We start from the raw sequence: 56,788 nt of genomic DNA on the forward strand, positions 1-56,788 counted from the left end.
CCTTCGCCCGGCATGCCGGCGAGATCGCCGCGGTGATCGTCGAGCCGGTGGCCGGCAACATGAACCTGGTGCGCGCCACCGATGCCTTCCTGAAGGCCATGCGCGAACTGTGCACCCGCGACGGCGCAGTGCTGATCCTCGACGAGGTCATGACCGGCTTCCGCGTGGCGCTGGGCGGCGCGCAGGCTCACTACGGCATCCGGCCCGACCTGACCTGCCTGGGCAAGGTGATCGGCGGCGGCATGCCGGCGGCGGCCTTCGGCGGGCGCCGCGACATCATGGCCAGGCTGGCGCCGCTGGGCGGCGTCTACCAGGCCGGCACGCTGTCGGGCAACCCGCTGGCGGTGGCCGCGGGCCTGACCACGCTCAAGCTGATCCAGGCACCCGGCTTCTATGAGCGCCTGGCCACCCAGACCCGCAAGCTGGCCGAAGGCCTGGCCGAGGCCGCCAAGGCTGCGGGCGTGCCCTTCGCGGCGGATGCCATCGGCGGCATGTTCGGCATCTACTTCCGCGACGGCGTGCCGGGCAGCTTCGCCGAAGTGACCCAGTGCGACACCGCGCGCTTCAACCGGTTCTTCCATGCCATGCTGGATCACGGCGTCTACCTCGCGCCGTCGGCCTTCGAGGCCGGCTTTGTCTCGGCGCAGCACGACGACGCCATCCTGGCGGCCACGCTCGACGCCGCGCGCAAGGCGTTCGCGGCCGGCTGAGGCCATGCCAGGCAGGCGGCGCCCGGGTGCGCCGCCTGCCCCTCTTGCGACAAGGGCGGTGCGCTACACTTGGGTTTTCGTCCAACCCGCGGAGTCTCCGATGCGCGCTTCTTCGTCCCCCTCCTTGTCCAGCAGCTCGCCGATGTCTGCCTTGCGCTGGCTGCTGCTGGCGGTCATGGCCAGCCTGCTGTCCGCCTGCGGCTACAACGACTTCCAGACCAAGGACGAGGCGGTCAAGGCCGCCTGGGGCGAAGTCATCAACCAGTACCAGCGCCGCGCCGACCTGATCCCCAACCTGGTCAACACGGTCAAGGGCTATGCCACGCACGAGCGTGAGACCCTTGAGGCCGTGACCAAGGCGCGCGCCGCCGCCACCAGCATCCAGGTCTCGCCCGAGACCCTGAACGACCCCGAAGCCTTCAAGCGCTTCCAGCAGGCCCAGGGCGAGCTGTCCGGCGCGCTGTCGCGCCTGCTGGCGGTGTCCGAGAACTACCCGCAACTGAAGGCCGACGCCTCTTTCCGCGACCTGCAGTCGCAGCTTGAGGGCACCGAGAACCGCATCACCGTGGCCCGCCAGCGCTACATCGCCGCCGTGCAGCAGTACAACGTGCTGGCGCGCAGCTTCCCGACCAACCTGACGGCGATGGTCTTCAAATACCCGGTCAAGCCTTCGTTCACGGTGGACAACGAGAAGGCCATCTCGACGCCTCCCGCGGTCAAGTTCTGAGGCGGGCCACACCATGGGCCACACCCTGCGCTCGCCCTGGCGGCACGCCTGGCTGGCGGCCGCCCTGCTATGGCTGGCGGCATTGCTGGCCGGCCCGGCGCTGGCGGCAGACGGCTTCGTCGCGGTGCCGCCGCTGACCCAGCGCGTCACTGACCTGACCGGCACGCTGACGCCGCAGCAGCGCGGCGCGCTCGAGAACGTGCTGGCGGAATACGAGCAGCAGCGCGGCAGCCAGATCTTCGTGCTGATGGTGCCCACCACCGATCCCGAGCCGATCGATGCCTACAGCATCCGCGTGGCCGACGCCTGGCGCGCCGGACGCAAGGGCATCGACGACGGCGTGATCGTGCTGATCGCCAAGGACAACCCGCCCGGGCTGCGCAAGATGCGGCTGGAGGTCGGGCGCGGCGTGCAGGGGTCGCTGACCGATGCCATGTCCAAGCGCATCCTGCAGGACGTGATGGCCCCCCACTTCCGCCAGAACGACTTCTACGGCGGGCTGGCGGCGGGGATCTCGGCCATCCAGGCCACCATCGACAAGGAAGGCCTGGCGGCACCGCAGCGCAAGGCGCAGCAATCGTCCGGGCTGGCAGAGTGGCTGCCGGCGCTGCTGCCGCTGGCGATCATCGTGTTCTTCTTCCTGAGTGCCATCCTGCGCCGGCGCGGGCCGCAGATCGTCACCACCCGGCGCGGGCGCGACGTGATCGCCGGCGGGCTGGGCGGACTGGGCGGCTACACCATGGGGCAGGACTGGGGCCGCCGCGGCGGCGGCTGGGGTGGTGGCGGCTTTGGCGGAGGAGGCGGCGGTGACAGCGGCGGCGGCTTTGGTGGCGGGGGCGGCGGCGGCTTTGACGGCGGCGGCGCGTCGGGCAACTGGTGACAGCACAAGGAACGACGACAATGCCGAATCTCCGACGCGCCCTGCACCATATCGCCACCACGGCCGGCGCTGCCCGCAAGCACTTTCCGGCCGAAGCCCGGCAACAGCTGCAGGAAGCCGTGCATGCCGGCGAAGCCAGCCACCGCGGCGAGATCCGCGTGGTGATCGAGGCCAGCCTGCCAGTGGGCCATGCCTGGGCCGGCGTCACGCCGCGCGAGCGCGCCCGCTTCCTGTTTGGCGCGCTCGAGGTCTGGAACACCGCGGACCATACCGGCGTGCTGCTCTATATCAACCTCGCCGACCATGCGGTCGAGCTGCTGGCCGACCGCGGCATCGACGCCAGCGTGGGGCCCGCCACCTGGCGCGAGCTGTGCGACGAACTGGCGCACGGGCTGGCGCAGGACCTGTCGGTGCGCCCGGTGCTGGCTACGGTGGCGCGCATCCACGCACTGCTGGCCATGCACTTCCCGTCTGACGGCGGGCCCAACCCGAACGAGTTGGACGACCGTCCGGTCATGCTCTAGCCGGAACGCTCCGACTCAGCGGACAGCAGCCGCCTCGCGGCGCGCGCGCCGCCCGCCCATCGCGTACCAGACCGCCGCCAGCGCCTGCAGCGCCACCAGCCCGGCCCATGCCGTCAGGTGCGCCGCCTTTGGGTAATGGCCGCCGGTGGCAGGCCACAGGTCCAGCACGAAACCAACACCTACCTGGCAGGCAAAGGTGGACAGGAACACAGTCAGCGTCAGCGCCGTCGTTGCCCGTCCGATCAGCGCATCCGGGAAGCTGCGCGCCAGCACCGCATAGGTCAGGATGCCGCTGGAGCCAAACACGCCATAAGCCACCCACAGCAGCACTGGCGGCAGCGGGACCTGCGCCATCAGCAGCAGCTGGACCACGATAAAGGCGGTCATGCCAGTGCCGGCAAAGGCATACAGGCTTACGCCGATACGCTCCAGGTGGCGCGCGGCCCAGCCCGCGCCGACGCAGCCGGCCATCATTGCAAAGCCGATCACCGAGACCAGCCGCGCGCTGGCCGCCGGGTCGAAGCCGGGCACGTCGCGCAGGAAGGCGCCCACCCACAGCGTCTGCACCGCCAGGAACACGCCCTGGTTGAGCAGCGTCAGCGGCACCACGCGCCAGAAGCGCTCGCTGGCCAGGATCTGGCGCGTGCCGCGCAGCTGTTCACGCAGGCTTTCCTTGCCGACGCGCGGCTTGTCGGGAGCGCTGAACCACAGCACCGCCGCCATGGCCAGCGAGACGCAGGCCAGGCCGATGCTGATCGTGCGCCAGTCCGTGAGCGCCAGCAGCCATGACAGCGGCGTGCCGACCAGCACTGCGCCCAGGCCGCCGATGGCCATCACCACGCCGTTGAGCAAGGGCATGCGCGACAGCGGGAACCACATTGACAGCGCCTGGATGGCGGCGCCCAGGCACACCGACACGCCCACCCCGATCAGCAGCCGGCCGACGGCCAGCCCGGCCATGCCGGGCGCCAGCGCGAACACCATCGAACCGGCCACGGCCACCAGCAGCATCACGGCCTCGGTACGGCGCGGGCCGTAGCGGTCCAGCAGGATGCCCGCCGGCAACTGGGCGCAGGCAAAGCCAAGGAAGTAGAAGCTGGTGAGCAGGCCCAGGTCGCCGGCATTGAGCCCGAGTTCGCGCGTCAGGTGCGGCGCAAAGCCCAGGTTCACGCCGCGGAACACATAGGACACCAGGAAGCCCAGCGAAAATACCGCCAGCACGCGCCCGCGGGCATTGGCAGGTTGCGTTTGCGAGGGCGCGGAAGACAAAGCAGAAGTCGTAGTCGTCATGATGGCCTGCATTGTCATCCCCATTACAGTGCAAAGCCAACGAAAGATACCCGCGGCAATTGTGAGTAGAATTTGACGGCCATGGCCAAATCCCCCGCCAAACCCGCCCAACGCCCCGTCCACCTGCCGCCGCTGCAAGCGCTGCGTGCGCTCGAGGCCGCCACGCGCCACCGCAGCTTCTCGCGCGCGGCCGAGGAGCTGGCCCTGACGCACAGCGCCATCAGTCACCATATCCGCGCGCTGGAGACCAGCCTGGGCACCAAGCTGTTCCAGCGCACCGGCAGCCAGATGAGCCCCACCAGCGTGGGCGCGCGGCTGGCCGAACAGGTGCGCGGCGCGCTCGACAGTATCGAAAGCGCGCTGCGCGAAGCCGGCAACAGCGCCGGGCCGCCGGTAGTCCGGCTGCAGGTCAGCGTGATGGCCGACCTGGCCAATGCCTGGCTGATCCGGCGCCTGCCCAGCCTGCACGCCCTGGTGCCGTCGCTGGACCTGCATCTGCGGCTGCATGCCGAGATCACGCCGCCCGACCCGTACAGCGTCGATGTCGGCATCTGGCACCAGCGCATCGACCTGCCCGGCTTTGAATGCCACAACCTGATCGAAGACCATGTGATCGCGGTGGCCAGCCCGGCGCTGCTGGCGCGCTACCCTGGCTTCACGCTGGCCGACGTGCCGCGCCTGCCGATGCTGCGCTTTGCGCTGCGCCCCTGGCGCGACTGGCTCGAAGCGGCCGGCCTGCCGGGCGAAGAGCCCGAACGCGGCCCGATCTTCCAGGATGCCGGCCTGATGCTGCAGTCCGCCGTCGCCGGGCTGGGCGTAGCCACCGCGCGCGCCCAGTTGGCCCACGACTACCTGGCCAGCGGCGAGCTGGTGCAGATCGGGCCCACCCGCATCCCGTCCAGCCTCCACTACTGGGTCACCTGGCGCGAAGGCAATCCGCGCGAGAAGGCCATCCAGCAGTTCCATGCGTGGCTGCAAGAGCAGGTCCGGCAGGAAGCCGGCCAGGTCCACCCTGCCGCCGACGGCGGCACGCCCGCCGAGCGGTTTCATGCATGAAATCGTTTGAAGCGCGGATGTTGGCAATACGAATCATTTTCGTCTAGGTCAGTGAAATCAAGGGCTTGGCGGATGGCGCCAGCCGTCCGATGACCCGCCATACACATGCGCCGCGGCCTTGCCGGAACGGCGGGAGTTTCACGAATGCAACCAATTGGCACGTCGTGCCAGCGACCGTGAATAATCTACCCGGCCCATCCAAAGAGATGAGGGACGGCCGAGCCGGCCCTGCCCGGCATCGTGCAAACGCTTGTCAACGTGTCGATTCCCTTCAGCCCGCCGCGCGCGCATGGCGCGCGCAGCACCAAAAGGCTGAGTCCGACCGCTTCGCGCCCGGGTGGCTGCCGATGTACAGAGTTCAAATCCTTGTAACGGAATTGAAACTACCTGGCAGCTTCGCTCGCGTGCTGCATTCGAACCCTGACGCCTATCCATTTGCAATTTCGCCCTCCCTCCTTCGGATGGGCATTGCCGGCGAAAAGTCGTCTTTTCGACGCCCCTCCGTCGCACGCTGTGATCCCTGTGCCTCATTGCCAGCCCGTCAAATGCTGCATTGCAGAATAAAAATCCGGCTCCACGTATCAAAAGCGGAACGTTATGGATCGCCAACCAAGGCCTGATGCCAGCTGAAATTTCCCCTTTCTTTTTGTTATCAAAGAGTTAGCCATATCTGGCACGTTCGTCGCACATATGTCCACGCGAACAGAAGCCCGGAACAGGGGGACGTCTGAAACCGAAGCGGCAAACACACTGGCACGCGTTCGCCGAAGATCAGTTTCAGGACGACCCCGCTTCCCAGGGCGGGATTCGGACTGGCGCTGTAAGCGTGGGCCACGCTGCGGGAACTGGCCCGCATCGGCTGGCCAGGTTGTTGCAGGGGTCGTCGACAAGATTAAGCGGAGGTCGTTCAGGAACACGGGCCGCAAGCGGACGAAAAAAGCGGCCCGTGGTACCTGGACTATGCGGCACGCCACGGCTGAACGGGGCGGCACGCAGACAATAAACGGAGGCATCGGCCGAGCCGGCGCATCCGGACAAGAAATGGGGTGAAGCAAAGTCTGCCTTGCAGGCAAAGCGAAGCGGCAGCCGCCGTGACCGATACCAGGGAGGTGAGGTCGCGGCGGCGGCGAAAACGGGCCCACCGACCCGCGCAACGCAGCGGGCAGCAATTTTGGGAGAGCGCCAGGCTGCGGCATTGACATGTTGCGGCAGGCGCAAGCCTTAGCGCCAACGAAACCAGCGACCCGCGACAGCAGGCCGCCGGCTTTGTAAAAACAAAAGATCCGGGGAAATTCTATGAGCGCGTACACCAACCGCCCGCTGCTGTACCTATCGCAGCACCACGATGCCATGCTCTGCAGAATGCTCGCACAGCGTGGCTGGAAGATCAGCTTCGCCTCTAACCTGCAAGACCTCCACGCGCTGCCACCGGGTAACCAGCCGCTTGCCGCGATGCTCGACCTGCAAGGCGGCTTCAGCGACGCCGACCTGGAATCGTTCGAGCCCTGGCTTTCGCTGCCGCATATCGGCTGGATCAGCATCATCGCCGGTCAGGAGTCCCTGACCGAATCCGCACGCCGGTTGCTGGGCCTGTACTTCGTCGACTACTACACCGCACCGATCGAGCACCATCGCCTGGCGGAATCGCTCGGCCACGCGCTCGGCATGGCGCAACTGCGCCCGGGCGCGCAGCATGCCCGCCCCGGCATGGCACGCCCGGACGGCATGATCGGCAGCTGCCCGGCCATGCAATCGCTCTTCCGCGGTATCGAGAAGGTGTCGCGCTGGGACACGCCCGTGCTGATCTCCGGCGAGTCTGGCACCGGCAAGGAACTCGCTGCTCATGCCATCCACCGCGCCTCGGAGCGGGCCTCGCGCCCCTTCGTCGCGGTCAACTGCGCCGCCATCCCGCCCACGCTGCTGATGTCAGAGCTGTTCGGCTATGAGCGCGGTGCCTTCACCGGCGCGACCAAGCGCAAGCCCGGCCGCATCGAGATGGCACAGGGCGGCACCCTGTTCCTGGATGAAATCGGCGACATGCCGATCGAAAGCCAGACCAGCCTGCTGCGCTTCCTCGAAACCGGCCGCATCGAGCGGCTGGGCGGCACGGAATCGGTGGAGGTGGATGTGCGCATCATCTCCGCCACCCACGTCGACCTGGAAGCCGCGATCGCCGCCGAACGCTTCCGCGGCGACCTCTACCACCGGCTGTGCGTGCTGCGCGTGCGCCAGCCACCGCTGCGCGAACGCGGCAGCGATATCCTGCTGATCGCCGAACATGTGCTGGAAAACGTGCGCAAGCAATCGCCCGCGCGCATCCGCGGCTTCTCGCCGATGGCGCTGCGCGCGATCCAGCAGCATAACTGGCCCGGCAATGTGCGCGAGCTGATCAACCGCATCCGCCACGCCGCCGCCATGTGCGAAGACGGCGTGATCCAGCCCGACGACCTGGAGCTGACCACCCCCGCCGACGAGCGCCCGCTCACGCTTGCGGCCATCCGCGAAGCGGCCGAGCAGGACGCGATCGTCGAGGCGCTGCAGCGGAACCATGAACGGTTGATTGATGTGGCGGCGGAGTTGGGGATTTCGCGGGTGACGTTGTTCAGGCTGATGCGGGATTACAAGCTGCAGGTGAAGAAGGGGGATCTGGGGTTGATCTGCGTGCAGGGCTAGCCGATCCATCGCGGAGGAACCGACCGATGTCACCTGATGCCTATCTCGAAATGGCCGAGACCGAAGCCACTCACTGGTGGTTCCGGGGCCGGCGCGAAATCGTCGCCACCATCCTGTCCGGCCTGGCGTTGCCGCGCGACGCGTCCATCCTGGAAATCGGCGCGGGCACAGGAGGCAACCTAGCGATGCTGTCTCAGTTCGGCAAGATCAGTGCCGTGGAAATGGACGGCACCGCCCTGCGGCTGGCGCGCGAGAAAACGTTGGACGCGTACGACATACGCAGCGGCAGGTGCCCCGACGATATGCCGTTTCCTGAGCACAGCTTCGACCTGGTCTGCCTGCTCGACTGCCTGGAGCACATTGCCGACGACGCCGGCTCGCTGGACTGCGCGGCAAGGCTGCTGAAGGCCGGGGGAGCGGTATTCCTCACCGTGCCTGCTTACCAGTGGCTTTGGAGCGCGCACGACGTCTTCCTGCATCACCAGCGCCGCTATAGCAAGCGGTCGCTGCATGCTCTGGCCAACCGGTGCGGCATGCACGTGGAACGGGTGTCGTACTTCAACACGGTGCTGTTCCCGCTTGCGGTGGCCGCGCGCGTCAGCGACCGGCTGAGCGGCAACCAGAAGGCCACCGGAGCGGGGCTTCCGCCCCGGCCGCTCAACCACGCCTTGCACCGCCTGTTCAGCACGGAACGCCACTGGCTGGCGCGCCGATCGCTGCCGTTCGGTATTTCGCTAATGGCCATCCTGCGCACATCGTGAACCCCGCCAGCAGCGCGCCCGAACTTCGCAGATTCACGCGATTCGCAGTATCAGGCGCCACCTCGACCGGCGTGCATGTCGCCATCACCGCCACGCTGGTGACCACGCTGGCGACCTCGCCGGTCACGGCAAACTGCGTGGCCTTCCTGTGCGCGACGGCCTGTTCCTATCTTCTCAACACCTTGTGGAGCTTCTCGTCGCGCCCACACTGCGGCAACTTCGTGCGCTTTCTCTCCGTATCGTTTTTGGGGATGATGCTAACGATCTCGATTTCCTGGACGGTGCAAAGACTCGGCGCCACCTACTGGATCGGACTTGCCTGGATCCTGCTATTGGTTCCGCCTAGCACCTTTGCTCTGCACCGCTGGTGGACGTATCGCTAGGACCAGCTGGTAAAAACGTTCAACGAATCGAGAGAAGATAACGGCGCGTGCAATGGTGGGCAGCACAACGTGAGCGTCGATTCGAGGCTCGAAACGGATGCGAAGCTTCCGAGGGCAGTGAGCCAGGCGAAGACGCTGCGCTCCGGCGACCCAAAATCACAATTCCTGGACGAAGCCTTACTTTGCACAGGGAGACGATGCCAAATAAATGCGCGCCATGGTTTCAATTTGCCGTTACGATATAAAGGCCAATCAAGATAATTGCCACCCCGAATAGTTGCAGTGGTGATGTTGGCTCGCCGAGCGCGAAAACACCTACAAGATAAACAAGAATGAAGGTGAGCGCCGTAAACGGGTAAACGGCCGTCAAGTTGGCCCTACTGAGAGAAAAAATCCAGAGCGCGGTACCCGCACCATAACAAAGTAGGCCAAATAAAATCCAACCATTCAAGTAGTCCGATAAATAATTCTTGCCGGTGGCACCGAATTTAAATGCCACCTGACCCATTGCCGCAAGAATCGCGCCGACTAGTGGTGGAAAGTAAATAAGTGCCTTCATGATCCATCCGCATGGAATCTCAATTTTCTTACCACATACTGACTCTTTAATACCGCCAACCCAGTTTTAATGCCCACCGGGAGCCGCTTCAGAATGAACTTCCGAACCTGGTAAGATAAAGGAGATATATCTGGCACATGACAGTCGTTCGCAACTCGGCAAGCTCTCACCGAAGAAGGGAGCCCCTCGATCTCACTGGCATGAACAAAGAACAACATGTTATATCGGTACCACGGCTCCACCGCGCTGTTCGCAGCAACGCGAGGCCTGATAAAGTCGAATAGATAATATTCCCGCTTCGCGAACAGATCACGCCAATAATCATACCCTTGTTCATTTATGTGATTCTCCCCACCCTGCCCCGGCACCGCCGCGGAAAATAAAATCCTTTTCCCATGGCGCACCAGGTTATCAACCAGAACCTCACTACTTTCCAAAGGCAAATGCTCTGCAACCTCCAGGCATTGAACTAGGTCGAAATCTCTGCCAATATCAAACGGCTGAGAAATATCCATTGGGATAAAATTACAATGATCGAACAGCAAAACAGATCGATCAACATAGCCCCCATCTATTCCGATAATTTCGGAGACACCAAGCTTACTATGTATATTCAGCCACGCACCTGCGCCACAACCGATATCGACCACGCTTTCCGGAGACAGCTCGGCATTAATAACAGGCAGTACATTGCGAGCCGACTGGATAGCCCCTTCACGTTGGTAACGATAAAAAACTTCGTCGTATTTGTGCGAAATGTTAACTTTATTCATAATAATGAAATATTCTGCTCACTCAAATTATCGATAACCAGACTCAATCGATTGCTGACACCAACAGATTTTTTTTGGAGAATGCATGATTTATGACACCAGACTGCGGCCAGCCGAAACGATAAAGTTAAGACTTCGCCAGGCAAAACAACCGGCATCTATTGACATCCGGTGTTCTCATACAGGGACCACACACCCACCGATTTAAGCAGCGAAACCTGACAGCGGGTATTCTCAAACAACGTCGTCGACAGTGGCTCCGTGTGACGAACAAAGTAGTAGCGATACTCCTGCCCCCGATTTCTTGTCCAAGTAAATTCGCGCGGGTTGGATGGACTTACCGCAGGAAGCCGGCTGGGCCGATACCGGACAACTTGCGGTGGAAACCATGCAAAGCTGAAATCGACTAAGCCCCTTCTTTCTGCCTGATACCAGGCAGGGAAATGCAGGTAGGCACCACGATTACCAGCTGCGGTGCTGTTCGCATCGAAAATCAGCATAAGCGCCTTCTTCCCGGGCTCTGCGGCGCCCAGCAGCACATCAAAATCTTTGCTTTCCGCTGCAAAACCCACAATGCGCGCCGTCTGTGTGCCCAGATACGCCACACAGGCCAGAGCAAGCAAGGCTTGACACATCATCGGCCGGCGCAGCACGGCCGGTCTATACCTTGCTGCGGCCTGTGGATGATTGAACATCAGCGCATAGAACGGCAGAATGAACAATGCAAAACGCTCATAGAGGAATGTAGTTCTACCTGCGTGATGTGGCACGAATATCCATACCGCCAGTGCAACAAGCATTGGAATGCAAGCAGCTGGCTCCCGAGCATTGACGCGCGCGCCCAAGCACCAGGGCACACTGAGCATCAGCAAACCGCCTATCAGAAAGAATCTGTCCTCCCACCACCCGCCCCAGGGCGCAAGGAAGAACAGAAGCAACCGCCTCATGTCCCATCCCCATATCACCTCAGGCGACGAGTAGACATATTCCACCTCAATGCTCCGGATATGCCACACATAAAGCAGGCACACCACCCCTACCAGGCCATAGGGCAGAGAGGCCATGAACACGCGTTCCACCCGCTTCAACTTGCAGACGAGAAATGCAACGCCAATGGCGCTGGCAAACAGGAAAGTCAGGCCATGTGAGAAAAACAGGACAACGCTGACCACGAACAATCGCTTGCCAGTCTTGTACGTGGGCGAATCGGCGTATCGGTATGCCAGCAGTATTGCCAGGAGCCCGACTGGTGCCGCCACCAGGAAGGTGACAAACCCCCAGGTATAGGCGAACCCGAAAAAGCCCGGCACGTAGAGCCAGTCAAGCCGCTTGTCGGCCCCGAACTGCCTGCGTAAACACACACACAGGAAGACGAAGGCGTAAAAAGCGATCGTAATCAGCAATTTCAGCGCTGCTGCGACCGGCATGACAAACGACAACAGCAATGCCAGGCCGTAGCCTGCAAGGTAGGGGGTGAACAGGTTGATGCTGAAGACATCCTCCCAAGGCGATTCGCCGGTCAGCAGATCATGCAGCGCCGCGACCTGCCCCGCATGCTGCGGCAGATCAATCATCGGCGGATGAGGCGCGAGCCAAATCATCAGGCCCGCATACATGACCACTCCGACAAACAGCGCGCGGAATGCAGTCAGTTTCCAGTCCACGCCGGAGGATCTGATGGAGTTTGAACTGACCGAGATCTCGCTCATGGCATCCTCGTGGACTCACTACTTGCGACTACAGGGTCTTCTCGATGATGAATCTCGGCCGTTGCTTAGTTTCCGAGTAGATCTTTGATACGTATCCGCCAATGACGCCCAGGAAGAGCATCTGCAGCCCACCGAGGAAGTACATGGGAACCACCGTCGATGTCCAACCCGGCACCGCCGTGTTTGTGAATAGTCGGACAAACAGGGCCCAAATCCCAACTGCCAGAGAAAACCCTGCGAGAGTGGCGCCGACGTGGGTGCTCCATAGCAAAGGCTTCGATGAGAATGATGCAATGCCATCGCATGCCAGACATACCATCTTGTTCAGTGGATATTTGCTGGTTCCGGCAAAGCGGGCAAGCCGCTCATACTCGACGATGGCTGTGCGAAAGCCTAGCAGTGGAATGATGCCTCGCAGAAACAGGTTGACCTCTCGAAAATCCCGCAACGCCTCCAGTGCGCGCCGGCTCATCAACCGAAAGTCAGCATGATCTGGGAGCACGTCCACACCAAAGTGGCGCAGCAATCGATAGTAGCCCTGCGCTGTGATGCGCTTAAAAAGCGTGTCAGTATCACGTCGCGAACGCACGCCGAACACAATCTCTGCCCCTTCGCAATGCGCCTTCAGCATCGCCGGTATGGCGTCGAGATCATCTTGCAGATCGGCGTCAAGGCTCAACAGCACGTCACCGGGAGCAGTGAGCAACCCGGCAAGCAATGCGTTCTGGTGCCCCCGGTTGCGTGACAGTTTGATGCCGCGCACCCGCGCGTCCCGCGCGTTCAAGGCCTCGATGATGGCCCAAGTTCGGTCCTGGGAGCCATCGTCAATGAAAGTAATGGTGCTGTCCGCTTGCACCATCTGTTCCTCTGCCAGCCGGTCCATCAGCATCAGCAATCGCCTTCCCGTCTCTGGCAGTACTACCTCTTCATTGAAGCAAGGCACAATCAGATTCAGCGTGACCATGACACTTCCCGCTTTCGAGCCATTGTCTGACGACGTTTGGCTTGGAGCGTGTTGAACAGCAAGCCGACTCGGGCAAGGTAGTTGCGTATCTTGGCGGATACTCTCGCGAAGATGCGCGGTCAGCAGACTGGTGCTATGGGCGCGCCTGGTATGCCGTCGCTCGACCAATTGCAGGACGTCAGCGATCTGATAGCTTGCGAAGAACGACGGCGACTCCTCTGCCGCAGCGATATCCACGGCGTGCAAGGCCGTATGCTCGTCCGAGTACCTGCCGAATTCAGCTTTGTCCATGGTCGACATCCCGTGTCATTCAGCTTATCCACGCTTCGCACTGGCAAGCCGGACTACCTTCCTGCCGCCCGATACACCACCCTGCGGGCGGGTCTCCTGGTACCGGCGCTTAATCAAGTAGATCGGACGTCCCTTCGCCTCGTCATAGATACGTCCGATGTACTCGCCCACCACGCCCAGGCCGATCAGTTGCACCCCGCCAAAGAACAGCAGCAGAGACAGCACGGAGGCATAGCCTGGGACATCCACCCCGAGTACCATCGTACGCAGCACGATGAATGTTCCGTACAGGAAGGCCAGGAAGGCAATCGCGGAGCCAAGATAGGTCCAACTCCTGAGGGGTATGGTGCTGAAGCTGGTAATCCCCTCCAGCGCGAGGTTCCAGAGGCGCCACCCGGAGAATTTCGACTCCCCCGCAATGCGCGGCTCGCGCTCGTACGGAACAACCACCGTACTGAACCCCACCCATGCAAATAAGCCTTTCATGAAGCGGCGTCGTTCAGGCATCTGCTTGAGCGCGTTGATCACCACTCGGTCCATGAGGCGGAAATCCCCTACATTCACCGGCAGCTTCTGGTCGGACAGTTTGTTATGGACGCGGTAGTAGGCGTCCGCGGTCACACGCTTCAGCCATGAATCGCACGCACGGCTACGGCGTTGCGCGAGCACCACCTCCGCCCCTTCACGCCAGCGCATGACCAGTTCCGGGATCAGCGAGGGCGGGTCCTGCAAGTCGGCGTCTATGGGAATCACTGCATCGCCCAAAGCTTCATCGAGACCGGCCGTGAGGGCCGCTTCCTTGCCGAAATTCCGCGTCAGGTCCACGACCCGCACACGCGCGTCCTGGCGCGAAAAGGTAATGAGCTTGTCCAGCGTATCGTCCGAGCTGCCGTCATTGACCAGCACAATCTCGAAGCGGAGTGCATCGATGGACTCGAGCACTGGAATGACACAGTCGAAGAAGTTCTCGATGCCTTCTGATTCGTTGTAGCAGGGCACAACCAGAGAAAGCAGCTTGACATCGTATGGACCCGACATGATCCCCTCCCGAGGCGGCGTGGCTTGTGCGCACACCGCGATAATTGCGCCTCTGCGGTTCTATTATTTTCCAGCAGACCACTCAAAGTGGATAGGCCGCATACGCCTGACTACTAGTCATTTTCCCGCCGGAGCACAGTCCATGATCCAGCGCCTAAAGCGCTCTATTGCGCGCCAGTCGAACTCGTTCCGCTCCGAGTTCTGCGAAGAATTGCCGCCATCAACAGCATCGTCACAACCGACCCAGCATGCGGTAGCTCCGTCACGCGATTGACGCCTAACAAGAAGGGCAAAAGCCAGGCCGCGACCATCAGTTCTCGCTCGCCCTTGTTCCAACCACGCCGCATGCCGTCGGCCGTGATCCCGGCAATAGCAATGCCCAGCCAGGTCAGTTCGTAGTACCACAGGTATGGACTTACCAGCAGAGTGGCAGTCGCCGCCGCCGCGATGCGCAGCTCTATCGAAGTCTGGCTCCTCCAAACTTTGAGCAACGCAACGATGGCGAACAATGCGCACACGGCCTGCGCGCCATACGCTGCCGCCACGGGAGCACCGCCGAGGCGCATCATGGCAAATACTGTCGGGCTGGAGTACCACCCCTTCCGCCCCTGATCCAGCAATTGCTCCCGAACAAGGCTGCTGTTTTCAAGGAAAGCTGAGACGGCCTCCCACCCGAACAGACCGACACTGCTGGCAGCCATCACAACTGCGGTTGCAGCGGCAATAAAGAATGCTTTCCATGCGCGGTCTGCCAGCATTGCCAAAGGGAGCACCACAGCAAGCTGTGGCTTTACGCTCAGCAATCCAACCAGGATCCCGGCAAGCACGGGACGGCTTCTCAGGTGGATAAGTGACCATGCTGCAATCCCGGCCGTCAGAAGTGAGTTCTGCCCGATCATGGCAGCCTCAAGGCCGCCGGAAAATGCCACCACGGGCAGCAGCACCACGTGCCGAGGCACGGCACGCATGTCCAGGATCCTGACAATAGCGGCCATATACATGACTGCCGTTCCGGCCGTGAAGAACAAATAGCTCAATGCGAACGGCAGCAACGACAGCGGCAAGACAAACAGCAGAAACGTCGGCGGATAGAGCCATGGCAGAAAGAAGTGTTCGTCCCCCCTTACCGAGCCGAAGGCCATGATCACAGGCTGAAGCGAGGCGTAGTCATAGACCCTGGCCGCCTCGCCTTGCAGCGCCAGGTATGACGCACTCCAGAAGACGGAATAGTCTGCCCCGGGGCGCACCACCCTGTCGGAGGTGAAACCCTTCGTTTCCCAGGCCCACAACACCATCAGCACACCATAGATAAGCAGCATGGCTATGCTGTAGACCCGCAGCCGATCCAGGTCCAGCCAGTGTCTGGAGATCACTGATCTCGGCACTACCGCCGAGCTATGGTCCAGGCTCATCGCTCCCCCATCCGTCAATCTGTTCCGCGGCATCGCACATGCCCGATTTCTTCTTCGTACATGCCAGGGTCAGGCCCCGCAGTTCCGTTTCATTCTTATCGCTCGGGCGTCATTAAACAAGCACAATCCCGGCAGCGTAAATGCGCACTGTGGCGCTTGCAGAAAGCGTTTCTAAACTGAACAGCGCGCAGCCATGGCGCCCACTTTGCCGCCGCCCCCCGCATGCCGCCGGCAGGACCGGGCAACCAGCCCGCTTTAGCGCAATCCCTTCGTTTCTTGAATGAAACGCGGACAGCCGGGGAACGTGCCGCACCGCAGACCATCCTTTTGGCGGCTGGGTTGCGACGCGGCGCCGCGCTTCAACCAAAAGTACTGTGCCCCACCGGCAGCCGCTCATCCCTTTGGCTCAGGCCGGCAGCAATGCAGAGTGTTTCGCGCGCGCGGCGGCAAGGATCCAGGAAATAAGCACGATTCGCCTGAGAAACGCCGGCCGTGCCCGACGGACCGCGACGCGGCAAGCCGCGGCCTCGACTGGCGAGAATGCCTTGTAAAACAAGCGCCTTGCACAGGTGGCCCACGTTTTGCGTTGGCATGATGACCCGGCCCGGCGCTGGCCTTGCCGGGCAGGCATCACGAATGGCGCGCTGGCCGATGACGGTCAGCGGAGACCGCCCCGCAACAGTGAACGGAAGCCTCCAACAGACATGCAAGCAGATCGGAAACCTGCCTGGCACATCCACCGTCGCGAAGCCATCGCATCGCGCTCGGTGATGCCCGTCCTGGCAAGAATCGGCGCCGCTGGGCAGCAGGGAATCCCGTGCAGGGTCCTCTCTTCGGCCCAGCCACGCCGCGCTGCCAGGCAGATGCGCAAGCAGGTCCGCGGCGGCCAATGGCCGTTCCATGAGTGCGCCACCTGCGGTCCGCCTTGCATCCGGCGTCCGCACAGCTTTTTCCACCCGTAGCAGCAATGTCCTTACCTGAAGGAGATCATCATGCAAAAGCTCTTCGACAACACCAAGCGTTTCATCCTTGAAGAAGATGGCGTCACGGCAATCGAGTATGGCCTGATCGCAGCACTGATCGCGCTCATGATCATTGCCGGCGCCACGCTTGTCGGCACCAAGCTCAGCACCGTCTTCGACAAGATTCAGAGCGCGCTGTAATCGTTGTGCCCGTGCGTGCGAGCGGCCTTCAGGCAACAAGATGCCGCTCGCGCGCGCTTACCGGAGAGATGTCATGTTCAAGCAGGCTGAAGGCGTGGTCGCATTCATTCGGGCGGAGCGCGGTGTGACATCTATCGAGTACGCGCTCATCGCCATGTTGATCGCACTGGTGATCATTTCATCGGTCATGGTGCTCGGACAGAAGGTCGGCGACTTGTACGACACCGTCGCCCGGGCCATGCCCTGAGAAACCGAGCAGCCGGAACAAATCATGTCCACCGAATTCAACCCCCTGGCGCCGCTGGTTGGACCATGCGTCATTGCGCTGGTCCTGACGGCCGCGGCGACCGACATCCAGTGGCGGCGCATTCCCAACTGGCTCACGTTCGGCGCCTGGCTGCTGGCTTGGCCGGTCCAGATCTGCCTGCACGGATTCCAGGCTGGAACCTGGACGTGGGCACTTGGCTGGCTTACCGGCTTCTTTCTGTTCCTGCCTTTCTATCTGCTGCGTGGCATGGCCGCCGGCGACGTGAAGCTGATTGCCGCGGTCGGCGCCTGGCTGGGCGCGGGAATGGCCTTGCGCATTACCTTGGCAACCTTCGTGCTGGGCGGCCTGTGGGGCATCGCGGCCGCAATCCGGTCCGGGCAGGGCCGCCAGCTCTTCGAGAGCGTCACCGGCGTGGTCAGGACTGGCCGCGGGATGCCTTCCGTAGGCACCCTGCCCTACGGCGTCGCCATTGCAGCCGGCACGGTAGGAATGTTGTTCATGAGTGTCTGACGAGCACAGGACCATCTGGCTCTGGCCAAGGCGGATCTTGACGAGATGCAACAAAAGTTCAGGGGGACGGCAATGAACGAGCAACACGACACAGGGCACGCACCGCGGCTGCTCGAGCCGGTCACGAGCACCAGGGGCGTCCATGCCGAACACGGCATGCTGCCGCTGCCGCCGTGGCATGTACTGCCGCGCACCATAGCCGATACCGGGCTGGACATCGCGCAGTTGCTTGGCCTGCTGATGAAGGCCGCCTACCAGCACCGGACGGTCATGCTGGCGGTGCTGACCGACACGCTCAAGCTGCCGGCGCTGGTCGTCAATGAGATTGCCGCCGTGGCCGTGCGGGAGCGCTTGCTGGAAATCGCGCACCGTGGCTCCAGCGACCTGGACGTACGCTTCCGTCTCACCGATGCCGGCTATGCTCGCGCGGCCGAAGCGTCGGCGCGCTGCGCCTACGTGGGCGCGGCACCGGTCACGCTGGATGCCTACCTGGATGCCGTCAAGCGCCACTCGGTCAGCCATGCCGCCGTGACCAAGGCCGACGTCACCGCGGCGTTTCATGACCTGGTCATCCCCGTCCATTTGCTCGACGCGATCGGCATGGCCTTGAACACCTGCCGTGCCCTCATGATCTACGGCCCGGCTGGCAGCGGCAAGACCTACCTTGCACAACGGCTGGGCACCTTGCTGCCTGGCGCGGTGCCGGTGCCGCATGCCATCACCGTGGCCGGCGAGATCATCCAGGTCTTCGACCCGCTGGTCCATGTGCCCTTCGACGACAGCGAGGCATCGCTTGCGCGCCGCTCGCTGGACCGCCGCTGGGTCCTGTGCCATCGCCCGGTGGTGCTGTCAGGCGGCGAACTGACGTTATCCATGCTGGACCTGCGTCATGACCAGGCCGCCGGCTTTTACCAGGCACCGCCGCACATGAAGGCCAACAACGGCATCTACATCGTCGACGATCTGGGCCGGCAGATGGTCGGCGTCAGCGATCTGCTGAACCGCTGGATCGTGCCGCTGGACCGCGGCATCGACATGTTCACACTGCAGACCGGGGTGCGCTTTTCGGTGCCGTTCGATGTCTGGCCGGTGTTCTCGACCAATCTCGAACCGTCGGCGCTCGAGGACGATGCCTTCCTGCGCCGGCTGGGCAGCAAGCTCTACGTGGGTCCGCTGTCGGTGGACGATTACCGCGAGGTTTACCAGCGCACCGCCGCGGAATTCGGGATGACCAGCACGGACGCGATGTTCGACTTCCTGGTGGACAGCCTGCACTACGCCAGCGACACGCCACTGCTGGCCTGCATCCCGCGCGACCTGCTGCAGCTGGTGCATTCGGGCGTGCGCTACCACGGCCACGCCCCGCAAGTGACCGAGGCAGGCCTGCTGTCTGCCTGGCAGAGCTACTACGGGCTGCGCACCGTGGCCGATGCCGTGCCGGCACATGGCGCCATCCATCGATGGGCTGGCGACCACCGCGCCGCAAGCTGAACTGTACACCGGGTATTCAGACAACTGTAGGGGGAGAGTCATCATGAAGAACACACGTGCAATCCTGATGCTGCTGATTGCCCTCGTCGCCGGCGTGGCGGCGGTGGTGTCGGCGTCGCGATGGCTGGTCCAGCAGTCATCCGGCTCGGTCAAGCAAGTGGTCGTCGCCGCCAACGACCTGAATCTGGGGCAGCCGCTCAACGGCAGCCAGTTGCGCCTCGTCAACTGGCCGGCCGGCAGCGTGCCGCCGGGTACCTTCGAAGACCTCAAGATGCTGGAAGGCCGTGTGGTACGTACCAGCCTGCAGCGCGGCGAACCCATCCTCGACGCCAAGCTGGCGCCGGTGGGGACCAAGGGTGGCCTGTCGGCGGTGATCAATGATGGCAAGCGCGCCATCACCGTGCGCGTCAACGACGTCGTGGGCGTGGCCGGCTTCGCGCTGCCCGGCAACTACGTCGACGTGATCGTCAATACCAACGACGAAGCCAAGAGCACCCAGGGCGGCAGCATCTCGAAGATCGTGCTTGAGAAGATCCTGGTGCTGGCGGTAGCGCAGCAGGTCAGCCGCGACGACACCCAGCCCAAGGTGGTCAATGCAGTGACGCTGGAAGTCACGCCCGACCAGGCCGAGAAGCTGGACGTGGCCCGCAGCGTGGGCACCCTCTCGCTGGTGCTGCGCAACCAGATGGACGTGGCCGACATCAATACCGGCGGCGCCACCAAAGGCACGCTGCTGGGCAAGACGCCCGAGGCACCGCCCAAGGTGGTTACCAAGACCGAGACCCGCACCGTGGTCAAGACCCGCACGGTGGCGGCGGCGCCCGCGCGCTCCGGCAACTGCATCGGCGTGCTGGCAGGCATGCAGGGCGGCGTCGAGTGCTTCTGAGCGCGTACGCCAAGGCATCCAACGAATTCTGAGCTGCTACACAGCCTCTCCGGGGGGAGATTCAAAATGAACCAGAAACGATCTGAAGCCGCAGGCAGCACCCGCATCCTGGTGCTGGCCACCATTCTCTGCACGCCGCTGGCCGCGGCGGCACAGACTGCCATCGAGGCAGGCAACCTGACCAAGGCGATCGCACCGGCTGCCTCCAAGGCGCCCCAGGGCCCGATGCAGATGACCATCAGCATGACGCCCGGAGCGAGCGCGCCGGCCACGTCGGCGCCGCCGGCGCCTTCCGCAGATGCTCGCGGCCCTAACTGCACCGGTTCCATTCGCAGTGAATCGACCGTGGTAGTGCCGGTCGGCAAATCACAGCTGATCACCCTGCCGGAGGCGGTACGCAACCGTACCCTGGGCAATCCCAACGTAGTGCAAGCCACCATGGTGTCGCCACAGACGCTCTATGTCCTGGGCCGGACAGTGGGCACCACCAACATGATCGTGCAAGGCCGCAGCGGCAGTTGCAGCATCATCAATGTGGTGGTCAATGCCGACGCCGGCGGATTGCAGACCTCGCTCAGCCAGTTGCTGCCAGGCGAGTCCGGCATCCGCGTGACCACGGCCGCCGACAACCTGGTGCTGACCGGGAGCGTAACCAACGCACAGGCCGCACAGCAAGCGATGGAGATCGCCCAGGCCTACGCCAATGCGGCGCATGGCGGCGATGCCAACAAGAAGGGCAATGTGCTGAACATGCTGTCGGTCGACACCCCGCAGCAGGTGATGCTGGAAGTAAAGGTCGCAGAGGTCTCCAAGACGCTGCTGAACCAGCTCGGCTCTGCGGTGAATCTGCAGGGCGGCTTCGGCTCATGGAGCGGCGCGCTGGTAACGTCATTGCTGACCGGCGCTTCGGCGGCCTTCTTCGGCAGCAAGGCTAACAACCGGCCGTTCGAGTTCGCCATCGATGCGCAGAAGAACGACAGCCTGGTCAAGATCCTGGCCGAACCGAACCTGGTCACCATCAGCGGCCAGGAAGCGAGCTTCCTCGCCGGCGGCAAGATCTATATCCCGGTGGCACAGGCCAACGTGCTTAACGGGGCTGGGACGGTCACGCTGCAGGAAGAGGAGTTCGGCGTCGGGCTGAAGTTCACGCCTACGGTGCTGGCCAATGGCCGCATCCACCTGAAAGTGGCACCCGAAGTGTCCGAGCTGTCGCCTACCGGCGCTACCGTACGCGGCGGCACCCTGGCCGGCCAGACCGTGCTGCCGGTGATTACCACCCGCCGCGCCTCCACCACCGTGCAGATGCGCGATGGCGAGAGCTTCGCCATCGGCGGCCTGCTGACGGACAGCGCGCGCGGCTCGCTCAAGGCACTGCCGGGTGCCGGCGAAGTGCCGGTGCTGGGCACGCTGTTCCGCAGCACGCAGTACCAGCAGGACCTGACCGAACTGGTGTTCATCATCACGCCGCGCCTGGTCAAGCCGATGCAGACCAACAACTACCCGCTGCCGACCGACAGCTTCTCCACGCCCAACCAGCTGTCGCTCTACTTCATGGGCAACATGGAAGGCGACGGCAAGCGTACGCCGCAGCCCGCGCCTGCGCCGTCACAGCCTGCCGCACCAGCCGCAGCACCCGCCGTGCCGCCCGCGGCACCGCGCAGCGAAGGTACGCCCGCCACCTCGATCTCGGCCGTGCCGAACGGCAAGCCGCTGGACGAGCCGGCGCCGGCCGCACGCGAACCGGCGGCGGCGGCAGGCACGCGCCCTGCCCTGCCCGCCCCGGCGGCGACCCGCAGCACGGCGGCTGCGCCACCGGCCGAAGACACGGCCGGGCGCATTGCCCGCATCGAAGCCACCGCCGCCCGCCTGGCCCAGGCCAGGGCCGCGGCTACGGCCGGACGCACCGCATCGGGCGGCAACTGATCCGCCGCCCCACCAGCAGAATCGGAGAACGACCATGAACAAGACCCTGAAGCTTTCGCGCGGCACCGCTGTCCTGGTTCTGGGCAGCCTGGCCTGCCTGGGCCTGTCGGCCTGCATGACCTCGACGCCGGTGTGGGATGGCCAGCGCGGCGTGGCGCTGGCCACCATCACACAGCTGCAGATCATTAACCCGGACGCCCCCGCCGGCCTGCCAACCGTCACCGGTACTGATGGCAAGACGGCGGTGGCGGCTATGAGGAACTTCGACCGGTCGCTTATAGGTGCCCAACAAGGTAACGCCGCGCCCAACTTCACCATCGACTTCGGCGCCGGCGGTTACGGCGGCGTGGGCATGAATGGCGGCTCGCGCTAAGGATCGTGGCTCGGCATGCACTCTCCGCGACGCGGGTGAAGCTCGGCATACGACTTGGTATCGACGAGCCTTGCTGGCATAACCTCCTGCCCCTCTACTCGGAATCTTTCAAATCAAGCTTTCCATGCCACTTCTCCCACCCACGCTCGCGCGCCGAGATTGGAGGGCGAATTGCACAGGTGGCATCGAAACTGGAGATAGCAACATGCTCAAGATCCTGATCGCATCCGAAGACGCCGACCGGCTGGCCGAGATCAACCGGCTCAGCACCGTCGTCGGCAACTTCCAGGCCATGTCGCTGCAGGAGGGCCCGGCACGCTTCCCGTATCATGCCAGCCGCATGCGCATGGCCGACCTGCTTATCCTGGAGTTGCCGGCCATCAGCGCATCGCAGATGCAGGCCATCGAGACACTGCGCCAGCAGCACCCCGACCTGCCCTGTATCCTGATCACGCAGGCGCCCAGCTCCGACGTGCTGATCAAGGCCATGCGTGCCGGCATTCGCGATGTGCTGTCGTGGCCGCTGGACAGGGGACAGCTCACCGAAGCGCTCAAGCGCGTGGAAGCCACCCATGTGCCACGCACGCAGGAGACTGGCCAGGTGATCTCGATGATCTCGTGCAAGGGCGGCGCGGGCACCAGCTTCGTGGCGGCCAACCTGGGCGATGCGTTGGCCCGGCACCTGGGCAAGCGCGTGCTGGTGGTCGACCTGAACCGGCATTTCGGTGACCTGACCTATATCGTCAGCGACAAGGCGCCGCCTTCCACACTGCCCGATATCTGCAGCCAGATCGACCGCATGGATGCCGCCTTCCTGGAAGCCTGCCTGGTGCACGTGGACAACGGCTTCGACATGCTCGCGGGCGCGGCCGATCCGGTCAAGGCCGGCCAGATCCAGAAAGACAAGCTGGAGTGGATCCTGTCGGTGGTGCAGCCTGCCTATGACTTCGTGATCTTCGACCTGGGCCAGAGTATCGATCCGCTGTCGATCTGCGTGCTGGACCACAGCGATCGCATCTGCGTAGTGACCGAACCCGCCATTGCCTTCGGGCGGCCGGGGCGCCGCCTGCTCGATATTCTGCGCGCGCTGCACTACTCCGCCGACAAGATCCGTCTAGTGCTGAACCGCAGCGGCCGCAAGAACGAGATGCCGCGCGCGACCATGGAAGAGATCTTCGGCATGAAGGTCGCCTTTACCCTGCCAGACGATCCTGCCGCAGTGGACGAAGCGGTCAGCCATGGCGAGCCCGTCGCCAAGCTGAGCCGGCGCAGCACCATGGCGCGCGCGCTGCAGGCGATGGCCACGCAGCTGTGCGCCGGGCCGGAAGCCGAGCGGCGCAGCCGGCCGGAAGCCGTATCGCCGCTGCGCCGCCTGATGCTGCGCGCGAAGAACACCTGATTGCAAGGATTGCAACCGGCCAAGCCCCGGTCAACAGAACCCGAAAACGAGGAGTCCACCATGTCCATCCGCGAACAACTGGCCGGTGCCGGGCCCGCCTTCACTGCCAACGGCCACGCCGCGATCCAGTTTTCAACGTCGGCTGCCTCCGCCTCGGGCGGATACCACCAGCTCAAGCGGGACGTGCACGAGACCGTGCTTGACCGCGTGGAACTCGAGCGTCTGGCCCGTTATCCACAGGAGCAGGTGCGGCAGGAGATCGCCGCACTGGTCAACCTGATCATCGACGAACAGAAGGTGCTGCTCAATGACAACGAGCGCCGTCAGCTGACGGTGGAGATTTACGACGAAATGTTCGGTTTCGGCCCGCTCGAGCCGCTGCTGAAGGACCCCACGGTGTCAGACATCCTGGTCAACACCGCGCACCAGACCTACGTGGAGCGGCGCGGCAAGCTGGAGCTGACCGACGTGGTGTTCTACGATGACGCCCACCTGATGAAGGTAATCGAGAAGATCGTGTCGCGCGTGGGGCGCCGCATTGATGAGACCAGTCCGATGGTGGACGCGCGCCTGCCCGATGGCTCGCGCGTCAACGCCATCATCCCGCCATCGGCCATCGACGGCCCGCTATTGTCGATCCGGCGCTTTTCCGTGAATCCGCTTCAGGTGGCCGACCTGGTGAACCTGCGCAGCCTGACGCCGCCGATGGCGCAGTTGCTGCAGGCGCTGTCGCACGCCAAGGTCAATGTGCTGGTGTCGGGCGGTACCGGCAGCGGCAAGACCACTCTGCTGAACATCCTGTCCGGTTTCATCCCCGAAGACGAGCGTGTGGTCACCATCGAGGACGCCGCAGAACTGCAGCTGCGCCAGCCCCATGTGCTGCGGCTGGAAACGCGGCCGCCCAATATCGAGGGCAAGGGGGAGATCACGCAGCGCGCGCTCGTGCGCAACGCCCTGCGCATGCGCCCGGACCGCATCATTCTCGGCGAAGTACGCGGAGGGGAGGCCCTGGACATGCTCAACGCCATGAACACCGGCCATGAGGGCTCGCTGACCACCATCCACGCCAACACGCCGCGCGATGCGCTGACGCGCCTGGAAAACATGGTCAGCATGGCCGGCCTGACCATGCCGGCCAAGGCCATGCGCCAGCAGATCGCCTCGGCCATCACGGTCATCGTGCAGGCGGCGCGCATGACCGACGGACGGCGCAAGATCATCAGCATCCAGGAGATCACTGGCATGGAGGGCGACATCATCAACATGCAAGAGGTCTTCACCTTCCAGCGCACCGGCGTGGACAAGGATGGCACGGTTCGCGGCAATTTCCGGGCGACTGGGGTGTATCCCAAGTTTGCCGAGCGGCTGCGCGTGTTCGGCGTTGGGCTGCCGGACGAAACCTATGACCCCGCCAAGCGCTACGAAGTCTGAACCGCCTGCACCGATATAACGACAGACAATCCGGGGAGCTACACATGAGCACAATCTTCTACGCCTTCGGCATCCTGCTGTTCGTAGCCGTGGTGCTCTGCGTCGAGGGCATCTACCTCTGGTGGAACAACGCCCACGGCCCGGCGGCCAAGCGTATCGAGGCGAGGCTGCGGGCGCTTTCGGCGGGAGGGCACGTCAGCGCCGAGCAGTTATCGATCCTGAAGAAACGTCTGCTTGCCGACTCGCCGCGCATGCAGCAGTGGCTGATGAGCGTACCGCGCATCGGCGCACTGGATCGCTGGCTGGCGCAATCCGGCAGCACCTGGTCGGTGGCGCAGTTGCTGGGCTACTGTGCAATGGTAGCGCTGTGCACGGCGGCACTGATCCCGCTGCTGCCGGTGCCGGCGCCGCTGTTGCTGGCCTGTGCGGCGCTGGCTGCTTCGCTGCCTGTGCTATATGTGACGCGCCTGCGCGCCAAGCGGCTCAAATTGATGGAAGCGCAACTCCCCGATGCCGTCGACATGATCAGCCGCGCGCTGCGCGCCGGTCACTCGTTCAGTGGGGCGCTGGGCATGGTCGGACAGGAAATGAAGGCGCCCATCGGGCCGGAGTTTCGCACGACCTTCGAAGAGATCAATTACGGCGTGGCGCTGGATGAAGCCATGACCAACCTGGCCATCCGCGTGCCGGTGGGCGACCTGCGCTACTTCGTGATCGCGGTACTGATCCAGCGCGAAAGCGGCGGCAATCTGGCGGAGATCCTCGACACCATCGGCACCATGGTGCGCGACCGCCTGAAGCTGTTCGACAAGATCCGCGTGCTGTCCGCGGAAGGCAAGATGTCCGCCTGGGTGCTCGGACTGCTGCCCTTCTGCACTGCAGGAATGATCCTGCTGGTCAATCCAGGATTCATGAGGGTGCTGTGGGAAGACCCGATCGGGTTGCAGCTGATCGGTAGCGCGCTTGTATCGATGACCTTCGGCGTGCTTTGGATGCGCAAAATTATCCGGATCCGGGTATGAGTGTGACCGAGGTGCTGTATTAAAACAGGCAGTGCTCTAAGAAGCAGGGCTTGGACAGCCATCCTGACGGGAGTCCATCATGCAAGGCATTATCCAGGGGTTTCAGACCGACCAGTTTTTCGTGCTTGCGCTGATCTTTGTGGCCGCGTTCGGCACGGTGTTCGGTGTGCTTTATGTATTCTCGCCAAACCGCATGCGCGGGCGGGCCGAACAAATCGCCGGCCAGGGCGGCCAGCTTGGGGCGGAGCCGGAGCGCCGACACGCCTGGGTCGAGAAGCTGGTGCAATGGTCGCAGCCTGTCTCGCGCCTGTCGCTGCCCAAGGAAGGCTGGGAGCATTCACAGCTGCGCGTGCGGTTCATGAATGCCGGCTGGCGGAGCGCCAGCGCCGCATCGTTATACTTCGCGGCCAAGACCGTCCTGGCCGTCGCTCTGCCAATGATCGGGCTGCTGGCTGCCAGCGGTCAGCCGGAACTGCAGGACCAGCAAGTCATGCTCTTGTTGCTGGCGGTGCTGGGAGCAATCGGCTATTACCTGCCGAACATCGTGCTGACGCGAAAGGTGGCACAACGCCAACGCACGGTGTTCGAAGAGTTCCCCGATATGATCGACCTGCTGACGGTCTGCGTAGAGGCCGGGCTCGGGCTGGATGCCGCGCTGATGCGCGTGGCCGACGAGCTCGCGCTTCGCTGCCCGGTGCTGGCCGATGAAGTCCAGCTGATGCTGCTGGAGCTGCGCTCGGGCTTCTCGAAGGAAAAGGCCCTGTCGAACCTGTCGTTGCGCACCGGCGTGGAGGACGTGGACAAGTTTGCCTCCATGCTGATCCAGGCCGACCGCTTCGGCACCAGCCTGGGCGACTCGCTGCGCGTACTGTCCGACATGCTGCGCACCAAGCGCCGCATGCGGGCTGAGGAACAGGCCGCCAAGATTGCGCTGAAGCTGCTGTTCCCGCTGATCTTCACCATTTTCCCATCGCTGCTCCTGGTGCTGCTGGGCCCCGCCTTTATCCAGATCTATCGCGTCCTGCTGCCGACCATGACCGGACAGGGCGGGTAAAACACCCGGGAAACCGCGATCGTTTCCCCCGGCTGTCTCCCGGTGCAATGCCGGCAAGACAGTCACTTGCCCGGACCTGGTTCCGGGCCTTTTTGCTTTTTGATTTCCCGCCGCATATCGTGGGACTTGACCAGGCCGGCCGCCTTCTTAAGAATGCAGGCAGTCCCCATGCCGCGGCCGCGGCCCATGCGGCGAGCCCCATTCGCCTCCGGAGTCCCCATGAAGCTACGCATCCTGAGCGACCTCCACATCGAACACAACATGCCGGAAGCAGTACCCGCCTGCGATGCCGACATCGTGGTGCTGGCCGGCGATATCGCCAACGGACGCGACGGCCTCGACTGGGCGGCGCGCACGTTCGGCCAGCCGGTGGTCTACGTGCCGGGCAACCATGAGTACTACGAAAGCAACTTCGAAGCTGTAGACCGGCTGATGGCCGATGCCGCCGCGACGCATCCGGGGATGCATCTGCTCAACAGCGGGGTAGCTGAGTTCGACGGCCCAGATGGGCGCGTGCGCGTTATCGGCACCACTTGGTGGACGGACTACACGCTGTTTGGCACCGAGCGGCGTGAGGATGCAATGCGGGCTTGCGCGGCGGTGATGCTGGATCACCGCCTGATCGAGCTCGGCGACGATGGCCGGCTGCGTCATTTCACGCCGCAGGATGCGCTGGCGCGCCACCAGGCTGCGTCGGATTGGCTGGCGGCGCAACTGGCCCAGCCTTACGATGGCAAGACCGTGGTGGTCACGCACCACGGCCCTGACCTGGGTAGCCTGGATCCACGCTATGCGCACGATCTGGTCTCGGGCGGCTTCCTGTCGCGGCGGCCCGACCTGGTGGCGCAGGCGGATTTGTGGATCCACGGCCACACCCACACCAGCTTCGACTACTGCATCGACGATTCGCGCGTGGTCTGCAACCCGCGCGGCTATGTCAGCCGCCGCACCGGCACGCCGGAGAATCCGCGCTTCGACTGGGGCTGCGTCGTCGACATCTGATGCCCGCGCAGGCCCTGCGCAGGCATTGCGAGACCAAGCAAGAAGCCCCCGCCGGTTTGCGCCGGCAGGGGCTTAATTAGCCCGGGTCCTAGCTGCCGCAGACGGCGCTACTCCCGGCATCCTGCCCCATGATCTCCCGCGGAAGGTAAGTCAGGAATCCGGGCACTGCCAGGCTGGAAAAACCGACCCAGGATGCCGGAGAAACCGGGGAAATGCTCAATCCCGTCACGGTGACAGCAACGCCCGTGCAGGAAGCGCTGTCGCAGCTGGCACTGAGTCCGCCTGCATCGTACCAGTCGACGGAAACATTGGAGGAGTTGAGGCTGGGCAGAATTTGCTGCATTCGGTCGAGGACTGATAGCGATCCTCGGCCGCAGACTACCGCCTGCCTCGCGCCCCAGCGGGTTGCTTCTGCGACAGCATTCCAGGTATATAGCACCCGGCCGAATTCCAGTATGCCAAGCAGTATCGAAAAAAATAGCACTGCCACGATGGCGAACTCAACCGCTGTCGTACCTCTCTGATGCCTATTCATAAGCTTGCCTCATCGTAGCGGAGATATCGCCAAAGGGAATAGAGGTAAGGGAAGCGCTGCCGCCGGTATAGAACCTCGTAAATCCGAGCAGGTCGAGGATAGGGGTGAAGGTATAGCCGGTAACGCGGACGGTTACCGTATTGATTGCGGGGTTGCTCCCTTGGCCCATGTTGAGAGTGCATGCCGGATCTGCCGCATCGCAGATGGCCACCATGCTGGTATTCAGGCCCGGCACCAGGGCCGGCTGGGTGTCGGTCGCAACCGGCGTGCCGTAGACGACCAGCTGCTTCGCCATGGCGTGCGCTGTCACGCTGCCCGCCGCCTGTGTGCTCAGGTAGCGCGCCCCATCACGAACCGACTTCGTCAGCGTGTTGTATGTGTAAATGGCACGGCCAAACTCCGTGAGGCCGAAGCAGATTGCGAGCAGCAAGGCGATAGTGATGGCTAGCTCGACGAGTGCTACACCCTTTTGTCGCTTCTTCATCGATTTCCCCTACTGAACAAGAGCCGGGATCATGGGACCAAAATTGCCGCCGGCGAGACCATTTGTCGTGCAGGGACTACTGATCGTTGCGGCATTGCCCAGATACTCGAACTGAACCGTATCGGTAGGTCCGCCAATCGGTTGCAACATGAGCATGCAAGCAAAATCGACCACTTTTGAGGCGGCCGAGACCACCGGAACGATCACGAGGCGGCGGCTCATACCCAGCTTCGCATGGTCGCCAGTGCCACCTGGTGTCGCCAGATCCTTATAGCCACCCAGCATGTTCAGATCGGTGATCGCGTCGCCAGCTGCGACACTGGTGCCCGTGTCCGCATAGCTCGCGTATGTGAGCCGCTTGCTCTTGAAATTGGTCGCTGCTGGATCGGTACCACCCGACGAACCGGAATACGCCTGCTTGCCGTTTGGCCAGTTCTTGCTCGTATAGGCGTAACCCGTAAAGTCCGGCCGCATGACCGACTTGTCGCCGTTGTTTTTGTAGATGCCGAAGCGGCTGTTCCACTGGTCATCTACGGCCACCTTGGCCCCCGGGGTTCCAACCGTATCGTTGACCTTGGAGTTGCAGTACCCGACAGCCATTTCTTGTTTGGTCTCGTTGGCGTTCGTTGACCCATCGAGGTTGTACCAGCCCATTTCCCCAGGAGAGGCCGTCTTGGTGCCGTCGTATAGCACAGTCACCCAATCGCCAGCCGTAAACCCATAGTCGGGCGCGCTAGCCCCCGTTTTGGGAAGCAGGGCGACCGGAATCGGGCAAGTGCTCTGAGCATGAGTCCGGGTCGCGACACCCACCGCAGTGACAGCGGTGCTGGTCGGACCTCCGACCATCTGAATCAGGTAGGCTGCAATTCCCGAGGTAGCGTGATTGCATTTGGCGTAGCGCGCATTTGCCACCGGCGTAAAGCTCGAACTGTAGGAACCGCTGAGCGTGTCGCTGAACGTTACGTCAGTATCGACGATAGCCGCGGAGCTGTTCTGATACTTGACCTTGTTGGCGTTCCCGGCGGTCAGTCCGGCGCTGGTGGCCCTTGTCAGGGCATCCGCCGTCCCATCAAGTTCCTGCGCTGCCGCCAGCGCGCAGCTATCGACAGCGGACTGCAACTCCGTCTTCGCGACAAACATCGCGCCCAGGTCGATGACCAGTCCGGCCATGCCCAGCAACACGGCCAGGGTCAGGCCCACAATTGGAAGAATGACCCCTCTTTCGCTCTTTTTGTTATACCTGGACATATGCATCGCCCTCGGACAAGAGATATGAGCACCCGGCTTGGGCGGAAAGCGGGAATGCGCTCCCAGGCCCGCGTCATAGCCGGGCGCCATGGCTGCCAGCGACCCAGATAGGCATCCGGCTGACTACGCCGGGGCTTCCCGATACCTAGCTTCGTACAAGCATTCTTGGACATGCCAACGGCAATTGGTATCGGCCCAATGGCGGAATCAGTAGGTAGAGTCCCGGCCGGCTGAGGACTCGCCGGAGAACATGGCGGGATATCGGAACCGCGGCCAGTGGGGTCTCGCTTCCAGTTCGTGGCCTGCTCAAAACGGCATACATCGGTCTAGTGGTGCGATCAAGATCACTTACCAGGCTAGAAATTGCCGCTTGCTACACCTACTCAGATCTAATAGGGAGTGGGAAGTGGGCTCCACTAGCAACGACATGCGTTGCAGATTTGATTCATACCTCGGCCGCTCGCTTGTCACGGACAGGCCGTCCTGCAGCGCCGCAGCTACAGGTGCCACCGGGTCCGCAATGTTCGACTTTTGACCTGAGCGCCGCCGCGCCCGACTGGTACTGCGACCCAATCGGGATAGGGGCGGTCAGGTAATCTGACCGGTCCCCTCCCACACCACCTGGCATGCGGATCCGCACCAGGCGGTTGGAATGGTTGAGGTCGTCGGGCTTGTATGCTGGGCGCACAAAGAAAAACCCCCGCGGGCTCGCACCCGCGGGGGTTTTCCAAGACAGCCCGCCCGTAAGGGCAGTCGGCCGGCGATGATTTACATCATGCCTTCCATGCCGCCCATGCCGCCCATGCCGCCCGGCATTGCCGGAGCCGACTCTTCCTTCGGCGATTCGGCAACTGCGCAGTCCGTGGTCAGCATCAGCGAAGCCACCGAAGCGGCGTTCTGCAGTGCGGTGCGGGTGACCTTGGTCGGATCCAGCACGCCCATTTCCACCAGGTCCCCGTACTCGCCCGAAGCCGCGTTGTAGCCGTAGTTGCCCTTGCCTTCGATGACCTTGGCAACGACGACCGAAGCTTCTTCACCAGCGTTCAGCACGATCTGGCGCAGCGGCTCTTCCATGGCGCGCAGCACGATCTTGATGCCGGCGTTCTGGTCCGGGTTTTCACCGGTCAGTGCCGAAATCGCAGCGCGGGCACGCAGCAGGGCCACACCGCCGCCGGGGACGATGCCTTCTTCCACCGCAGCGCGGGTGGCGTGCAGGGCGTCTTCCACGCGGGCCTTCTTTTCCTTCATTTCGACTTCGGTGGCAGCGCCAACCTTGATCACGGCAACACCGCCGGCCAGCTTGGCCACGCGCTCTTGCAGCTTTTCACGGTCGTAGTCCGAGGTCGCTTCTTCGATCTGGGCGCGGATTTGCTTCACGCGGCCTTCGATCGCACCTGCGTCGCCGGCGCCATCGATGATGATGGTGTTTTCCTTGCCGATTTCGATGCGCTTGGCCTGGCCCAGGTCGTTCAGGGTAGCCTTTTCCAGCGTCAGGCCGATTTCTTCAGCGATGACGGTGCCGCCGGTCAGGATGGCGATGTCTTCCAGCATGGCCTTGCGGCGGTCGCCGAAGCCCGGGGCCTTGACGGCGGCGGTCTTCAGGATGCCACGGATGTTGTTCACCACCAGGGTCGCCAGGGCTTCGCCTTCGACGTCTTCAGCGATGATCAGCAGCGGGCGGCCAGCCTTGGCCACTTGCTCCAGCACCGGCAGCAGATCGCGGATGTTCGAGACCTTCTTGTCGAACAGCAGCACGAACGGGCTGTCCAGCTGGACAACCTGCTTTTCCGGGTTGTTGATGAAGTACGGCGACAGGTAGCCGCGGTCGAACTGCATGCCTTCCACGACTTCCAGCTCGTCGGCCAGCGACTTGCCGTCTTCGACGGTGATCACGCCTTCCTTGCCGACCTTGTCCATGGCTTCGGCAATGCGCTCACCGATCGAGGTGTCGCTGTTGGCCGAGATCGCGCCAACCTGGGCGATTTCCTTGCTGGTGGTGGTCGGCTTGCTGACCTTCTTCAGCTCTTCAACGGCGGCGGCGACAGCCTTGTCGATGCCGCGCTTCAGGTCCATCGGGTTCATGCCGGCGGCGACGAACTTCATGCCTTCGCGCACGATCGACTGGGCCAGCACGGTTGCGGTGGTGGTACCGTCACCGGCGTTGTCGCTGGTCTTGGAAGCCACTTCCTTGACCATCTGGGCGCCCATGTTCTGCAGCTTGTCCTTCAGCTCGATTTCCTTGGCCACGGACACGCCGTCCTTGGTCACGGTCGGGCCGCCGAAGCTGCGCTCCAGCACCACGTTGCGGCCCTTCGGACCCAGGGTAACCTTCACTGCGTTGGCGAGGATGTTCACGCCTTCGACCATCTTGGCACGGGCGGCGTCGCCAAACACTACGTCTTTTGCTGCCATGTTCTGATTCTCCTAAATCTGTACGGTGGTAGTCGTCAACAAGTGATTACTTGTTCACCACGGCCATGATGTCTTCTTCGCGCATGACCAGCAGTTCCTGGCCTTCGACCTTCACGGCCTGGCCGGCATACTTGCCGAACAGCACCCGGTCACCCACCTTGACGTCGAGGACAATGTTGTTGCCCTTGTCATCCTTCTTGCCGGGACCGACGGCGAGCACTTCGCCTTGATCGGGCTTCTCGGCAGCATTGTCGGGAATCACGATACCGGACGCGGTCTTGGTTTCGTTGTCCAGACGCTTCACGATCACGCGGTCGTGCAAAGGACGCAGATTCATACGGACTCCTAGATACAAAAAGTGAGTTTTTAATCACAAATCGGGCCGGCTACCGGAGCGACGGCCGTCAGAAATGTTCAGGTGTCGCAGGAGCTGTTAGCACTCACCCCTGACGAGTGCTAATTATAGGGACGGGGTACGGGCATTTCAAGACAGGGGCTTGATGCGGGTTTTCCCGAGGGCTGCCTTGCAAGGGTGTCGAAAGGGATCGACGGGTAGCCGTTTCATCACCTGCCTTGGATGCGCGGCGGGTAGGCAGGCGGCCGCACCACGCGGCGCGGCGGTGCCCGGCAGGCTCTCCGTCCGACACCGCCTGATGACCAGCTTGGTGTGCGTTTATCTCAATGCAGTCGCGCTAGCGCGCCGACCCCTTCCCGGCCGCGCGGGTACGTGCGGCCTTGCGGGCCGCCTCGGAGCGGCCCGCTGCCCCTTTGGTGCTGGCGGCCTTCTTGGCGGCGGCGGAGCGCTCGGCTGCGGTATGCGTACCTGCCGCGCGCTTGGCCTGGGCAGACAGCGCCTTGGGAGAAGCCCCAGCGGTGCCCTCGCGCTTGAGCGCCTTCAGTGCGGCGCTGGCGCGCTTTGCCGTGCTTTCCGAGCTGGCCCGCCGCGGCGCGGCTTTGCTCTCGCCTGACTTGGCCGCCTTGGCAGCGCCCTTCTTCGGCGGCACATCCACGCCTGCGCGGCGCGCCTCGGACAAGCCGATTGCAATGGCCTGCTTGGCGGAACGCACGCCGTGCTTGCCCTTGCGCACAGCTTCGATCTCGTCGTGAACGAAATTGCCGGCCTGGGTGGTCGGCGCCTTGCCCGCTTTCTTGTCCGCCCTGGCGTGGGCGATAGTCGATGCCCTTGGCATGGTCGTCTCCATGACTGCCGCGGTCATCCGGCCTGGGCCATGGCAGATGCAATGTCCGCGGCGCTGATCAGGACCCGCCATCTGCCGGCGGGCTGACCAGAGTCCCACGCATATGTCGTTCCAGGCTCCCATCCGGGCTGCCATCGCCACTCACAGGGCGATGGTCTTCAGACTGCATGCCATATCTGCTCACCGTACCCCAAATCTACCTGGCCATGCGCGAAGCCAACCTGCATTGGCATGCCACCCCCGGCTCCCGCCATCGTCAGTATCTGGCACCAAGGGTCCCGTCACGCCTGGGGGCCCTTGTAGGAGCAATTCCGGCGTCTCATCGGCGCAACCCCGACAGCGCAAGCTGCGCCTGCTGCCTAGACTGGGCTTGTCGCCGCGCGTCTGCCCGGCAGGCATGTGCGGCATACGTTGCGCCGGACCCTGTTGGACGGCGCTTCCCGACAACAACCCTGGAGGTTTTCCATGGATCCGAAACAGCCCGCTCGCCTTACCCGATTTGCCAGCGTGATTGCAGCAGGCCTGGCAGGCCTCAGCTGCGCTGCGGCCATTGCCCAGACAACCGCCACCCCCGCCACCCCGGCCGAGCCGGCAACCCCTGCCGCACAGGGCATGCCGGCGGCGCCGGCAACACCGGCGATGCCGGCCACCGCAGCCAGCCCCGCAGGCGGTCAGGGCGTGCCGCCCGGCATGACCCAGATCCAGCCGCCGAAGGACCCGCTGGTGGAACGCCGCGAGGCGCGCCAGAAGGCCGCCGCCGAGTACAAGGCCAAGAAAAAGGCGGCCAAGGGTGAGTACAAGGACGAAGTCGGCGCTGCCAAGCAGGAGCGCAAGGTAGAGAACAAGGCAGCGGATGCAGCGGCCAAGCAGGAAATGGCCCCACCAAAGCAATAGCGCCAGCCGTTGCACGAAGGGTGGCCGGGATCAACCGGCCACCTTCTTTTTGCCGGGCATCGCCCCGCCGTTTGCCCTTCGGCGGCATCCGGACCCTGGCGGCTTGCAAGAGGCAGGATCGCGCCTAGACTCGATACGAGCGAGTCGCGCGCCTTTCTGCCCGGCTTGCCATCTGCGCCATGTCCGCTGCCCACCCACGCCACTGGTTCGCAGGCCTTCTACTGTCCGGCCTGGTGGGCGCGCTCAGCCTTTGCAGCACGTTTGCCGTGGCGCAGCAGAAGCCCGCGCCCGCGTCCGCACCCGTTGCGGCCCCCGCGGCGAAAGCCGCAACCGGCAAGGCCGATTCCGCCAGGCCGCGCGGCCTCAACCTCGCCAACAAGCCGCGCACGGGCGACTTCGACGTGATGGTCAACAGTCATGTCATCCGCGTGCTGGTGCCTTACAGCCGCACCCTCTACTTCAGCGACAAGGGCCATGAGCGCGGAATTACCGCCGAACTGGTGCGGGAATTCGAGCGCTACCTGAACAAGACCTACGCCAATCGACTGGGCAAGCGCCCGCTCACCGTCATCATCATCCCCACCACGCGCGACCGCCTGCTGCCCGACCTGGCGGCCGGCCTGGGCGATATCGCCGCCGGCAACCTGACCGAGACCGAGGCACGGCTGAAGCTGGTCGACTTTGCCGCGCCGCGTGACCGCAAGCCAGTGCGCGAGCTGATCGTGACCGGCCCCAAGTCGCCGGCGCTGAAGAGCCTGGACGACCTGGCGGGCAAGACCGTCCATGTGCGCCGCGCGAGCAGCTACTACGAAAGCCTGACTGCACTGAACAACCGCCTGCGCCAGTCCGGCAAGGCACCGATGCAACTGGTGCTGCTGCCCGACGCCCTTGAAGACGAAGACGTGCTCGAGATGGTCAATGCGGGCCTGCTGGCGATCGTCGTGGTCGACGACTGGAAGGCCGCAATGTGGGCGCAGATCCTGCCTGACATCAAGGTGCGCCAGGACCTGGCAGTGCGCGAAGGCGGCTATGTCGGCTGGGCCTTCCGCAAGAACAGCCCGCAGTTGCGGCAGGCAATCGACGATTTCTATATCAACCACGTCAAGAAGCAGGGCGTGGCGGAATACCTGCTCAAGCAATCCATGCGCCGGATCAAGCAGATCAAGAACAACACTGAAGATGCCGAATACAAGCGCTTCCAGCAGACCGTTGTCTTCTTCGAGAAGTACGGCAAGGACTATCACTTCGACCCGCTGATGCTCGCCGCGCAGGGCTTCCAGGAATCACAGCTCAACCAGCAGGCGCGCAGTCGCGTGGGTGCCGTCGGCATCATGCAGATCATGCCCGCCACTGGCAAGGAACTGAATGTGGGCAATATCAAGATGGTCGAGTCCAACATCCACGCCGGCGCCAAGTACATGGACCGGCTGATGACCAAGTACTTCCCCGACGCGCACTTCTCGGACTCGAACCGGCCGCTGTTCGCCTTCGCCAGCTACAACGCCGGGCCGGGCAATATCGCCAAGATGCGCAAGGAGGCTGCGGCGCGCGGGCTGGACCCCGACAAGTGGTTCAACAATGTCGAGATCGTGGTGGCGGAGAAGATCGGCATCGAAACCACCACCTATGTGCGCAACATCTTCAAGTACTACGCGGCCTACCGGCTCATCGAGGACAAGGAAGCCGCGCGTGAGCGGGCACTGAAGGAAGTCCGGAAGTAGCCTGCCGCCGGCGCCCGCGCTGGCGGGACCGCGGTGGAACCGGGCCGCGCCAACCTGCGCCCGGCCACGCAGCAAGGATCAGTCGGCCAGGCCGCTGCTGTCGATATAGCCCAGCGCATCGCGCACCGCGCGCCGGGCCTTGAGCACATAGCAGACCTGGCGCTCGCGGATGGACAGTGCCACCACTTCAGCCTGCATCAGTTCCTGGAACATGTGTGCGGCACGCGGCAGGCTCAGCCCGACCAGTTGCGCCAGGGCGGCGGCGGGCAGCCCGTCCTCGCCGGCTTCCAGCAGCGCGCGGCAAACCGTGGCCCGCGCAGGTTCGGTCATCAGGGCAAGCGTCAGCGCGCTCTCTTGGGTCTCCATGGCCACACCTCGATCCTCTGGCGTTGTGCTCGGCCGCCCACCACGAGCGGCTGCCGGCCCTCTCCCGGTGCCGTTTCCCAACGTTCTACGCGGCTCGCAGGGCAAAGGCAATAGGGCCGCCCACGGGCTGCGCGATTACAACACCAGCGCTCACGCCCGCGGGCTCGCCGGCGACCCGACGATCGGACGGGCGGCGTCTACATGACCTCGATCACGCCGTTCATGGTCTCATGCCCCGACCCGCAGAAGATGTCGCACAGGAAGCCATAGTTGCCGCTGCCGCGCGCCGTTGCCGGCAAACGCACGGTCGCGCCTGGCGGCACGTCGGCACGCACGCCGAAATCCGGCACGCTGAAGCCCATGATCACATCCTGTGCCGTCAGTTCGAATACGACCGACTCGCCGGGACGCAGCGGGATGTGATTCGGGGTAAAGACGAACTTGCGCGCGTGGACGCGAATGACGCGCGGCGCAGCCGCATCGCCCCGGCCGGTGCCGGCCAGCACGGCCGCCCCGAGGCCGAGCATCCAGGCCAGCACCGTGCGCCGCCCGACCATCGATGACATTCTCATGGCCGGCTCCGGTCAGGTCGCGATCGGCTGCTCGGCCAGCGCGAACGCGCCGGACGCCGGTTTCGCTTCGATCTCGCGCCAGCCCAATCCGCGATAGGGCTGCGCGGCATCCCATGGCACCGGCAGGCGCTGCGGCTGCGAGCCCGGCGGCGGCAGGGGAAACATCAGCGAGCGTGCGGCGTGATGCGCAATGTGGCCGGTCATATGGTGATGCTCCTGATGGATGTGGCCGTAGAACACGGTCACGTTCGGATAGGGCATCAGCGTGTCGAGCACCTGCGCACCGTCGCGCGTGGCCCAGTCCCATTGCGGATACAGGTCGAACAGCGGGCGGTGCGTGAACACCACGATGCGCGCGCTCTTTGGTTGCCGCGCCAGGTCCGCCGCCAGCCACGCACGCTGCGCATCCCCGACCCGCCCCGCCGGATCGGACACGTTGTCGAGCACGACGAAATGCACGCCTTTGTGATCGAAGGTGTAGTGCGTCGGCCCGAACAGCTCCTGGTAGGCCGCGCCCGCATCGAGGCTGGCGTCGTGCTCGCCCGGCATCAGGTGGATCGTGCTGACGCCCAGGCCGGCAATGACGGACTGGAACTCACTCAGGCGCCGCCGCCGCTCCTGCGGATCGTCGGTGGTGTGCGTGAGATCGCCGGTGAACATGATGAAGTCGGGCGGCTGCCGCAGCGCATTGACGGCGGCGATGGCCTTGGGCAGCGTGCCGCGCGCATCCGGATTGGCCGGCCCCTGGAAGCCCCAGTGTGCGTCCGACAGCTGCACAAAATAGAAATCCTCATCGCGCCCGAAGGTCCAGCCGGGCAGCCCGGACGCAAACACCGCGCCGCCGGCGGCGCCTGCCAGCCTCAGGAAATCGCGTCGCTTCAGTGTGTTCATGGTGCCTCCGTCGCATGGTTGCAGGGATGTGCCTGTCATACCGGCTTGCGCGAAGCTTTATTCCCGGCGCTGCGCAACCGCAGGAAATCCGGGCGCGGCGGGAATAAACTGCGTGGAACGCCGGTATACACAGGACGTGCGCCACCGGCGCCGGCGCACAAACCGACCAAGGCACGCATGGATCACGCATCCGACGAACGCCGCCGCTTCGATGAGCTGGTGCTTCCGCACCTGGATGCCGCCTACAACCTCGCGCGCTGGTTGTCGGGCAGCGCCAGCGAGGCCGACGACGTGGTCCAGGAAGCCTTCCTGCGCGCTTACCGGCTCTTTGGCAGTTTCCGCGGCGAGCAGCCGCGGCCGTGGCTGCTCGCCATCGTGCGCAATACGTGGTTCACCACCTGCCAGAAGCGCAAGTCGGCCGGCGAGGTGTGCGGCTATGACGACCTGCGCGAGAACCAGCCCCTGCCGGCCTGGCACGATGGCCGGGACGACCCTGAGCAGTGGCTGCTGCGGCAGGAAGACGTGCGGCTGGTGCACCGGGCGCTGGAGCAGTTGCCGGTGGCGTTTCGCGAAGTGCTGGTGCTGCGCGAACTGGAGGAGTTGCCCTACCGCGACATCGCGCGCGTCGCGGATATCGCTATCGGCACGGTCATGTCGCGGCTCGCGCGCGGGCGGCGCATGCTGGCGGCGGCCGTGACGGCGCTGCAACAGCAGAGCACGGCTCAAGGGCCGGCACACGCACGCCCGCCATCCGGTGGGCTGGCGCCGGCACCGCACCCCGCCGGGGAGACAGGTCATGGACTGCAATGACGTTTGCGAACTGCTGCCCGCCTGCGCCGACGACGAACTCGGCGCGGCGGAAAGCCTGCGCCTGGAGCAGCACCTGGCGCAATGTACCGCGTGCACGGCCGAACTGGGACGCCTGCGCGCACTGCGCACGGCTGTACGGGAAGGCGCGACTTACCATCGCGCAAGTCCCGCCCTGCGCGCCCGGATCGCTGCTGCGCTGCCCGCGGCCTGCGTGCCGGCAGGCGGTGAGGCATCGCGCCCGCGCTGGCTCGAGTGGTTTGCCTGGCGCCCGGCCGTCAACGCCGGGCTGGCGGCGCTGACCGTCGCCTCGATGGCGTTCGGACTGACATTGTTCCTGCTGCGGGATGCCCCGCAAGACGCCATGGCGCGTGAAGTTGTCAGCGGCCATGTACGCGCGCTGATCGCGGACCACGCCGTCGACGTGGCATCCACTGATCGCCACACGGTCAAGCCGTGGTTCAACGGGCGGCTGGATTTCGCGCCGCCGGTCCCTGACATGGCGGCAGAGGGCTTCGCGCTCGTTGGCGGACGGCTCGACTACCTCCACGGGCAGCGCGTGGCGGTGCTGGTCTATCAACGCAACCAGCATCCGATCGATGTCTTCGTGCTGCGCGGCGCGGGCGCGCGCAAGGTGGCGCCTGACTTCGACAGCACCCTGACCCGGCAGGGCTACCAGATCACGCACTGGCAGGCAGGCGGCATGGACTTCTGGGCCGTGACCGATGCCTCGGCCGCCGACCTGCAACGCTTCAGCAAGGCATGGCGCATGGCCAGCGGCGGCACGCCATAGCGCTCGCGCCGCCGCCGGTCATCCTGCCAGGCCCGTCTACGCCATCACAAACGGCAGCTGCCGCTGGCGCTTGCCGGTCAGCGTGAACAGCGCATTGGCCACCGCCGGCGCGATCGGCGGCACGCCCGGCTCGCCCAGGCCGGTGGGGTTCTCCTGCGAGGGCACGAAGAACACGTCCACCACCGGTGCATCGGTGATGCGCGGCGGCGGATAGTCCGGGAAGTTGCTGTTCTTCACGGCACCGTTCTCGATCTCGATGGCAAACCCCGGCCTGGTCATGGCCAGCCCGAACACGCAGGCACCCTGGATCTGGGCCTCGGCGGACATCGGGTTGACCACGCGGTTGGCATGCACGCCGGCGGTGACGCGATGCACGCGCGGCTCGCCCTTCACCACCGAGACGTCGACCACATAGGCCACCACGGTGTTGAACGACTCGTGCACGGCCACGCCCCAGGCATGGCCCTTGGGCAGCTTGCGCTTGCCATAGCCGGACTTCTCGACCGCAAGCTGCAGCGCGGCGCGGTGGCGCGCGTGCTTCTTCTCGTCGAGCCGCGCCAGGCGGAACGCCACCGGGTCCTGTTTGGCGGCGGCGGCCATCTCGTCGGCGAGGGTTTCCTTGACGAAGGCGGTGTGCGTATTGCCCACCGAGCGCCACCACAGCACCGGCACGTCCACCTGCGGATGGTGCACCGACATCTGCAGCGGCAGGTCATAGTCGTTCTCGACAATGCCCTCGGTCATGGTGGCGTCGACACCGTTCTTGACCATGAAGGACTCGAACGGCGTGCCCTTCAGGATCGACTGGCCGACGATGGTGTGCTGCCAGCCCACCACCTTGCCCTGCGCATCCAGGCCGATGCGGGCGCGGTGCAGGTGCAGCGGGCGGTAGTAGCCGCCACGGATATCATCCTCGCGGCTCCAGACCACCTTGAGCGGCTCAGTGTGGCCGGCGGCCACCCAGGCCTTGAGTACATTGGCCGCCTCAACGATGTAGTCCGAGGTCGGCACCGCGCGCCGGCCGAAGCCGCCGCCGGCCATCATGGTGTTGAGCACCACCTTGTCCGGCGCCAGCCCCAGCGTGCGCGCCACCGCGGTCTGGTCGACGGTCTGGAACTGCGAGCCCACCCAGACCTTGACCGACTGCACCTTGCCGCCGGCCACTTCCGGCTGCAGCGTGCAGTTCAGCGGCTCCATCGGCGCGTGCGCCAGGTACGGGAAGCGGAAGTCAGCCTCGATCTTGCGCGCGGCACCGTTGATGGCCGAGCCGATATCCCCGCTCGCCGCGCGCGCCACCGTGCCGGGCTGGCCGGCCAGCTTTGCGTATTCGTCGAAGAGCGCCTGCGACGACACCTTCGAGCCCGCGTCTTCCCACTGGATGTCGAGCGCATCGCGGCCCGTCTTGGCCGGCCAGTAGCCGCTGGCAATCACGGCCACGCCGCTGCCGCCGCGGTCGACCGGCACTTGCAGCACGCCGCGCACGCCCTGCACCGCGCGGGCCTTGTCGGCGCTGAAGCTCTTGACCTTGCCGCCAAAGCGCGGCGGGCGCGCCACCACGGCCACCACCATGCCCTTCAGGTGCGTGTCGATGCCGAACGGCGTGGTCGCTTCCATCTTGCCGCGTGCATCCAGCCGCGGCGTGGGCTTGCCGATGATGCGGAACTGCGACGGGTCTTTCAGAGTGACCCGCTGCGGCACGGGCAGCTCCATCGCCGCGGGCGCCAGTTCGCCGAAGGTGGCACGCTGGCTGCCGGACGTGATGACGCCCTGCTCCACCTTGCAGCTGGCCGGATCGACCTTCCACTGCTGCGCGGCCGCCGCCACCAGCATGGCGCGGGCGCGCGCGCCCAATTCGCGGTACTGCTGGAACGAATGGTTCAACGCGGTGGAGCCGCCGGTCATCTGCATGCCGAAGCCCGGGTCCTTGTACGGGTCGCCGGCCGGCGCCAGCGTGGCGCGCACGTTGCGCCAGTCGGCGTCCAGCTCTTCGGCCAGCGCCATCGGCAATGCGGTGTGCACGCCCTGGCCGAACTCGAGCCGGTTCACGGCCACGGTCACGGTGTTGTCCGGCGCGATGATCAGGAATGCCTGCGGCGCCGGCGGCGGCGCCTTGGGGCTGGCGCCCTCCTGTGCCTGCGCCAGCGGGGCCACGCCCAGCGCCAGGCCGCCGCCGGCCAGGCCGGTCAGCTTCAGGAAACTGCGGCGGTCCAGCGTGGCCACGCCGGTGTTCGGGCGCGCTTCGCCGCTATTGCCGGCCTGGCCGCCTGCCAGGGCTTCGATGCCTCGGATACGCATATTGGTTTCCTCCCGCTCAGGCCAGCGCACGGGCGGCGTCTTTGATCGCCGCGCGGATGCGCTGGTACGTGCCGCAGCGGCACAGGTTGCCGGCCATGGCCTGGTCGATGTCGGCGTCGGTGGGCCGCGGCTTGGTACGCAGCAGGCCGATGGCGCTCATCACCTGGCCGTTCTGGCAGTAGCCGCATTGCGCCACATCATGCTTGAGCCACGCGTCCATCACGGCGCGCCCGACGCGGTCACTGCCGATGCCTTCGATGGTGGTGATGCGCGCGCCGGCAGCGGCGGATACCGGCGTCACGCAGCTGCGCGTGGCCTGGCCGTTGACGTGCACGGTGCAGGCACCGCATGCGGCCATGCCGCAGCCGAACTTGGTGCCGGTCATTTCAAGGTTGTCACGCAGCGCCCACAGCAGCGGCGTGGACGGGTCCACGTCGACTTCACGGGTCTTGCCGTTGACGTTGATATTGAGGGTGGTCATGGGGGACACTCCTTGGGTACGTTGCCCGCTGGTTCTTTCCAGTGCCCCGCCTGGCGTGAATCATACGGCGCAGGGCACTGCCCATGCGCCGCAGCCTGGCGCAAAGGACAAGTGAGGATAGTGCAATTTCGGTCACCTTGCCGAACACCATGCGCACTACCCTACCCCCGGAGCCGTTTTGCACGAACTTTGGGCATGTGGCGGCTGTCCCTCATGAATCCCTTCGCTTTCCGATTTCTGTCGCCGCAACAGTGCCATCGACTATTCCAGAACCCACCTGTCCCGACGCCTCCGCGGCACCGGTCCCGCACGCCACCGCTACCACGCGCGTGCCCGCGGCCGAGTCCCCGTCGGTGGCGCGGCTCGACAGCATCCAGGCGTTGCGCGGACTGGCCGCCGCGTTCGTGGTGGTCTACCACTCCGGCCTGGCGCTGGGCGGCGCCGATGCGCCGGCGCTTGGCTGGCTGACCGACAACGTGATCAAGCGCGGCCATGTCGGCGTGGACGTGTTCTTTGTCATCAGCGGCTTCATCATCGCCTGGGTCGCGGTGCTGGCGCGGCCCCAGCCCGAACGCCCGCTCAGCTTCATGATCCGGCGCTGCTGCCGGCTGGCGCCGCCGTACTGGACCATGTCGGCCATCCATGCGCTGCTGCTCAATCCGGTCACGCCGGCGGTGTTCGCGGCGTCGCTGGCATTCCTGCCGACCGCCACCGACCACGCGCCGTACTATGGTTATCCGGCGCTGTACGTGGGCTGGTCGCTCAACTATGAGCTGGCGTTCTACGCCGCCTTCGCGCTGGGCCTGCTGCTGGCCAGGCGGCGCGCGCTGCTGGTAGTGCTGGGGGTCTTTGCGTTGACCACGCTGGTGCTGCCGTGGTGGCGCTTCGGCGCGCTGGTGGCCGATCCCGCGCAGGGCTACCCGTTCGCCACGCCGTGGCTGGCCATGGCCAGCAATCCGCTGGTGCTGGAATTCCTGCTGGGCTGCGGGTTGGCGTGGGCCTACGCGCGCTGGCGCCACCTGCTGACGCCGGCCATCGCGGTGGGCATGCTGGCAACCGGTTGCGCCGCGTTCGCGCTGTCGCTGCCGCTGGTCGGGCCCGACTTCAGCCTGGCCGGGCGCGGGCTGCCCGCGGCGCTGCTGCTGGCCGGCGCCGTGGCGGCCGAGCACGCCGGCGTGCTGCGCGTGCCGCGCGCGCTGGTATGGCTTGGCGAGCTGTCGTATGCGCTGTACCTGACGCACCCCACGGTGATCGAGGGCGTCAAGCGCCTGATGCCCGAACTGGCGCCCGACCAGACTGCGCTGCAGCTGCTGCGCTTTGCCATCGATGCCGGCCTGGCGCTGGCGCTGGCCCTGCTGCTGCACCGCTGGGTGGAGCTGCCCGGCATCGCCGCCGGCCGGCGGCTGGCGCGGCGCTGACGCGCGCGCTCAGCGCTGCGGCATGCCGGCCAGGAAGAGATAAAGCGCGGTCAGGTCGGTATCGTTCATGCGTCCGAACGAATCGAACGGCATCACGCGGCTCACTTCGGTGCCATCGGGCCGCTTGCCGCTGCGCATCATCGCGATAAAAGCCGAGGCCTGGCCGTAGCGCGACATGGCGCCGCCCGGCACGGGGCGCAGGTCCGCCGCGGGCGGCCAGTCGGGGGGCCCGCCCGGTATCTTGCCGCCGCGGAAGTCCGGCCGGTGACACCCCAGGCAGGCATTGGCAACGTAGCCGCCATACCTGGCCGTGGGCGCCGGCTCCATTGCAGGCTGCACCGGCAGGCCGTGGTCGATCTTGGCGGCCGCGTCCTGCACGATGCCCACGCCGTACAGCGCCCGTACTTGCCATGGCATGCGGATCTCCGCGGGCGCCCCCATCGCCGGCGGCAGGCTGCGCAGGTATCCCACCAGCGCGCCCAGGTCCTCGTCGCTCAGGCGGTTGTAGTCCTCGCTGGGCATGATCAGCAGCGGCCGGTGCGAGGGCGCCACGCCATGGCGGATGCTCCGTACCCAGTCAACCGGCTGGTACGCGGCAATGGCCGGATTGGCGCGCGTCAGGTCCGGCGCGCGCACGCGCAGGCCGCCGGGATCGTCGATCACCTGCTTGCCACCGGCGCCGGCACCGTGGCACTCCATGCAGCCGCGCGATTCAAACAGGTACTTGCCGTGGGCAATGCCAGCGGCGTCTTCACGGATTGCGATGGGTGAAACCTTGACCGCGACAATGCGCACCGCCTTGCGCTCGCCGACCCATACCGCGGCATAGGCCGCCACGGCCACGGCGACAGCCGTGCCGGCCAGCCCCCATGCCGCCACCCGCAGAAATCGCGCCATTTGCTCTCCCCTGTCCGCCGCACTGGATGCAGCAGCTTGCCGCCAATGGGCCGGGGGCTGTCGGTGGGGAAGGCCACATAGCGGCGGAGCGCGCCCTCGGTCAGGCCAGCCCGGCCGGGGCCCGGTCGATGAAGCCGGTCATGCGCGCGAGCCGGCCATCGGCGGAAATCGTGGCGAAGTCGGTGCCGACCACCAGCGCCGGCTCTCCCGCCGGGCCCAGTTCCCAGGTGAAGCGCAGGTAATCGCCGTGCGCATCGACCGGGCTCACGCGGGTAAAGCGGAACCCGGGGAATTTCCCCTGCACTGCGGCAATCATCGCGTCAATGCCTGCATGACCGTCACCGCGCATCAGCGGATCGACATAGCTTGCCGATTCCGCCCACGCCAGCGCGATCAGCTCGCGCCGGCGCGCGGCGTCGGTCTCGTTCCAGGCGGCGAGATAGCGGTCGGCAAGGGCGGCGGGATCGGCGGCGACTTGGGCTTGGATGGCGGCAGACATGGCGTACTCCTGGTCTTGGTTGGGAATCCGTAAAGGGCCTGGGGTCAGGCCATGGCTGCATGATGGGCGCGGCGCGGCCGCGGCGCGATTACCGGGGAGGTTATCGGCGGGGTTGGCGAAGTGCTCGGGAATGGTGACGGCAAATGCCGCCTTAAGCTGGAGGCACCGCTTGCCGACCGCCCGAATGCGGAGGTCCGTTCAGATCGACGCGGCGGAGTTGGAAGCCGGTCTTTCGGAATAACAGCAGCGAGGCGTCGTTCCCAGGGGAAATCCTGGCCCGACAATTGGAAAAGCCATCAAGCGCCAGCGCCTGGATGGACCGGCGCAGAAGGTACGAACCCAAACCCTGATGCTGCGTGCCGGGAGCCACAGCTATCAACGCGATAACCGGAGCCTTGTAAAGGGCAAAGTCCGTGGCGAGGATCGTCCCGGCCAATTGACCTGACGGCGTTTCCGCAGCGAATGATGCCGTCGACAGCAAGGGGCCGTATTGATTTCTTAAGATAGCCCGGAGTTTGCGTCCCCATGTCTCCAATGGCGCGCTATCGACGGTGCCTGCAAAGGCGGAGTAAACCAGCGGGACAAGGCGCTCAAGGTCACCATCCTTGAGATTCCGAACCGCATGACTGCAAGAACCGGGGGCCAACCCGGAGCAAGCGCGCTCCCAAAGCAGATCGATATCCTCGCCAAGTACTGGCTCATTTGCACTTGAAGACATGATATTTGCACCGAAGAAGGGAAAGCCTAAGTTGGGATTCCAGGAAGTTTTGCCACGACTGTAAAGAAATGCCACCACCGTGATGGATCGCGATGGCCGGGGCCGTAGAATTCATCCCACTGTTCAATCCTCCATTCTGCAAAAAGCTCCTGAAGCGCTTCGGACCGGAACACCGAGCATTGGTCATCCTTGGCAAACTGATCTTTCTCCCCGAAGAAATGTCCGGCAAAAACCCCGTCAGGATACAGAGCCGCCGCGATACGCCTCCATAGATCAGCGAAGCTGGCTGGGTGAACATACTGCAACGCATAGCCAGCGTGAATCAACGAAACTCTTGGCAGCGGGATCTCCTGAAAATCTGCGCACACGGCTGATAGCCTCCCTCCACCCGCACGAGCTCTGAGGTGAGCCACAACGGTGGGGTCCTTGTCGATGGCAAGGACACGCCAACCCCGCCCAATCAGATAGAGCGGAACTACGTCACTTCCGCATCCCAGATCTATCGCGAAGTTCGAACTCCCAGGGCGCCCCGCAACATCGACAGCCGTGACAACATATTCCCGAACTCCTGCAGGATCTTCCATTGGCGTTCAGTTGAACTCACTCTCTAAGGATTCAAAAAAAGACGAGAATTCTTTACGAGTCAACAAAAACATCGGGTACATAGTCATCACCAGTGCACAAAATGTGAACAATACTCTGGTGTCCCCGGCCAGTATATCCAGGACCACACCACCAACCAACGAAGCCAAAGGTATCAGTCCGCCCGATAGCAATCCATAGCATGCGTAGACGCGCCCGAATGCGCCTCGCGGAATCACTCTCTGCAGGGTCGTTTCAAAAAATATGCTCCAGTATCCATTTGCGACCCCGGCGGCAAACAGAAGAAGAGAGGCGAGCGTGAAATTTCCGGTTCGGCTGAACAACAGAAAACAGCCACACATGAAGGCAATGATGGAAACTACAACCCGTGTTTGATTCAGGCGCGGCACAGGAACCTTCGCCGCCATGAGATACCCAATCAACACTCCCATCGAGAGTGCGGCCATGAGAAAACCGTACATCGGCACACTCGCACGTAACACTCCAGAAGCATGGAAAGGCATCAAGACAAGGATTGGCGTGGCGAAGAAGTTGATCACCAACGCCATGCTCAGGAACTGTCGGCCACCTTGGATGCTGGCAAGGGTTCCAACTCCCTGAAGGAACTCTGTCACCAGACTAGCGATGCCAACCGTTGATCGATTCGATCGACGTTGTGGCGCGAACAGTTCGTTCGGCCTGGCGCATGACACGCAACGCACAGCCAGAAAATAGGACAGGGAATTTGCAAGAAATAATGCACCGGGACCAACCAACCCATAAACCCACCCTCCGAGCATGTTGCCAAGCAGGTCGCCAGAACGCGCCCCAATCTTGTAGAGGGCATTCGCCGGCACCAACGCTGCCCTCGGAACGAGGTCCGGCAACATCGCGCCGAAAGCAGGTCGAAAGAATGCCGACGAAACTGCAATCGTTAGGCTGCAAAGCACCGCTAGAATCGGGAGCCACGACCCCAAGCTTCGCGGCGCCCAATGGAATGCAAAGGCCAAAGCGAGAGTCACGCAAGCGTTCACTGTGTCACAGAACATTACGACCGATTTTCTGTTTATACGATCTGCAACGACACCAGACAGAGGCAAACAAAGCAACGCAGCGACGCCACAGCAAAACAACGCAATGCCAACAAAGGATCCTGATTGGGTCGCCTCTTTGAGGAAGAATGAAATTGCAACCGTATGTGCGGAGCTCCCGACCAAGCTGACAAACTGACCCGACCAAACCAGTCGGAAGTTGTTGTATGCCAACGGAAATTTGGTCTCAGTGAAGCGTTCCCCTTGACTGACTTCCGACATCACTCATCCCCATTCACAGGCATTGCCTGGATGTGAACAACCCGGCGTCGCTTCTGCTCGGTCGGAATAAGAGATCGCTGTTCCTAAACCTGCCCGCAAGGTAGGCTTGATCGATCTGCCAACGATCAATCCCAATCCGGCTGAGAAGATCGTACATTTCCGGAAGCTCTTTTGCCGATACCTCGTTTGTTATTGTCGTGTTTACCGTGACATGCAGGCCATATTGCACCGCCAGTGCGATACGGTCGATGATCTGCGCGGCCTTAACACCTGCACCCGCATCATTCTTGCGTACCAACGCATTACCAGCCAGACCATCCAGACTAATGGCCACCCCTATCTCAACAGGAGCACTTTCAAAGATGGATCGCCGCCATCCCCTCACGGATCGGATAGCGCGCTGCCTGGCAAGCCACTCCAGCTTCCTTCTCGTGAGGAGCAGCCCGTTTGTGATGAAATACACGTTGTCGCAAATATCGAGAGATTTTAAAAAAATCGCCTTCCAATCTGGCCGAGTCAATATTTCACCACCCGTTAGCGTAATCTTCCTCACTCCGATCCTCTCCGCCTCGTCAAGAGTTCTGTCGATTTGCTCTCTGGGGTGATGCGGCTCGGCACTTGAAGACTCCGGATAACAGTGTTCGCACCGAAGGTTGCAGTGGTTGGTAGTCTCCAGGTGGAGACGGTATGGCTTCTTGTAGCAATCCAGTCGCTTATCAACTCGATTGCGAGAGTCTGGCCAGCTGGTAGACGGGGCTGGCGACTGAAATTCTGCCTCGTAGATTTGCAGCGTTCTTTGATACGCTTCGGCGTGAGCTTGGAGCGCTTGCTGCGATGTTCCTGGTATGCCGTTGGTATGCTCAATGAAGAAGCCAAAGGCGTTGTCGCAGTAGTCTCGATACAGGCTGGTACTCAAAATCAGCGCATGCCAGTACTCGTCCACGAGCGCGGATGGCACAAGTGGTTCTTGAGTCTTTGCGCTGATCCAAAGGAAACGGCGTGCCTCTCGCTCGAGTTCGTCTGCCATGGAACCGAATGGACTCTTGAGGCGAAATCGCTCAGTGACCACCGAAAGATCGAAGTCACGCCAAGTCGTTGACGTCGTCAGATTTGATCTCAGAGACATAGGATTCTCCCCGCGGAAGTTCTGACCGAAGAAGCACGCCTAATAACTAGAACCTAGTTATTTGCCGATCACGTATTGCTATTGCAGGAGTCCACGAGGTGACCTGCATAGGTGGAGTGATAGCCAAAGTGCTTGCCGTGCCCAGTGCAGCGCTTGATGGCTTTCGAGAGAAAAATATAAACCTTTGACATTTCAATACTCCTTTTAAAAATGCCAACGTTTGCGTTGGCGTTACGGAGCGTCTTAGGAGCGACGCCCCATTTCCTCCACGTGCACGCGAAGCTACAAATACTGATGCCACAAAGATTTTCCGGCAGCTGGATCGACCTTTATGCCGACTCAATCAGTCACTAGAAGATCGCCGTCGTCCAAGTAGATCTGCTTTCAGAGTGGTTCGTCATTCCGCGTTAGTAAGTAGGATCTTTCCCATCATCCCTGCGGAAAACTCCGAAGATTACGACGAACATTCGGGCGCCCCGCGGTGGTTCCGCCTTTGAAACCGTGTTGCCGCTAATGAATAGCTATGGGAAGGGACTAAGGCGTTGGCGCCAATGGCGCGCCCCTGGCGCTGATCGCCCCCGATGAGCGGCCTAATTCCCTACAAGGAAACTGATATTGTGAAGCGCGCTGGCCTGGCAGGATCGCGGAGAGTTCTCATGCCGCCCCTACCAAAAAATCGCCCCCAGCACCAGTGGCAAGAAAGCCCCCAACCTGCCCCCTGTCCTGCCGATGGCCGCGTCCTAATCCTCGCTACATTGCCCCTACGCTGGGCGGCAGTCCGTCCCCGCATCCGGGGGGCCGTGCCGCCCGGGTGCGCCGGGCAAGCCGCCTCCTTCCCACCCAGACGCACCGCCTTTTTGCATCGTTCTCGTCCATGACGCTCGACACGGCCCCGCCGAGCCACCAGGCCGCTCCAGGCCCTTCCGCCCCGCAGCGCCGCTGGCTGCCCTTGCTGCTGGCCGGCGCCGGCTATTTCGTGCTGGCGGCGGCTGCGCTGTGGCTGGCGCGGCTGCCCGGTACCGTGGCGGCGGTGTGGCTGCCCAACGCCTTCGGCCTGGGCCTGCTGCTGCACCGGCCGCGCGCGGAGGGGCCGTGGCTGCTGGCGGGCATGGTGGGCGCCAGCGTGCTGGCCAACCACGCGGCCGGCGACAGCGTCGCCACCGCGCTGATGCTGACCGGCGCCAATCTGGCCGAGATGCTGTTCGCGCTCGGGCTGCTGCGCCTGCTGGACCGGCATGCCGTGCTGGGGCGCCGCGGTCCGCTGGCTGCCTTCGCGGTGATGCTGGCGGTGGGCGGCATCCTGGCGCCGGCACTGGGGGCCACCGCCGGCGCCATGGCCATCGCCACCACCCATGGCACCAGCTTCGCCTCGGTCTGGTGGACCTGGTGGCAGGCCGACGCGCTCGGCATGGCGCTGTTGCTGCCGATGATGTTGTCGATGACGGCGATGCGCGTGCGCGCCGCCGTCGCGCGGCGGCTGCTGGCGCCGCAGGCGGGCGCGCTGGCGCTGTGCCTGGCCATCGGCGCCTTCGCGCAGTGGCAGGGCCAGGACCCGTTTGCCGCGATGTCGCTGCCGCTGGTGCTGGTGGCGCTGGCCGGCAATCCGTTTGCCACCGCGCTGCTGACGCTGGTTGCCACGCTCTGCCTGCAGGCGCTGATGCTGCTCGCGCACCGCCATGAAGCGGTGCCGCTGTCGGCGGCGGTGATCATGGTGTTCCCGGCCTGCATCGCCTACCTGACCGAGCAGAACCGGCACGGCCGCGCCAGCCTGCGCAGCAGCGACAAGCGCTTTCGCCAGGCCATGGAGCATTCGGCCATCGGCATGGCGCTGGTCGACATGGACGGCCGCTGGCAGACGGTCAACCGCGCCATGACCGAGTTGCTGGGCTACAGCGCGGCCGAGCTGCGCGCGCTGAGCTATCAGCAGCTGACCCACCCCGACGACCTGACCGGCGACCTGCGCCAGGTCGACAACCTGCTGTCCGGGAAGATCGAGTCCTACCGCCTGGAAAAGCGCTACCGCCACAAGGACGGCCACTACCGCTGGGTCCTGCTGGCGGTATCGCTGGTGCGCGACGAACAGACCGGCGAGCCGCAGCACTTCATCACCCAGGTGGAAGACGTCCACGCGCGCAAGCTGGCGCAGCAAGAGCTGGAACGGCTATCGCGCCGCATCCAGCTGGCGGCTGAGGCCGGCGGCGTGGGCATCTGGGAGTGGGACTTCACCAGCGCCGGCATCACCTGGGATGCGCGCATGCACGCGCTGCACGGCACCGACCCCGCGGGCGGCACGCCAGTGGTGGAGCAATGGATCGCGATGCTGCATCCGGACGACGTCAGCCGCGTCAGCGGCGAGATGCGCCAGGCCATCCGCGGCGAGGCGCCGTTCGATACCGAATACCGCATCGCGCGTCCCGGCGGCAACGTGCGCCACGTGCGCGCGATGGCCATGGTCACGCGCACCGACGATGGCACCGCGCAGGCCCTGGTCGGCACCAACTGGGACATCACCGAGCAGCGGCGGCTGACCGAGGCGCTGTTCGAAGAGAAGGAGCGCCTGCACATCACGCTGCGCTCGATCGGCGATGCGGTGATCTGCACCGATGCGACCATGCACGTGACCTTCATGAACCCGATCGCCGAACAGCTGACCGGCTGGACCATGGCCAGCGCCAACGGCCTGCCGCTGGAGCAGGTCTTCCGCATCGTCGACGAAGCCTCCGGCGACCCCATCCCCAGCCCGGTCGAAGCCTGCCTGCGCACGCTCGCCCCCGCCTACCTGCAGGTCGGCGCCGTGCTGCAGAGCCTGACCGGCGAGCGCCACGACGTGCAGGACTCGGCCGCGCCCGTGCTGACCGCGCGCGGCGAGGTGCTGGGCGCGGTGCTGGTATTCCAGGACATCACTACCGCGCGCGCGCTGCAGCGCGAGCTGGCGCGTTCGGCCATGCACGATGCGCTGACCGGGCTGCCCAACCGCACCTGGTTCGAGCAACGCCTGCGTGAAGCCTGCGACGCGGCGCGGCTGCATGGCCACCGCGCCGCGCTGTGCTTCATCGACCTGGACCGCTTCAAGATCGTCAACGACACCGCCGGCCACGGCGCCGGCGACGTGCTGCTGCGCGAACTGGGCTACATGATCCGCAATCATGTACGCCCCGACGATGTGCTGGCGCGCCTGGGCGGCGACGAGTTCGCGCTGCTGCTCAAGGACTGCACCGTCGACCAGGCCGAACAGGTCTGCCAGGGCGTGATCGACGCCATCCGCGGCCGCCGCTTCCCGTGGGAAGGGCGCGTGTACGACGTGGGCGCCAGCATCGGCATCGCCGCCATCGACCTGGACGTGCCCCCGGTCAGCGAACTGATGAGCCGCGCCGACGTGGCCTGCTATGCCGCCAAGGCCGCCGGCCGCAGCCGCGTCTCGGTCTACCGCCGCGACGAGAGCGACGCCCGCCGCCACCACCGCGAGCTGGAAGTCGCGGCCGGCATCCATTCGGCGCTCGAAGCCAATCGCTTCCGCCTGTTCGCGCAGGAAATCCGCGCACTGCAGCCCGAGGAGAACGAGGCCGGCGCCGACCACCGCCATATCGAGATCCTGGTGCGCATGGTCGACGAGCACGGCGAGCTGATCATGCCCGGCGCCTTCATTCCCGCCGCCGAGCGCTACGACCTGATGGGCCATGTCGACCGCTGGGTCATCCGCAACGTGCTGCGCGGCTACGGCGAACGCCTGGGCGCCGTGCCCGGGCTGTCGGTATCGATCAACCTGTCGGCCAATTCGCTCGGCGAGCCCTTCCTGCTGCCCTTCCTGCATGCCGAGCTGGAGGCCAGCGCCCTGCCCGCCAGCCGCATCCGGCTGGAGATCACGGAGACCGCGCTGATCAACAACATGGCCGCGGCCAACCGGCTGGTAGCGGAGATGCGGCGCGCCGGCTGCACCGTGTCGCTGGACGACTTCGGCTCGGGCCTGTCGTCGTTCGCCTACCTGAAGCAATTCCCGGTGGACTTCCTGAAGATCGACGGCAGCTTTATCCGGCAACTGGCCGACAACGCGGTCGACCGCGAGATCGTCAGCTCGATCAATGACATCGGGCACCGGCTGGGGGTGCGCACGGTGGCGGAGTGGGTGGAGGATGAACGCACCCTCGATGCGCTGCGCGCGATCGGGGTGGACTATGCGCAGGGGTATGTGATCGGGCGGCCGGTGGCGCTGGACGTGTTCCTGGCCGGATGCCAGCAACGCGACGCGCAGGCATCCTGATCCGCCAGCCAGGGTGCCGGGCCATGATAAATTCGGCGCCTGTCGCATGGCCGCATGGCCGAACCCAAGGGGAACCCGTTGTCGCTCGTGTCCGACTCTATGCCGGCGCCGCTCTATGCGCGCGTCAAGCAGCACATCAGCAGCAGGATCGCTGACGGCAGCTGGCCGCCGCATCACCGCGTGCCGTCTGAGACCGAACTGGTCGGGTCCCTGGGCGTGAGCCGCATGACCGTGCATCGCGCGCTGCGCGAGCTGACCGCGGAGGGCATGCTGGTGCGGCTGCAGGGTGTCGGCACGTTCGTTGCCGAACCCAAGCGGCGGACCGCGCTGTATGCGGTCAACAATATTGCCGAAGACATCGCTTCACGCGGGCACCGGCATCATGCGCGCGTCATCAGCCTGGAGGCGGAACGCGCCGGCCCGGCACAGGCCGCGGCACTGGAGGTGGCGCTGGAGGAGCGGGTGTTCCATTCCGTGATCGTGCACTACGAGGACGACGTGGCGATCCAGCTGGAGGACCGCTATGTCAATGCCGCGGTGGCGCCGGACTACCTGGCGCAGGATTTCACCAGCGAAACACCCTACCAATACCTGTCCCGCATCGCGCCGCTGACTGAAGGCGAGCACGTGGTCGAGGCCGTGCTGGCGCTGCCGGAAGAATGCGGGTTGCTGGCCATCCAGCGGGGCGAGCCATGCCTGCTGATCCGCCGCCGCACCTGGTCCGCGGGCCGCGTGGTGACATCGGTGCGGCTGGTGCATCCCGGATCCCTGCATCGCCTGGAAGGCCGGTTCACGTCCTAGGCCCGGAACCTGCCGCCCTGCCAGGGCACAAGAGACCCCAACATCATTTGTGATTAAAGCGCCGCGCTGGCGCTGATCGCCTACGGGATTACCCCGATTTATACGTACTTGTATATACAGGAATATACATGCCTATGCGTCGCCCAAAAAAGCGAGCGTTCCAGACCAGCACGACCGAAGGAGTTCCCGTGACCAAGACCACCACCACCACGCGTTTCCGCGACACCGAAATCCGCGCCCCCCGCGGCACCACGCTGACGGCCAGGAGCTGGCTTACGGAAGCCCCGCTGCGCATGCTGATGAACAACCTCGACCCCGAGGTCGCGGAGAATCCGAAGGAACTGGTGGTCTATGGCGGCATCGGCCGCGCCGCCCGCAACTGGGAATGCTATGACCGCATCGTCGAGGCCCTGATCCGCCTGGAAGACGACCAGACCCTGCTGGTGCAGTCGGGCAAGCCCGTCGGTGTGTTCCGCACCCATCGCGACGCGCCGCGCGTGCTGATCGCCAACTCCAACCTGGTGCCCCACTGGGCCAACTGGGAACACTTCAACGAACTCGATGCCCGGGGCCTGGCCATGTACGGCCAGATGACCGCTGGCAGCTGGATCTATATCGGCAGCCAGGGCATCGTGCAGGGCACCTATGAGACCTTCGTCGAAGCCGGCCGCCAGCACTTCGGCGGCGACCTGAAGGGCCGCTGGGTGCTGACCGCCGGCCTCGGCGGCATGGGCGGCGCGCAGCCGCTGGCCGCCACGCTGGCCGGCGCCTGTTCGCTGAACATCGAATGCCAGCAAAGCCGCATCGACTTCCGTCTGAAGACCCGCTATGTCGACGAGCAGGCCACCGACCTGGACGACGCGCTGGCCCGCATCGACCGCTATACCTCGCAGGGCAAGGCGATCTCGATCGCGCTGTGCGCCAACGCCGCCGAGGTGCTGCCCGAGCTGGTGCGCCGCGGCGTGCGCCCGGACATGGTCACCGACCAGACCAGCGCGCATGACCCGCTCAACGGCTACCTGCCGGCCGGCTGGAGCTGGGACCAATACCGCGAGCGCGCGCAGCGCGAGCCGGCGGCGGTGGTCAAGGCCGCCAAGGCGTCGATGGCCGCGCATGTGCGCGCCATGCTGGCGTTCCAGCAGATGGGCGTGCCGACCTTCGACTACGGCAACAATATCCGCCAGATGGCCAAGGAAGAAGGCGTGGCCAACGCCTTCGACTTCCCCGGCTTCGTGCCCGCCTATATCCGCCCGCTGTTCTGCCGCGGCATCGGGCCGTTCCGCTGGGCCGCGCTGTCGGGCGATCCGCAGGACATCTACAAGACCGACGCCAAGGTCAAGGAACTGATCCCCGATGATGAGCACCTGCACCGCTGGCTCGACATGGCGCGCGAGCGCATCAGCTTCCAGGGCCTGCCGGCACGGATCTGCTGGGTGGGCCTGGGCCTGCGCGCCAAGCTGGGCCTGGCCTTCAATGAGATGGTGCGCAGCGGCGAGCTGTCGGCGCCGGTCGTGATCGGCCGCGACCACCTGGATTCGGGCTCGGTCGCCAGCCCCAACCGCGAGACCGAGGCCATGCAGGACGGCTCTGACGCCGTGTCCGACTGGCCGCTGCTGAACGCGCTGCTCAACACCGCCAGCGGCGCCACCTGGGTCAGCCTGCACCATGGCGGCGGCGTCGGCATGGGCTTCTCGCAGCATTCCGGCGTGGTGATCGTTTGCGACGGCACCGATGAGGCCGCCGCGCGCATCGCCCGCGTGCTGCACAACGACCCCGCCACCGGCGTGATGCGCCATGCCGACGCCGGCTACCAGATCGCCGTCGACTGCGCGCGCGAACAGGGCCTGAACCTGCCGATGCTGAACCACGCATCGCGCGACTGACCCGCGGCCAGCAAGAGCCGTTCTGCCGCCGGGGCGCCACGTTCGCCTCGGCCGGCGCCTTATCGTTTACGGAGACACCCATGTCCATCGACACCACCGCCGGCGCGGCGGTCGCGGCGCCCCAGGCGCAGCTGTCACGCACGCGCGCCATTGCCGCCATCACCATCGGCAATGGCCTGGAGTTCTACGATTTCGTCGTCTACAGCTTCTTTGCCACGCTGATCGGCCGGCTCTACTTCCCGGTCGACAACCCTACCGGGCAACTGCTGATGTCGTTCGCCACCTTTGGCGTCGGCTTCCTGATGCGCCCGCTGGGCGGCCTG

The 56,788-nt window shown here is 64.4% G+C and carries 53 protein-coding genes and 1 pseudogene (2 of these 54 running past the window's edge); 29 read left to right on the plus strand and 25 right to left on the minus strand.

Annotated features, from left to right (window positions below):
* From hemL to A3A5_RS0121045, 4 genes are all read left to right on the plus strand, one after another.
* Nucleotides 1-710, plus strand: the 3' portion of a protein-coding gene (hemL, locus tag A3A5_RS0121030; protein ID WP_018312494.1) for a glutamate-1-semialdehyde 2,1-aminomutase. Its footprint begins 583 nt before the window's first position; 710 of the gene's 1,293 nt are visible here — the last part of the coding sequence; its start codon lies beyond the left edge, outside the window; it ends in the stop codon at nucleotides 708-710.
* A 100-nt stretch (nucleotides 711-810) separates the two neighbouring features.
* Nucleotides 811-1,437, plus strand: a complete 627-nt coding sequence (locus A3A5_RS0121035) for a LemA family protein (RefSeq protein WP_026200973.1) — start codon at nucleotides 811-813, stop codon at nucleotides 1,435-1,437.
* Nucleotides 1,438-1,450: 13 nt separating this feature from the next.
* Nucleotides 1,451-2,317 (plus strand): YgcG family protein, encoded by an 867-nt coding sequence (locus A3A5_RS0121040; protein ID WP_018312496.1) that lies wholly within the window; start codon nucleotides 1,451-1,453, stop codon nucleotides 2,315-2,317.
* A 20-nt stretch (nucleotides 2,318-2,337) separates the two neighbouring features.
* Nucleotides 2,338-2,841, plus strand: coding sequence for a TPM domain-containing protein (locus tag A3A5_RS0121045; protein ID WP_018312497.1), 504 nt, complete (start codon nucleotides 2,338-2,340; stop codon nucleotides 2,839-2,841).
* A gap of 15 nt (nucleotides 2,842-2,856) precedes the next feature.
* Here the strand turns inward: A3A5_RS0121045 and A3A5_RS0121050 are convergent, their stop codons facing one another.
* Entirely contained in the window at nucleotides 2,857-4,131 is a 1,275-nt protein-coding gene (locus A3A5_RS0121050; RefSeq protein ID WP_051108555.1) for a nitrate/nitrite transporter, read from the minus strand.
* 81 nt (nucleotides 4,132-4,212) lie between these two features.
* Here A3A5_RS0121050 and A3A5_RS0121055 point away from each other — a divergent pair, with 81 nt between their 5' ends.
* From A3A5_RS0121055 to A3A5_RS0121070, 4 genes are all read left to right on the plus strand, one after another.
* Complete coding sequence (locus tag A3A5_RS0121055) at nucleotides 4,213-5,187, plus strand: LysR substrate-binding domain-containing protein (protein ID WP_018312499.1); 975 nt, start codon at nucleotides 4,213-4,215, stop codon at nucleotides 5,185-5,187.
* Nucleotides 5,188-6,483: 1,296 nt separating this feature from the next.
* Nucleotides 6,484-7,860, plus strand: coding sequence for a sigma-54 dependent transcriptional regulator (locus A3A5_RS0121060; RefSeq protein ID WP_018312500.1), 1,377 nt, complete (start codon nucleotides 6,484-6,486; stop codon nucleotides 7,858-7,860).
* 26 nt (nucleotides 7,861-7,886) lie between these two features.
* On the plus strand, nucleotides 7,887-8,621 hold the full coding sequence (locus tag A3A5_RS0121065) for a bifunctional 2-polyprenyl-6-hydroxyphenol methylase/3-demethylubiquinol 3-O-methyltransferase UbiG (protein WP_018312501.1): 735 nt from the start codon (nucleotides 7,887-7,889) through the stop codon (nucleotides 8,619-8,621).
* Nucleotides 8,618-9,004: a GtrA family protein gene (locus A3A5_RS0121070; protein WP_026200975.1), complete on the plus strand. Its 387-nt coding sequence runs from the start codon at nucleotides 8,618-8,620 to the stop codon at nucleotides 9,002-9,004. Before A3A5_RS0121065 ends, A3A5_RS0121070 begins: the two co-directional genes overlap by 4 nt.
* Before the next feature lie 223 nt (nucleotides 9,005-9,227).
* Here A3A5_RS0121070 and A3A5_RS0121075 read toward each other — a convergent pair whose 3' ends face one another.
* The 6 genes from A3A5_RS0121075 to A3A5_RS0121095 form a co-directional block, all read right to left on the minus strand.
* Entirely contained in the window at nucleotides 9,228-9,563 is a 336-nt protein-coding gene (locus A3A5_RS0121075; protein WP_018312503.1) for an EamA family transporter, read from the minus strand.
* A complete protein-coding gene (locus A3A5_RS41970) occupies nucleotides 9,560-10,336 on the minus strand; it encodes a methyltransferase domain-containing protein (RefSeq protein ID WP_081623957.1) in 777 nt (258 codons plus the stop codon). The genes A3A5_RS0121075 and A3A5_RS41970 overlap by 4 nt, the downstream gene beginning before the upstream one ends.
* Nucleotides 10,337-10,494: 158 nt before the next feature.
* On the minus strand, nucleotides 10,495-12,045 hold the full coding sequence (locus A3A5_RS0121080; protein ID WP_018312504.1) for a hypothetical protein: 1,551 nt from the start codon (nucleotides 12,043-12,045) through the stop codon (nucleotides 10,495-10,497).
* A 28-nt stretch (nucleotides 12,046-12,073) separates the two neighbouring features.
* A complete protein-coding gene (locus A3A5_RS0121085; protein WP_232431415.1) occupies nucleotides 12,074-13,300 on the minus strand; it encodes a glycosyltransferase family 2 protein in 1,227 nt (408 codons plus the stop codon).
* A 24-nt stretch (nucleotides 13,301-13,324) separates the two neighbouring features.
* Nucleotides 13,325-14,338, minus strand: a complete 1,014-nt coding sequence (locus tag A3A5_RS0121090) for a glycosyltransferase family 2 protein (protein WP_018312506.1) — start codon at nucleotides 14,336-14,338, stop codon at nucleotides 13,325-13,327.
* A gap of 164 nt (nucleotides 14,339-14,502) precedes the next feature.
* The gene (locus A3A5_RS0121095; protein ID WP_018312507.1) at nucleotides 14,503-15,750 is read right to left on the minus strand and encodes a glycosyltransferase family 87 protein; all 1,248 of its coding nucleotides are present in this window, start codon (nucleotides 15,748-15,750) and stop codon (nucleotides 14,503-14,505) included.
* Between the two features lie 992 nt (nucleotides 15,751-16,742).
* Here A3A5_RS0121095 and A3A5_RS0121100 point away from each other — a divergent pair.
* The 12 genes from A3A5_RS0121100 to A3A5_RS0121155 all read left to right on the plus strand — a co-directional run bounded on the left by A3A5_RS0121100 (nucleotide 16,743) and on the right by A3A5_RS0121155 (nucleotide 28,272).
* Entirely contained in the window at nucleotides 16,743-16,913 is a 171-nt protein-coding gene (locus tag A3A5_RS0121100) for a Flp family type IVb pilin (RefSeq protein WP_018312508.1), read from the plus strand.
* Nucleotides 16,914-16,986: 73 nt separating this feature from the next.
* Nucleotides 16,987-17,160: a Flp family type IVb pilin gene (locus tag A3A5_RS0121105; protein WP_018312509.1), complete on the plus strand. Its 174-nt coding sequence runs from the start codon at nucleotides 16,987-16,989 to the stop codon at nucleotides 17,158-17,160.
* Nucleotides 17,161-17,184: 24 nt separating this feature from the next.
* Nucleotides 17,185-17,691 carry a prepilin peptidase gene (locus A3A5_RS0121110; protein ID WP_018312510.1) on the plus strand — a complete coding sequence of 169 codons (507 nt, stop codon included), beginning with the start codon at nucleotides 17,185-17,187 and terminating at the stop codon, nucleotides 17,689-17,691.
* 72 nt (nucleotides 17,692-17,763) lie between these two features.
* A complete protein-coding gene (locus A3A5_RS0121115; RefSeq protein WP_018312511.1) occupies nucleotides 17,764-19,182 on the plus strand; it encodes an ATP-binding protein in 1,419 nt (472 codons plus the stop codon).
* A gap of 43 nt (nucleotides 19,183-19,225) precedes the next feature.
* Nucleotides 19,226-20,068, plus strand: coding sequence for a Flp pilus assembly protein CpaB (gene cpaB / locus A3A5_RS0121120; RefSeq protein ID WP_018312512.1), 843 nt, complete (start codon nucleotides 19,226-19,228; stop codon nucleotides 20,066-20,068).
* Between the two features lie 66 nt (nucleotides 20,069-20,134).
* Entirely contained in the window at nucleotides 20,135-21,991 is a 1,857-nt protein-coding gene (locus tag A3A5_RS0121125; protein WP_018312513.1) for a type II and III secretion system protein family protein, read from the plus strand.
* 34 nt (nucleotides 21,992-22,025) lie between these two features.
* Nucleotides 22,026-22,364 carry a hypothetical protein gene (locus A3A5_RS0121130; protein ID WP_018312514.1) on the plus strand — a complete coding sequence of 113 codons (339 nt, stop codon included), beginning with the start codon at nucleotides 22,026-22,028 and terminating at the stop codon, nucleotides 22,362-22,364.
* 205 nt (nucleotides 22,365-22,569) lie between these two features.
* Nucleotides 22,570-23,763 carry an AAA family ATPase gene (locus tag A3A5_RS0121135; RefSeq protein WP_018312515.1) on the plus strand — a complete coding sequence of 398 codons (1,194 nt, stop codon included), beginning with the start codon at nucleotides 22,570-22,572 and terminating at the stop codon, nucleotides 23,761-23,763.
* 60 nt (nucleotides 23,764-23,823) lie between these two features.
* Complete coding sequence (locus A3A5_RS0121140) at nucleotides 23,824-25,194, plus strand: CpaF family protein (protein ID WP_018312516.1); 1,371 nt, start codon at nucleotides 23,824-23,826, stop codon at nucleotides 25,192-25,194.
* A gap of 44 nt (nucleotides 25,195-25,238) precedes the next feature.
* Entirely contained in the window at nucleotides 25,239-26,216 is a 978-nt protein-coding gene (locus A3A5_RS0121145) for a type II secretion system F family protein (protein ID WP_018312517.1), read from the plus strand.
* Between the two features lie 79 nt (nucleotides 26,217-26,295).
* The gene (locus A3A5_RS0121150; RefSeq protein ID WP_018312518.1) at nucleotides 26,296-27,270 is read left to right on the plus strand and encodes a type II secretion system F family protein; all 975 of its coding nucleotides are present in this window, start codon (nucleotides 26,296-26,298) and stop codon (nucleotides 27,268-27,270) included.
* A 219-nt stretch (nucleotides 27,271-27,489) separates the two neighbouring features.
* A complete protein-coding gene (locus A3A5_RS0121155; RefSeq protein WP_018312519.1) occupies nucleotides 27,490-28,272 on the plus strand; it encodes a metallophosphoesterase in 783 nt (260 codons plus the stop codon).
* A gap of 88 nt (nucleotides 28,273-28,360) precedes the next feature.
* Here A3A5_RS0121155 and A3A5_RS45770 read toward each other — a convergent pair whose 3' ends face one another.
* The 7 genes and pseudogenes from A3A5_RS45770 to A3A5_RS0121185 all read right to left on the minus strand — a co-directional run bounded on the left by A3A5_RS45770 (nucleotide 28,361) and on the right by A3A5_RS0121185 (nucleotide 34,141).
* A complete protein-coding gene (locus A3A5_RS45770; protein WP_369797804.1) occupies nucleotides 28,361-28,615 on the minus strand; it encodes a hypothetical protein in 255 nt (84 codons plus the stop codon).
* A 57-nt stretch (nucleotides 28,616-28,672) separates the two neighbouring features.
* Nucleotides 28,673-28,807: pseudogene (locus tag A3A5_RS45775) on the minus strand (TadE/TadG family type IV pilus assembly protein); the annotation flags it as partial.
* On the minus strand, nucleotides 28,800-29,291 hold the full coding sequence (locus A3A5_RS0121165; protein ID WP_018312521.1) for a TadE/TadG family type IV pilus assembly protein: 492 nt from the start codon (nucleotides 29,289-29,291) through the stop codon (nucleotides 28,800-28,802). The gene A3A5_RS0121165 and the pseudogene A3A5_RS45775, both read right to left, overlap by 8 nt.
* A gap of 9 nt (nucleotides 29,292-29,300) precedes the next feature.
* The gene (locus A3A5_RS0121170) at nucleotides 29,301-30,539 is read right to left on the minus strand and encodes a pilus assembly protein TadG-related protein (RefSeq protein WP_018312522.1); all 1,239 of its coding nucleotides are present in this window, start codon (nucleotides 30,537-30,539) and stop codon (nucleotides 29,301-29,303) included.
* A 768-nt stretch (nucleotides 30,540-31,307) separates the two neighbouring features.
* Nucleotides 31,308-32,951: a chaperonin GroEL gene (gene groL, locus A3A5_RS0121175; RefSeq protein ID WP_018312523.1), complete on the minus strand. Its 1,644-nt coding sequence runs from the start codon at nucleotides 32,949-32,951 to the stop codon at nucleotides 31,308-31,310.
* Nucleotides 32,952-32,997: 46 nt separating this feature from the next.
* Entirely contained in the window at nucleotides 32,998-33,288 is a 291-nt protein-coding gene (gene groES / locus A3A5_RS0121180; RefSeq protein ID WP_018312524.1) for a co-chaperone GroES, read from the minus strand.
* Nucleotides 33,289-33,643: 355 nt separating this feature from the next.
* Complete coding sequence (locus tag A3A5_RS0121185; protein WP_018312525.1) at nucleotides 33,644-34,141, minus strand: DUF6496 domain-containing protein; 498 nt, start codon at nucleotides 34,139-34,141, stop codon at nucleotides 33,644-33,646.
* A gap of 474 nt (nucleotides 34,142-34,615) precedes the next feature.
* Here A3A5_RS0121185 and A3A5_RS0121190 point away from each other — a divergent pair, with 474 nt between their 5' ends.
* Nucleotides 34,616-35,044, plus strand: a complete 429-nt coding sequence (locus A3A5_RS0121190; RefSeq protein ID WP_026200977.1) for a hypothetical protein — start codon at nucleotides 34,616-34,618, stop codon at nucleotides 35,042-35,044.
* A gap of 179 nt (nucleotides 35,045-35,223) precedes the next feature.
* Nucleotides 35,224-36,765, plus strand: a complete 1,542-nt coding sequence (locus A3A5_RS0121195) for a lytic transglycosylase F (protein WP_018312527.1) — start codon at nucleotides 35,224-35,226, stop codon at nucleotides 36,763-36,765.
* 78 nt (nucleotides 36,766-36,843) lie between these two features.
* Here the strand turns inward: A3A5_RS0121195 and A3A5_RS0121200 are convergent, their stop codons facing one another.
* From A3A5_RS0121200 to A3A5_RS0121210, 3 genes are all read right to left on the minus strand, one after another.
* Entirely contained in the window at nucleotides 36,844-37,131 is a 288-nt protein-coding gene (locus A3A5_RS0121200; RefSeq protein WP_018312528.1) for a hypothetical protein, read from the minus strand.
* Nucleotides 37,132-37,328: 197 nt separating this feature from the next.
* Complete coding sequence (locus A3A5_RS0121205) at nucleotides 37,329-37,703, minus strand: cupredoxin domain-containing protein (RefSeq protein ID WP_035813212.1); 375 nt, start codon at nucleotides 37,701-37,703, stop codon at nucleotides 37,329-37,331.
* A gap of 12 nt (nucleotides 37,704-37,715) precedes the next feature.
* Nucleotides 37,716-38,594, minus strand: coding sequence for a metallophosphoesterase (locus A3A5_RS0121210; protein ID WP_018312530.1), 879 nt, complete (start codon nucleotides 38,592-38,594; stop codon nucleotides 37,716-37,718).
* Between the two features lie 177 nt (nucleotides 38,595-38,771).
* Between A3A5_RS0121210 and A3A5_RS0121215 the strand changes: the two genes are divergently transcribed.
* The gene (locus tag A3A5_RS0121215) at nucleotides 38,772-39,404 is read left to right on the plus strand and encodes an RNA polymerase sigma factor (protein WP_018312531.1); all 633 of its coding nucleotides are present in this window, start codon (nucleotides 38,772-38,774) and stop codon (nucleotides 39,402-39,404) included.
* The gene (locus A3A5_RS0121220) at nucleotides 39,391-40,194 is read left to right on the plus strand and encodes an anti-sigma factor (RefSeq protein WP_018312532.1); all 804 of its coding nucleotides are present in this window, start codon (nucleotides 39,391-39,393) and stop codon (nucleotides 40,192-40,194) included. The genes A3A5_RS0121215 and A3A5_RS0121220 overlap by 14 nt, the downstream gene beginning before the upstream one ends.
* 36 nt (nucleotides 40,195-40,230) lie before the next feature.
* Here the strand turns inward: A3A5_RS0121220 and A3A5_RS0121225 are convergent, their stop codons facing one another.
* Nucleotides 40,231-42,489, minus strand: a complete 2,259-nt coding sequence (locus A3A5_RS0121225; RefSeq protein ID WP_018312533.1) for a xanthine dehydrogenase family protein molybdopterin-binding subunit — start codon at nucleotides 42,487-42,489, stop codon at nucleotides 40,231-40,233.
* A gap of 16 nt (nucleotides 42,490-42,505) precedes the next feature.
* Nucleotides 42,506-42,970 (minus strand): (2Fe-2S)-binding protein, encoded by a 465-nt coding sequence (locus tag A3A5_RS0121230; protein WP_018312534.1) that lies wholly within the window; start codon nucleotides 42,968-42,970, stop codon nucleotides 42,506-42,508.
* Between the two features lie 329 nt (nucleotides 42,971-43,299).
* On the opposite strand from A3A5_RS0121230, the gene A3A5_RS0121235 reads away from it, so the two are divergent.
* A complete protein-coding gene (locus tag A3A5_RS0121235) occupies nucleotides 43,300-44,388 on the plus strand; it encodes an acyltransferase (protein ID WP_018312535.1) in 1,089 nt (362 codons plus the stop codon).
* A 9-nt stretch (nucleotides 44,389-44,397) separates the two neighbouring features.
* On the opposite strand, the gene A3A5_RS0121240 is transcribed toward A3A5_RS0121235, so the two are convergent.
* The 6 genes from A3A5_RS0121240 to A3A5_RS0121260 all read right to left on the minus strand — a co-directional run bounded on the left by A3A5_RS0121240 (nucleotide 44,398) and on the right by A3A5_RS0121260 (nucleotide 49,424).
* The gene (locus tag A3A5_RS0121240; protein WP_018312536.1) at nucleotides 44,398-45,285 is read right to left on the minus strand and encodes a c-type cytochrome; all 888 of its coding nucleotides are present in this window, start codon (nucleotides 45,283-45,285) and stop codon (nucleotides 44,398-44,400) included.
* Nucleotides 45,286-45,385: 100 nt separating this feature from the next.
* On the minus strand, nucleotides 45,386-45,784 hold the full coding sequence (locus tag A3A5_RS0121245) for a nuclear transport factor 2 family protein (RefSeq protein WP_018312537.1): 399 nt from the start codon (nucleotides 45,782-45,784) through the stop codon (nucleotides 45,386-45,388).
* 151 nt (nucleotides 45,785-45,935) lie between these two features.
* Nucleotides 45,936-46,502 (minus strand): GNAT family N-acetyltransferase, encoded by a 567-nt coding sequence (locus A3A5_RS41975; RefSeq protein WP_081623958.1) that lies wholly within the window; start codon nucleotides 46,500-46,502, stop codon nucleotides 45,936-45,938.
* 26 nt (nucleotides 46,503-46,528) lie between these two features.
* Complete coding sequence (locus tag A3A5_RS41980; protein WP_081623959.1) at nucleotides 46,529-47,086, minus strand: trans-aconitate 2-methyltransferase; 558 nt, start codon at nucleotides 47,084-47,086, stop codon at nucleotides 46,529-46,531.
* Between the two features lie 6 nt (nucleotides 47,087-47,092).
* Nucleotides 47,093-48,397 (minus strand): MFS transporter, encoded by a 1,305-nt coding sequence (locus A3A5_RS41985; RefSeq protein ID WP_081623960.1) that lies wholly within the window; start codon nucleotides 48,395-48,397, stop codon nucleotides 47,093-47,095.
* Nucleotides 48,398-48,410: 13 nt separating this feature from the next.
* Nucleotides 48,411-49,424 carry a radical SAM protein gene (locus A3A5_RS0121260; protein WP_018312540.1) on the minus strand — a complete coding sequence of 338 codons (1,014 nt, stop codon included), beginning with the start codon at nucleotides 49,422-49,424 and terminating at the stop codon, nucleotides 48,411-48,413.
* A 973-nt stretch (nucleotides 49,425-50,397) separates the two neighbouring features.
* Between A3A5_RS0121260 and A3A5_RS0121265 the strand changes: the two genes are divergently transcribed.
* From A3A5_RS0121265 to A3A5_RS0121280, 4 genes are all read left to right on the plus strand, one after another.
* On the plus strand, nucleotides 50,398-53,781 hold the full coding sequence (locus tag A3A5_RS0121265) for a diguanylate cyclase (RefSeq protein WP_018312541.1): 3,384 nt from the start codon (nucleotides 50,398-50,400) through the stop codon (nucleotides 53,779-53,781).
* Between the two features lie 54 nt (nucleotides 53,782-53,835).
* On the plus strand, nucleotides 53,836-54,582 hold the full coding sequence (gene hutC, locus A3A5_RS0121270; protein WP_018312542.1) for a histidine utilization repressor: 747 nt from the start codon (nucleotides 53,836-53,838) through the stop codon (nucleotides 54,580-54,582).
* 188 nt (nucleotides 54,583-54,770) lie between these two features.
* On the plus strand, nucleotides 54,771-56,465 hold the full coding sequence (gene hutU, locus A3A5_RS0121275; protein WP_018312543.1) for a urocanate hydratase: 1,695 nt from the start codon (nucleotides 54,771-54,773) through the stop codon (nucleotides 56,463-56,465).
* Between the two features lie 80 nt (nucleotides 56,466-56,545).
* On the plus strand, nucleotides 56,546-56,788 hold the start of the coding sequence (locus A3A5_RS0121280; protein ID WP_018312544.1) for an MFS transporter. The gene runs 1,053 nt beyond the window's last position; 243 of the gene's 1,296 nt are visible here — the first part of the coding sequence; the start codon lies at nucleotides 56,546-56,548; the stop codon falls past the right edge of the window.

The sequence above is a fragment of the Cupriavidus sp. UYPR2.512 genome, assembly GCF_000379565.1.
Taxonomy (GTDB): Bacteria; Pseudomonadota; Gammaproteobacteria; order Burkholderiales; family Burkholderiaceae; genus Cupriavidus.

Coding starts and splice junctions, on each gene's coding strand:
- A3A5_RS0121035 (WP_026200973.1), top strand. CDS start 811: ATGCGCGCTTCTTCGTCCCCCTCCTTGTCCAGCAGCTCGCCGATGTCT.
- A3A5_RS41970 (WP_081623957.1), bottom strand. CDS start 10,336: ATGAATAAAGTTAACATTTCGCACAAATACGACGAAGTTTTTTATCGT.
- A3A5_RS0121040 (WP_018312496.1), top strand. CDS start 1,451: ATGGGCCACACCCTGCGCTCGCCCTGGCGGCACGCCTGGCTGGCGGCC.
- A3A5_RS0121090 (WP_018312506.1), bottom strand. CDS start 14,338: ATGTCGGGTCCATACGATGTCAAGCTGCTTTCTCTGGTTGTGCCCTGC.
- A3A5_RS0121220 (WP_018312532.1), top strand. CDS start 39,391: ATGGACTGCAATGACGTTTGCGAACTGCTGCCCGCCTGCGCCGACGAC.
- A3A5_RS0121115 (WP_018312511.1), top strand. CDS start 17,764: ATGAACGAGCAACACGACACAGGGCACGCACCGCGGCTGCTCGAGCCG.
- A3A5_RS0121050 (WP_051108555.1), bottom strand. CDS start 4,131: ATGACGACTACGACTTCTGCTTTGTCTTCCGCGCCCTCGCAAACGCAA.
- A3A5_RS0121095 (WP_018312507.1), bottom strand. CDS start 15,750: ATGAGCCTGGACCATAGCTCGGCGGTAGTGCCGAGATCAGTGATCTCC.
- A3A5_RS0121110 (WP_018312510.1), top strand. CDS start 17,185: ATGTCCACCGAATTCAACCCCCTGGCGCCGCTGGTTGGACCATGCGTC.
- cpaB (WP_018312512.1), top strand. CDS start 19,226: ATGAAGAACACACGTGCAATCCTGATGCTGCTGATTGCCCTCGTCGCC.
- A3A5_RS0121065 (WP_018312501.1), top strand. CDS start 7,887: ATGTCACCTGATGCCTATCTCGAAATGGCCGAGACCGAAGCCACTCAC.
- A3A5_RS41985 (WP_081623960.1), bottom strand. CDS start 48,397: ATGTCGGAAGTCAGTCAAGGGGAACGCTTCACTGAGACCAAATTTCCG.
- A3A5_RS0121140 (WP_018312516.1), top strand. CDS start 23,824: ATGTCCATCCGCGAACAACTGGCCGGTGCCGGGCCCGCCTTCACTGCC.
- A3A5_RS0121200 (WP_018312528.1), bottom strand. CDS start 37,131: ATGGAGACCCAAGAGAGCGCGCTGACGCTTGCCCTGATGACCGAACCT.
- A3A5_RS41975 (WP_081623958.1), bottom strand. CDS start 46,502: ATGTCTTCAAGTGCAAATGAGCCAGTACTTGGCGAGGATATCGATCTG.
- A3A5_RS0121085 (WP_232431415.1), bottom strand. CDS start 13,300: ATGGACAAAGCTGAATTCGGCAGGTACTCGGACGAGCATACGGCCTTG.
- A3A5_RS0121210 (WP_018312530.1), bottom strand. CDS start 38,594: ATGAACACACTGAAGCGACGCGATTTCCTGAGGCTGGCAGGCGCCGCC.
- A3A5_RS0121145 (WP_018312517.1), top strand. CDS start 25,239: ATGAGCACAATCTTCTACGCCTTCGGCATCCTGCTGTTCGTAGCCGTG.
- A3A5_RS0121130 (WP_018312514.1), top strand. CDS start 22,026: ATGAACAAGACCCTGAAGCTTTCGCGCGGCACCGCTGTCCTGGTTCTG.
- A3A5_RS0121165 (WP_018312521.1), bottom strand. CDS start 29,291: ATGAAGAAGCGACAAAAGGGTGTAGCACTCGTCGAGCTAGCCATCACT.
- A3A5_RS0121170 (WP_018312522.1), bottom strand. CDS start 30,539: ATGTCCAGGTATAACAAAAAGAGCGAAAGAGGGGTCATTCTTCCAATT.
- A3A5_RS0121075 (WP_018312503.1), bottom strand. CDS start 9,563: ATGAAGGCACTTATTTACTTTCCACCACTAGTCGGCGCGATTCTTGCG.
- A3A5_RS0121150 (WP_018312518.1), top strand. CDS start 26,296: ATGCAAGGCATTATCCAGGGGTTTCAGACCGACCAGTTTTTCGTGCTT.
- A3A5_RS0121225 (WP_018312533.1), bottom strand. CDS start 42,489: ATGCGTATCCGAGGCATCGAAGCCCTGGCAGGCGGCCAGGCCGGCAAT.
- A3A5_RS41980 (WP_081623959.1), bottom strand. CDS start 47,086: ATGGAAGATCCTGCAGGAGTTCGGGAATATGTTGTCACGGCTGTCGAT.
- groL (WP_018312523.1), bottom strand. CDS start 32,951: ATGGCAGCAAAAGACGTAGTGTTTGGCGACGCCGCCCGTGCCAAGATG.
- A3A5_RS0121260 (WP_018312540.1), bottom strand. CDS start 49,424: ATGGCAGACGAACTCGAGCGAGAGGCACGCCGTTTCCTTTGGATCAGC.
- groES (WP_018312524.1), bottom strand. CDS start 33,288: ATGAATCTGCGTCCTTTGCACGACCGCGTGATCGTGAAGCGTCTGGAC.
- A3A5_RS0121105 (WP_018312509.1), top strand. CDS start 16,987: ATGTTCAAGCAGGCTGAAGGCGTGGTCGCATTCATTCGGGCGGAGCGC.
- A3A5_RS0121265 (WP_018312541.1), top strand. CDS start 50,398: ATGACGCTCGACACGGCCCCGCCGAGCCACCAGGCCGCTCCAGGCCCT.
- A3A5_RS0121080 (WP_018312504.1), bottom strand. CDS start 12,045: ATGAGCGAGATCTCGGTCAGTTCAAACTCCATCAGATCCTCCGGCGTG.
- A3A5_RS0121185 (WP_018312525.1), bottom strand. CDS start 34,141: ATGCCAAGGGCATCGACTATCGCCCACGCCAGGGCGGACAAGAAAGCG.
- A3A5_RS0121245 (WP_018312537.1), bottom strand. CDS start 45,784: ATGTCTGCCGCCATCCAAGCCCAAGTCGCCGCCGATCCCGCCGCCCTT.
- A3A5_RS45770 (WP_369797804.1), bottom strand. CDS start 28,615: ATGCAGCAAATTCTGCCCAGCCTCAACTCCTCCAATGTTTCCGTCGAC.
- A3A5_RS0121155 (WP_018312519.1), top strand. CDS start 27,490: ATGAAGCTACGCATCCTGAGCGACCTCCACATCGAACACAACATGCCG.
- A3A5_RS0121195 (WP_018312527.1), top strand. CDS start 35,224: ATGTCCGCTGCCCACCCACGCCACTGGTTCGCAGGCCTTCTACTGTCC.
- A3A5_RS0121230 (WP_018312534.1), bottom strand. CDS start 42,970: ATGACCACCCTCAATATCAACGTCAACGGCAAGACCCGTGAAGTCGAC.
- A3A5_RS0121060 (WP_018312500.1), top strand. CDS start 6,484: ATGAGCGCGTACACCAACCGCCCGCTGCTGTACCTATCGCAGCACCAC.
- hutC (WP_018312542.1), top strand. CDS start 53,836: ATGGCCGAACCCAAGGGGAACCCGTTGTCGCTCGTGTCCGACTCTATG.
- A3A5_RS0121125 (WP_018312513.1), top strand. CDS start 20,135: ATGAACCAGAAACGATCTGAAGCCGCAGGCAGCACCCGCATCCTGGTG.
- A3A5_RS0121240 (WP_018312536.1), bottom strand. CDS start 45,285: ATGGCGCGATTTCTGCGGGTGGCGGCATGGGGGCTGGCCGGCACGGCT.
- A3A5_RS0121135 (WP_018312515.1), top strand. CDS start 22,570: ATGCTCAAGATCCTGATCGCATCCGAAGACGCCGACCGGCTGGCCGAG.
- A3A5_RS0121205 (WP_035813212.1), bottom strand. CDS start 37,703: ATGAGAATGTCATCGATGGTCGGGCGGCGCACGGTGCTGGCCTGGATG.
- A3A5_RS0121190 (WP_026200977.1), top strand. CDS start 34,616: ATGGATCCGAAACAGCCCGCTCGCCTTACCCGATTTGCCAGCGTGATT.
- A3A5_RS0121215 (WP_018312531.1), top strand. CDS start 38,772: ATGGATCACGCATCCGACGAACGCCGCCGCTTCGATGAGCTGGTGCTT.
- A3A5_RS0121045 (WP_018312497.1), top strand. CDS start 2,338: ATGCCGAATCTCCGACGCGCCCTGCACCATATCGCCACCACGGCCGGC.
- A3A5_RS0121055 (WP_018312499.1), top strand. CDS start 4,213: ATGGCCAAATCCCCCGCCAAACCCGCCCAACGCCCCGTCCACCTGCCG.
- A3A5_RS0121100 (WP_018312508.1), top strand. CDS start 16,743: ATGCAAAAGCTCTTCGACAACACCAAGCGTTTCATCCTTGAAGAAGAT.